A 55,295-nucleotide genomic window follows, 5' to 3' on the forward strand; every position below is an offset into this window, starting at 1 on the left:
CAATCGCCAATGGCCGACCATATGCACCCCAAGAGCTGACCACCAAAGCGAGGGAGACACCAATCATCACGTAGAGAATGGGCCACACAATCGCGAACGCTACAGATGGCGGGAAAAGAGCAGGTTTCTCAAGCCCCTGAAACCATAAGGTTTCAGAGCTGCCCAATTGGCCAGAAACGAATCCGAGCAACCCGATTAGAGGAACGAAAAACAAGGACCAGCGCAGCAGACTTGCCCGCAATTGCGCTTTGGACGCGAGAAAAGTCATATCCATCCTCATGTGAGCCGCAGATGCCGCCGTATTCCCAAAAATACGGCGCGATTCGCGGGTGCGATCAGAGCCAGTCGGGATACACATCGCCGCCCCGCGCGCCAATCACGCCCGGGCGCAGAAACGGTAGATCGTCGGGGAAGAAACGCAGCTCAGCGCAATTTATTGCCAAATTATCAACAAAACCATTGGGACACTTTCAAACCTTCTGCTAGGCCTGCCACATTCCTGCCGTGATTCTTGAGCGCACGACGGTGAGGAACGTTGGAGTGGGGCGCTCAACCCAATGAGGTAAAATTTCTATGCAAAAGACCAAACTCGCATCGATGATGGCGATCGCTGGCGGCCTTTCAATCGCTACTGCTGCGTGTTCAGCACCTGCTGAAGAAGCAAGCACCGACGCAGACACCACTGCAGTGGCTTGCTGTGCGGCTGCTGGCTGCTGTGCAGCTGCTGGCTGTTGTGCCGCCGCTGGTTGCTGTGCGGCTGAAGGCTGCTGTGCAGCTGCTGGCTGTGAAGCATCTGCATGTGCGGCTGAAGGCTGCTGTGCTGCTGCTTGCTGTGCAGCTGCATGCTGTGCCGCTGCTGAATAATTCAGCTAAGCAAAGCTAAACCCAAGTTTGGCTAAACCCAAATTTGGTTAAACAATGCGGGCCGGTGACAACGTGGTTGTCGCCGGCCTCTTTGTTTTTTAGATACAACCTATGACACCTAAAGAAGCCGCGCTCACCGTTATCGAAACGATCACACAAATGGCCAGCGAGCAGCGCCCGCTGATGGCGCGCGTGTTACCAGCTGAAAATGTGCATTTCTGGAAGCATTACCCGGAAAAAGACGCGCGCGACGCCAAGACCAAATCGCGCTGGTATTACCACGTGCATGCGCCGGGTCAGCGCGATGAGAACGAGCATGGCCATTTCCACCTGTTCCTGCACCGCGATCAGCTGATCAAAGGTAGCCAGGTTGCCGTGATGCCGCCGGAAGGCGAGAAAGCCAAAGCGCATGTGACCCATCTGGTCGCGCTGTCGGTTGATACGAACGGCATTCCAATGTCGTGGTTCACCACCAATCGCTTCGTCACCAACGAATTTCTCTATCCCGCAGAGACGATGATCAAGCATCTGAAGCTCTACAATGTCGATAAGACACAGGAAGATGAGCTGGTGAACCGTCTGGTCACTGCCATGGTCGCGCTATACCGCGAAGAGATCGCCGAGTTGCTGCTCCAGCGCGATCTCCGCCAGGCTGAACTGGTCGCGAAGCATGGCCCAAAGGGTTATGAAAAGGATTGCGGGGTCGAGGTGCTAAGCTCCATCCCTATTGATCTGGATGAGAAGATTTCGGCGCTCGATCTGGATTAGGATGGTTAGAGGCTTGGTCGCGGAGCACGGCGCGCAGCGCCGCAAGGGCGACCGCCCGCCCGCAGCGACGCGATCTTTGATCGCATGAGCGAGGATATCGCACTCGCGGATGCGAGTGCGGAACTATGATCTTCTCGCACTCACCAGAAACTCAACATTGCCTTGCGGGCCGGTGATCGGGCTTTCGACAATACCCTGAATGCGCCACCCCGCTTGCTCCAGCCATTCGCGCACTTCTTCGCACACGCGGGCGTGCAGTGCCGCATCGCGCACCACCCCGCCCTTGCCCACTTCCGCGCGGGCGACCTCGAACTGCGGCTTAATCAGCGCCACCAGCTGACACTCCTGCGCCGCCAATTCCAGCGGCCGCTCCAGCACTTTGGATAGGCTGATAAAGCTAGCATCGCACACCACCCAGCTGAACGGCTGAGTGATATGGTCCGGGGTCAGCACCCGCGCGCTGGTTTGTTCATAGACCGTGACGCGATCGTCTTGGCGCAGCTTCCACGCGAGCTGATTGGTCCCGCTGTCCACCGCAAAGACATGCGCCGCACCATTTGTCAGCAGCACATCCGTAAACCCGCCCGTCGATGACCCGACATCCATCGCCGTCACGCCCGTGGGATCGAGCTCAAAATGCTCAATCGCATGGGCAAGTTTGATCCCGCCGCGGCTGACCCAGGGGTGATCGCGCCCGCGCACCTCCAGCGCCGCATCCTCGGCGATTTGCTGTCCCGGCTTGGTCACCTTTTGCTCGCCGACGAACACCGCGCCCGCCATCACCAGAGCTTGAGCGCGCGTGCGGCTTTCCGCCAGGCCCTGCTCGGCCAGCAGTTGATCAACGCGCTTCTTTTTTACTTTTGGAGCGGATTTCGCTGAGGAATTCGGTGTTTTCGGCATAGACGAAGGCCTCGTTAGCGCGCATTGATGCGGCATGAAAGCAATCTACCTCAACGCCATCGGCGCCGTCGCTCTCAGTTTCACCATTGCCGCCTGCGTGCCATCCTCTGAGCCGCCCAGCGTCGCAACCTCCGCTCCGGCGACGACGAGCACACCCGCTGCCGCGCCCAGCCCTCTGCCGGCAGCTCCAAAGCCGGCTGCAACCCTGCCCCCTCTGACTGGCGGCATATCGTTCCTCGACGCTCCGCAGACGCAGGGCAATTGGCGCTATATTGTGGAGCGCAATGAGACCTTCGCTTTGTTCGGCAGCAGCATTGAGAACGCGCAGGCAATCATCCGCTGCGATCTGGATACGCGCCAAGTTGGGATCGGCCGGTTTGGCCTAGCCGCGAGCGCCGCAGCCATGCGGATTCGCACCGAAACTCGGGCGAAAGAGGATATGGCGACCACGCGCGACAGCGGGCAGCCATTGGTCGCCTTTGAAATCAACGCGAACGATCCGGTGCTGGATGCAATGGCGTTGTCAAAGGGGCGCTTTGCGATTGAGACCGCCGGGATGCCGACGCTTTACCTGCCCGCATGGGCCGAAGTGACCCGAGTGATCGAAGATTGCAGGTAATTGAGCGAGGCGATCTATTCTGACGTGGGAAAAGTTTTTTACAAGACTTGTGTTCAAACCCAAAACGACTTAGATTGATCCTCGAGTTCAGCGGCGAACGCAGTACTCGGCCCCCCGATGATACGGCTGGGTCTTGGCTTAATAGCGCGAAAGGAGGTGATCCGATGTCTCATGGTTCAGTAGCGAGGTCGGTGAAGATCCCTACGGAGCATATTCGGTAATTTCCCTCGCGGAAAAAGACGCCGAGTAAGGCTTTGTGAGCGGCACTTCCGGCCGCTGACCATGCGAAGGGCAGTTCCGCGGAGGCGGGGCTGCCCTTCTCAGTTTTTTGAGAGGCTTCAAGCGCCAGCGCTCACATCCGTTCGCTTGGCTATCCTCGCTATTACGACCTGAAGGTCGCATCGCTGCGGACGGCCAGTCGGCCTTGCGAACCCTATCGGGTTCGATCCACTGCCAGACATCCGGCTTGGTCGCGGAGCACGGCGCGCAGCGCCGCAAGGGCGACCGCCCGCCCGCAGCGGGGTCGAAGACGGCCATAGGCCACCCGATCTTTGATCGCGTGAGCGAGGAAAACGCGAGCGCGGATGCGCTTGCGAAAAACAAACAAACAAACACGCCCACCTCACACAAATCTTGCCCTTGCGCGCTCACGGTATTACGCGCGTTCCCATGCAATTTGAGACAATCCCCCACCCCTCGCCAATAGCTGATGATGCGCGCGAAGCCGCCATCGCCGATCCTGGTTTTGGCACGGTCTTCACCGATCACATGGTCACGATTGACTATGATGAGGGCGCAGAGGGCAGTGTCGGCGGCGGCTGGCACTCCCCGCGCATTGGCCCGCGCGAACCCATTGCGCTCGATCCCGCGGCCAGCGTCCTGCACTATGCGCAGGAAATTTTCGAAGGGATGAAGGCCTACCGCCTGGCGGATGGCGAGCTCGCCTTGTTCCGCCCAGAGGAAAACGCCCGCCGGTTTAACGCCAGCGCGCGGCGCATGGCCATGCCTGAACTGCCTGAGGAGCTGTTCCTTGAAGCCGTGAACAAAGCGGTCACCGCGGATGCCAAGTGGTTCCCCAGCGTGGAGGGCGGCTCGCTCTACATCCGCCCGTTCATGTTCGCGAGCGAGGCGTTTCTGGGCGTGCGCCCGGCCAAGCAATATAAGTTTATCGTCATCCTGAGCGCGGCGGGCAATTACTTCAAATCTGGCTCACCCGCTGTCAGCATCTGGCAATCGGAATACACCCGCGCGGCCCCCGGCGGCACAGGCGCGGCGAAGACCGGCGGCAATTACGCCGCCAGCCTGGTGCCCACCGGCGAGGCGTTCAAACGCGGCCATGATCAGGTCCTATTCCTCGATGCGGTCGAGAAGAAATGGGTCGAGGAACTGGGCGGCATGAACCTGTTCTTCGTTATGCGCGATGGCAGCGTGATCACTCCGCCGCTGACCGGCACAATTCTGCCCGGGATCACCCGCAACAGCCTGATCACCCTGCTCGGCGAGGAAGGGCTGAGCGTGCGCGAGGAACCCTATTCGATCCAGCAATGGCGCAGCGATGCGGCCAGCGGCGATCTGGTCGAGGTGATGGCCTGCGGCACGGCGGCAGTGGTCACTCCGGTTGGCAAGGTCGACAGCGCCGATGGCGAATTCGTAATCGGCAATGGCGGCCCCGGCGCAGTAACCAGCAAAATCCGCGAGAAATTGGTCGGCATCCAGCGCGGCAGCGTGGACGACACGCATGGCTGGGTAAAGCTAGTCTAAAGGAGCAGCAATATGATTGGATTTCTATCGACTTTGGCACCCATCGCTTTGCTCTGCGCTATTGCGGCGGACGAGTACGATTGGCTCGATAGCAACCGTCTCAACATCAATATCACGCAGCCAATCAAAGGCACGACGCCCGATTTCAAGCGAGGTCAGAAAGAACTCGATTTCATGGCGAAAGAACTCTGTGCCGAGCGGGGCCTTGGAAAACCAAAGATCGAAGGTGAATTGAGGGTAGCTAGGATCGGAGTAAATCCCGAAGGCAAGCGCCAGGTCACCTTGGTTGCGACATATGCCTGCCAAGCAAAGTAGTCCCGAAATCCAAGTCGCTGCGCTCTATAATTTCGCGCCCTTCGAAGACCCTGCGGCTTTGCAGGGACCGCTGCAGGCGGCGTGCGATGCGGCGGGAACGCGCGGCACCATTCTGCTCGCGCCAGAGGGCGTGAACGGCACCATTGCGGGCACGCCAGAGGGTATCGAGGCTGTGCTCGCGCACATTCGCACCCTGCCGGATTGCGAGACTTTTGACGTCAAATACTCTCATGCTGAAAGCATGCCGTTCCATCGGATGAAGGTACGGCTGAAGCGTGAAATCGTCACCATGGGCGAGCCGGGAATTGATCCGCGCGCCAGCGTGGGCCGCTATGTTGATCCCAACGATTGGAACGAACTGATCAGCGATCCCGACACCATCGTGATCGACACGCGCAATGATTATGAGGTCGCGATCGGCCAGTTCGAAGGCGCGATTGATCCCAAGACCCCGAGCTTTCGCGACTTTCCCGCCTGGTTTCGAAATCGCCGCGAAGAGCTGCTTGGCGAAGGTAAAACGCCCAAGGTCGCGATGTATTGCACCGGCGGCATTCGGTGCGAGAAATCGACCAGCTTCCTGCGCAGCGAAGGCGTGGACGAGGTCTATCACCTCAAAGGCGGCATTCTCAAATATCTCGAAAACGTGCCGGAGGACGAAAGCCTGTGGCACGGCGAATGCTTCGTGTTCGACCAACGCGTTGCGGTGAAACACGGGCTGGAGCTCGGATCATATGGTCAGTGCTTTGCCTGCCGCCATCCGCTGAGCGCGGAGGAAATGGCCTCACCCGATTATGCCGAGGGGATCACCTGCCCGCATTGCATCGATGCCCGCAATGATGAGCAGCGCGCCCGCTATGTTGAGCGGCAACGGCAAAAGGAACTCGCGAAGCAGCGCGGCGAGGCGCATATCGGCAAGCCGATTGAGACCTCTGCGGGAAACGAGAGCGACGACGGTTTTGACACGAGCGAAAGCTGGGAGGCAAACTTCCCCGGCGGCCTGACGCCAGACACGCTGAGCGATCCGAAGTGACGCATCCGCCGATCCTCTATTCCTTCCGCCGCTGCCCCTATGCGATGCGCGCGCGAATGGCTCTGTGGGTGGCGGAAATCGGCGTGATCCTGCGCGAGGTGAAGCTGTCGGATAAGCCCCCTGCCCTGATTGAAATTTCGCCCAAGGCGACCGTGCCGGTGCTGATTTCGGTTGATGGTCCGGTGCTGGAGGAAAGCATTGAGATCATGCGCTGGGCGCTGGGCAAGAATGATCCAGAGGGCTGGCTGGCTGGCGATGATGCGGAGCTGATCGCGCGCAATGACGGCGTGTTTAAGCATCACCTCGACCGCTACAAATACCCATCGCGCTATGAGGATGAGGCCGATCATGGGCAGTTCGATCACCGCGCGGAAGGCTTCGCGATCCTGCAAGACCTGGACACGCGGCTCTCCACTCAGGCATTTCTGTGCGGTGAAACCCGCACGCTGGCCGACATGGCGCTGTTCCCGTTCATTCGGCAATTCGCCAATACCGACCGCGAGTGGTTTGATGCACAGCCGATCACGCATTTGCAAAAATGGCTGGAGGGGCATCTGGCCTCAGACATTTTCAAGAGCATCATGCCCAAATTTGATCCGTGGAAAGCAGGCGATAAGCCAACGCGTTTTGGACCAGATGAAGAACTTATGTGCTCGTAAAAGGCGGCTATTGCGTTAGGCGAAAGTGCAATTGTTTTTTACTCAACGTTTACCTCAAAAGGGTAATTCCAACTTATGACAAGCAACGAACCATCACACTCCGCTGAAACGCATGAGCAGTATTGCGAATTGCATACTTCTATCAGTGGTTTCTGGAGCACTGATACGATTCAGTCCTATTTTGATGACTTGAACAAAGCTTCAATGCCGATGCTTGTCGCCAGAAAGCCGATCTACGCGCTTGTCGACTTTACCGGCTTTTTGCCACAAGATCGGGGCACGGGAGATGCAATTCGGGAACATTTGCTAGTCTCGAAAAAGCATGGACTAAAACGCATCGCCATTCTTGGCGCATCTCCGCTGGCTAAACTGCAATACCGGCGCTTGAGCGAAGGTCTGCAAGTCGAGTTTTTCGATAATAAGGCTGACGGTCTGGTGTGGCTGCGCGCCGATCGTTGATCGGCAAGTGCCCTCACAATATCGCAATTGGCGGATTTGACCGATAGCTTGGACGACAAGCTACCCAGTTGTGGTAGGGAGACATCATGACAGACAACAAACCAGTTTACACGGCCGCACTGCTAGAGCAGCACTGTGAAACCCATTCTGTCGTTAGCGGGTTTTGGGACGTAAAGACGATCCAAACCTATTTCGATGAGGTGAACGAGGTGGCTTTGCCGTTGGTGAAAGCACGCTCACCAATTTACTCCCTGGTCGATTTCACAGGCTTTTTGCCACAAGATCGCGAAACGGCCGAAGCCATCCGCGATCATCTGGTCATGTCGGAAAAATTCGGCCTGAAACGTATCGCTATTCTTGGCGCATCTCCGCTGGCCAAGCTGCAATATAAACGCCTGAGCGAAGGCTTAGATGTCGAGTTTTTCGATGACAAAGCCGAAGCGCTGACTTGGCTCCGCGCTAACCGCTGATCCGGCCAGTTGGTAGCCAGTCACTAAGCCAACTGATCTCTTAGCACATCAATCAGCCAGCTTGCAGCGGGGCCAGGCCGCGCATCGCGGCGCCACAGCGCGCTGAGCGGATAGATATCGCCCGGCTTTTCCGGCAGATCGAGCTCTACCAATGTGCCGCTCGCAATATCGCCCTTCACTTGGTGGCGCGGCATATTGCCCCATCCCAGCCCCTCTTTCAGCAACGCGTGTTTCGCGCCGAGATCACCCAGCCGCCAAGTCTTTGGGCTGAGCACTGAAAACTCGCGCCCGTCTGTCATGGGGGAACGATCGGACAGCACCAGTTGCAGATGTTTGCGACTTTCGCCCGGTTCGATGCCTGGTTCAGTTAGCGGATGGCTCGGCGCCGCCACAGGAATTAAGTCAACACCGCCAATAACTTGGCGCTCCAAATCAGGGTGATCACCAATCGTCGGACCGCCGATCGCAAGATCAACCTCCTCTTCGATCAGACAAGCCGCAACTGCCCCCAACCCCTCAATCTGCAGGCGCAAAGCAACGGTTGGAAACATCGCGCGAAAGTCGCGCAAGGCCCGCGCGGTCACATCGCCGGGCACCATCACATCAAGCACCAATGAGACGGTGCTCTCCAGCCCAGCGTGCAGGCTTTGCGTTTTGGAGAGCAGCGCGTCGACGCCGTCAGACACTGCTCGAGCCTCTGGCAGCAAGCCAGTACCAGCCTCGGTCAGCACAGGTTTGCGAGATCCCTCGCGCGCGAACAGAGTAACCGCCAGCTGCGCCTCCAACTGAGCAATCCCATAGCTGATCGCGGAGACCGCCCGGCCCATGCGCCGCGCTGCGCCGCCAAAGCTGCCCTCTTCCGCCACCGCCAGGAAGATGCGTAATTGATCAAGAGTGGGATCGCCCAAACGCATAACAGCACTAATGTTCGGATAATCTGAACATTTTAGCAAGTTTTATCGCACTTATGCGATTACAAAACACCACCTATCTCCTGTCTCAACGCAAACATGCTGATCCAAACACGAACCGATCAGCACACATAGGAGACAAACCATGAGCGCACCAATCATCGAACGTCGTCCCTTCAATTCACTGGGCGCTGCCAATCACGGCTGGCTGGATGCCCACCATCACTTTGCCTTTGGCGGCTATCACGATCCCGCCCGCGTCAATTGGGGCAGCCTTCGGGTATGGAACGACGACACAATCGCTCCCGGCACCGGCTTTCCCACCCACCCGCACGAGGACATGGAAATCATCACCTATGTCCGCAAAGGCGCGATCACTCACCGCGACAGCATGGGCAATGAAGGCCGTACAGAGGCCGGCGATGTCCAAGTGATGAGCGCTGGGACCGGCGTGCAGCATTCAGAATACAACCGCGAAGATGAAGACACCGAAATCTTCCAAATCTGGATTATCCCAACCGAGCGTGGCGGCAGCCCAAATTGGGGCGCAGCACCTTTCCCCAAGGACGACCGGGCGGGCAAATTCGTCACCCTTGCTAGCGGAACTGAAAACGAGGCCGCCAATGATGACGGCGCGCTTCCGATCCGCACTAATGCAAGCGTGCTGGGCGCAACGATCAAAGCCGGCGAAAGCGTGACCTACGATGTCGCTGACCCATCGCGGCACCTCTATCTGGTCCCTGCCACCGGCAAGGTTCGCATCGAGAATGTCGAGGCCGAAGCACGTGACGGCGTTGCCATCACTCAGCTTAGCCAGGTGACGATCACCGCCCTTAAAGACAGCGAAATTGTCCTCGTGGACGCCGCTTAGCCTCTTGAGAGCTGGCCGCGAATTACCGCTCAGCGGCCAGCTCTTCTTTTCCTTTCAGCATCACTTCCCAGGAGAGTTTCAATGACCAATATTCTTTACGTATTCGCCAGCATCCAAGGCGACACCTCGGTCTCACGCGGCCTCGGCAACAAACTAGTCGAGCGCCTGAGCGCAGGCACAGACACCACCGTGACGGCCCGCGATCTCAGCCGGAATGATCTGCCCTTCATCGACGCAGACCGCTTTGCCGCCAACCTCGCGCCAATGGCTGACCGCACGCCGGAGCAGGCAGAGCTTGCGAGCATTGCCGACACTCTGATCGAAGAGCTTCAGGCGGCTGACACCATCGTATTCGCGGTCCCGATCTACAATTTTGGGGTACCCGCATCGGTCAAAGCGTGGGCAGATTTGGTCGCCCGTGCCGGAACCACGTTCAAATACACCGAGAACGGACCGGTCGGACTGCTCGAAGGCAAAAAGGCCTACATCGCGGTCGCTTCCGGCGGCACGCCAGTGGGCAGCGATTTCGACCATATGACCCCTTGGCTCAAATTCTTCCTCAGCTTTATCGGCATTTCCGATGTAGAAATTATCGCAGCCGACGGGATCAGGGGCCGGGATGGCGAAGCGAAAATCGCCGCAGCCCACGCCGCAATCGAAGCAATCACCGCCTGACACCCCCTCTAAATTCGGAGAAACGCCATGACCACTATCGGAACACAAAGCGCTGAACTGGGCGGATCAAGCAAATCGCAAGACACGCTCGCCCTAACTGCCCGCCTGTTGCTCGCCGCTCTTTTCATCCTAGCAGGCATCAACAAGCTTAGCGCGATGGAGCAAACCGTCGGCTACATCGCATCGGTTGGAATGCCGCTGCCAGAGCTCGTCTATTTTGGCACGGTAGCAATTGAGATTGTCGGCGGGCTAATGGTCGCGCTGGGTTTCAAGGCCCGCTATGGCGCTGGTGCCTTGGGGGTCTTCACCGTCCTTACCGCTGTCTTCTTTCACAATGATTTCAGCCAGCAGACTGAGGTAACTGTGTTCCTTAAAAACCTCGCGATTGCGGGCGGCCTATTTGCCATCGCCGGCTTCGGACCAGGACGCTTTTCGATTGATCGGAAATAGTCTTTGCACAAAGCTCGCGCGCTGGATGACTTTCGTGTTGTCCGGCGCGTTCACGTTTGGAAACTTTTGCAGATTACTCAGCTGGTTCGGCTGACAAACCATCGTCTGAGAAGCGTTGACGCAGGCTTTCAACCTCACGGTCGATCTGGGTCGCCAAGGTTTCCAATTGGCCAGAACTGTTGTCGATCTTGTCAATTGTCTTGCTGGCGAGCGCAAAGTTCTCTGACACTTGCGCAACGGCGCTGCCGCTGTCCAAAGCCTTGCGGCGAACCCCGTCGATCAATCCAGAGAGTTCTGCGCTGGTTGTGCGCTGTTTTTCGACCGAGCTTGCGGCCACTGCGGCCATCTCGCCCACGGTTTCAATCGATGCGTCAATCGCGCGAAACTGCGCAATAGATTCGCCAATCAACTCAGACAGCGAGCCCACGATTGTTGAGATTTCGCTCGAGGCTTCTTGCGTCTGCTTAGACAATTGCGCCACTTCGCTCGACACCACGGAAAAGCCCTTGCCCGCCTCGCCCGCGCGCGCTGCTTCGATCCGAGCGTTTAAAGCCAGCAATCCGGTCTTGTCCGAAATCGATTTGATCATTGCCACCAGCTTGCCGATTTCCTTTGCCGACAGTTCCAGCTGACCAGCAATTTGCGCGCCGCGATCACTCGCTTGATCCGCATGGGTCGCGGCTGCATTGGCATCTGCAACTCGGGTGCCAACCAGCTCCAAGGTCTCGCTAAGGACTTGTGCACCCTTAGCCATCTGCTCCGCCATGCTTAGCGTTGCATCAGCCTGGGCGCTGGCGTGATCAACCTGTTCACCGGATTCGTGCGAGTGAGCGGCAAGGCGCTCAGATCCGGTCGCAAGGTCGCTTGCCTGAGCATTCAATTGCTGGACAAGTGCGGCGAAGTTTGTCTGAAATTCGCGCAAAGCCTTGGTTGTATTGTCAGCACGATCACGCTCCCGCGTGACCATACTAGCAAGCTCACTCTGCTCAGCGCGCAATTTGTCCGCAGCGATTCTCTCGGTGGCCTGCACCCGGTCAAGAAAGGCGTTCAGTTCTTCGGCAATATCGCCGCCCTCTTCAAAAGGGTCGACATCAAGGCGCGTGCTAAGGTCAGCATCGCCGCTGTTGATTTTGTTCAAAGTCCGCGACAGCTCCGCATTGCCTAGCAAAGCGCGGTGCTCCGAAAGGTTAAGCCCGCGACGTTCATCTTCCAGCGGCACGCGCAATTTGCCGCGACTGTGCATGGCGTTTGCGATGACGCCCATCGTCATAAAGGCGAATGCGCCAATGCTGAATGCTCCGAGGAATTGAACCCCGAGCTGCGTGAAAAATCCATGAGCCAGGCGGTCTGCTGGCACAATAAATGCCACCGCCAATGTCCCAAAGAACCCGCCAAACCCGTGCACGCTGACCGCGTAAACCGCATCATCGACACGGTGCGTGCGCTCCAGCCAATCGGCAAAGAACACACTGCCCACGGCGATTAACGCAGCCGCGCCAATCGCGCCCAAAGAATGTGTATAAGGCGCGCTGGCAGTGATCGACACCAAACCAACGAGCAGCCCGTTGACCATTCGGTCAGCACGGTAATAGCCATCGCGGTAATAGGCCGCGACTGTCGCCGCGCATGCCGCCGCCGCGCCTGCAAACAAAGTGTTAGATAGGGCCCGCGCGAAATCGTCGCTGCCAGGCTCCAGAGTGCCGGTGTTAAAGCCGAGCCAGCCAACGAGCAGGATCAGCGCGCCGCCACCGGTTAGGATCGGGCTGTGGCCGTGGATCGCTTGCAAGGCATCATCGCCTTCGCCGTCCACATTTTCGCGGCGATCAAAGCGCCCATCGCGCGCACCAACAACCAGCAAAATACCCAGCGCCGCGGCGCCGCCTGCAAGGTGGACGACGCTGCTGCCAGCAAAGTCGATAAAGCCCAATTGTTGCAGCCAGCCCTCACCACTGCCGCCGGGCAGATAGCTCGCCCAGGCCCAGTGCCCAATCATCGGATAGATCAGCGCCGTGAGCGGCAATGTCATGAGAATATAGGCGGAAAAGCGCATACGCTCTGCCACCGCGCCAGATACGATCGTAGCCGCCGTACCGCAGAACAAAGCTTGGAAAAGGAGGAAGAGCGTGACTGAGCCTTCGCCCGAATAGCCGAGCAGGCCAGCATCAAATCCGATGAGGCCAAAGCCGCCGCCAAACATGACCGCGGCACCGAAGATATGGAACACGAGAATGGCAACGACGAAGTCCGCGAGGTTCTTCATCGACACGTTGATGCTGTTCTTAGAGCGGACAAATCCAGCCTCTAAAAACAGGAAACCGATCTGCATTCCAGCAACCAGCACGCATGCCAGCGCCAGCCAAATCTCGATTGCCATTTTTCACCCCAACTGCTTTTATTATTATTATTTCTGGGGTTATTACCTATGACGAACTAAGAACAAGTTAACGGCGAGTTAGTCATCATTTCCCGCTGGGAAGCCCGGTTTTTAGATCCTCCAGCCACACATCGGCAACCGCATCGGATGGCGCGCGCCAATCGCCGCGCGGCGACAATGCGCCTTGCGAGCTGACCTTTGGCCCATTGGGCAAGGCGCTGCGCTTAAACTGGCTGAAGGCGAAGAAGCGTTTAACGAAACTTTCCAGCCATCCAGCGATCGTCGCAAGGTCGTATTCGTTCTTGCGATTTTCCGGAAAACCATCGGGCCATTTGCCCGCCCGCGCATCGCGCCACGCGTGATAGGCCAGAAACGCGACCTTGGATGGGCGCTGACCATAGCGAATGGTGTGGTGCAGGAAGAAGTCGTTGAGCTCATACGGCCCAATCCGTTCCTCTGTGCTTTGGATCGCGCCATCTTCGCCCGCTGGCACCAGCTCTGGCGAGATTTCGGTGTCGAGTACTGCGCCCAAGACGTCGCTGCACGCATTGCTGAATTGCTCCGTCTGGATCGTCCAGCGGATCAGATATTGGATCAGCGTCTTCGGCACGCCCGCGTTCACACCGTAATGGCTCATGTGGTCGCCAACGCCGTAAGTGCACCAACCCAGCGCCAGCTCTGACAAATCGCCAGTGCCCACGACAAAGCCGGAGTGCTGCCCGGCCAGGCGGAACAGATAATCCGTACGCAATCCGGCCTGAACATTTTCAAAGGTCACATCATAGACCGGCTCACCGCCCGCAAACGGGTGCTTCATATCCTCCAGCATCCGCGTAGCCGCTGGCTTAATGTCGATCTCCTCGGCGGTGATTTCCATCGCCTCCATCAGCTTCCACGCGTTCGACTTGGTGCTGTCAGAGGTGGCAAAGCCGGGCATGGTGTAGCCGCGGATGGCGGTGCGCGGCATGCCGAGCCGGTCGCAGGCTTTCGCCGCCACGATCAAAGCATGGGTGCTATCAAGTCCGCCAGAAATGCCGATAATCAAAGACTTGGCGTGGGTCGCGGTGATCCGCCGCATCAGGGCATCGACCTGAATGTTGAACGCTTCGTAGCAATCCTCGTCCAGCGTCTTTGCGTTGTTCGGCACAAATGGGAAGCGGCGAACCGGACGGATCAGGCCCTTATCCAGCGCGCCATCCTCGGCAACGCCAGCATGATCGAACACGATCCGGCGATAGCTGTCCTCTGGCCGGCCATGCGCCTCTGCCGCGTCGGCAAAGGTTTGGTTCCGCACCCGCTCGGCAGCAATCCGCTGAGTGTCGATATCGACCACGCACAGCTCCGGCTCCAGATCAAAGCGCGTGCTTTCGGCCATCAATCCGCCCAGCTCGTAAATCACACCCTGCCCATCCCATGCAAGATCGGTGGTGCTTTCGCCGTGGCCGCTGGCTGAATAGACATAGGCGCAAATCGACCGAGCCGAGCTTGATCGGCAGTGCAAATGGCGATCATCCGCGCGGCCAATCGTGATCGGCGAAGCGGATAGATTGCACAAGATCTGCGCCCCGGCGAGCGCGGCCATCGTGCCCGGAGGATTGGGCGCCCAGAAATCTTCGCAAATCTCCACGCCGAAGGTGAAGCCGGGCAGGTTGCTCGCGGCAAAGACCACATCTGTGCCGAATGGAACTTCTTCGCCGTTCACTGCGATCCATAAATCTTCGCAGCCACGCCCATGCGCGAAATAGCGTTTCTCATAAAACTCGCGGTAATTGGGCAGATAGCTTTTCGGGATCACGCCCAGCAATTCGCCATTCGCAATCACTGCGGCGCAATTGTAAACCTTGTCCCCGCGTTTCAGCGGCGCGCCAATTACCAGCACGGGCGAAAGATCGCGCGAGGCCTCGATCACCTCGCCCAGCGCCTCTTCCACCCGGACCAGCAGAGCCTGCTGAAGCAGCAGATCATCAATCGCATAGGACGACAAAGTCAGCTCTGGATAGACCACCAGATCGACATTTTGCGCATGCGCCTTCTTCGCCTCGGCGATTACGCCAGCGGTGTTGTAAGCCACATCGGCAGGGCGCGAGGACGGCGTGCTTGTCGCCACGCGCACAAACCCGTGGCTGTGCATGTCGTAAAAAGAATGGCTGCTGGCTGTCACGTGGGCACGCTCCGAAATGGTGTCTGGCGCACCCTTTAGCGGTTTATCACCGCGCATCAAAGGCATGAGAGATGATGCTGCAAAAGCGAACGCAAAGTTTCGCTATTCGGACTAGCAGTGAAAATGAACCCGCCGTCGCATCAACGAAGGTTGCACGCGGCGCAGACATCCCCCACCTCATGAAACACGGGTCAGAACGACACACCCCTCCCAGCTAAGGAGCACATAGAATGGCCGATCCCACTTATACCCCGCCAGAAGTCTGGACCAATGACACCGAGAATGGCGGACGTTTTGCCAGTATCAACCGCCCAACCGCAGGCGCGCGCGAGACCAAGGAATTGCCGCAGGGCGACAATCCGTTTCAGCTGTACTCGCTGGCGACGCCCAATGGGGTGAAGGCCACAATCATGCTGGAGGAGCTGCTGGAGGCAGGCCACACAGGCGCAGAATATGACGCCTATACCGTGAACATCGGTGAAGGCGTGCAATTCACCAGCGGCTTTGTAGAAATCAATCCGAACTCAAAAATCCCTGCCTTGCTCGACAAGAGCGGCGACAAACCGTTCCGCGTGTTCGAATCGGCGGCCATTCTGGTGCACCTTGCGGAGAAATTCGGCGCGTTCCTGCCAACCGAACCGGCTGCACGCGCAGAGGTGATGAGCTGGCTATTTTGGCAGGTTGGCACCGGGCCGTTCATCGGCGGCGGCTTTGGCCATTTCTACGCCTATGCCCCGGAGAAATACGAATATCCGATCAATCGCTATGCGATGGAAACAAAGCGGATTTTCGACGTCGCGGACCAGCGTTTGGCCGAAAACCGCTTCCTCGGCGGCGACGAATACACCATCGCAGATATCGCCAATTACCCTTGGCTTGCGCCTTTCGTCGAAGGCAAAATCTACAATGAAGCCAAGACTTTCCTGTCGATTGATGAGTACAAAAACGTCGCCCGCTGGGTGGAGGAAATCTCTGCCCGTCCGGCGGTGAAACGCGGCCGGATTGTCAACAAGACCTGGGGCGAAGAAAATGAGCAGCTGCTAGAGCGTCACTCTGCGGCGGACTTTGAAGGCAAGGCAATCTGACCGGCTGAAGCGATAAAAGGGGCGCACAGGCAAAAATGTGCCTTGCGCCCCTTCACATATAAAATGGCGGCGCTATATAGCGCGCTCTGCTGGGGTGTGGCCAAGTGGTAAGGCACCGCTTTTTGGTAGCGGCATTCGTAGGTTCGATCCCTACCACCCCAGCCATTTTCCTTACCCAAATCATTGAAATTGAGCGCTAAAACCCGGCGCCCATAACGCACGCCTTTTGCGCAGGCCTCAGCGCAGCTCCAATGGCTCCTGCGGATTGTTCGGCTCCAGGATCATCTCATTGGTCTGATTGTCGACGCGGTAAGATGCGAGCCGCGAGAGCAGGTTCATACCGATCACATTGGTGTTGCCCAGGCTAGGCGCGATCACGACATCAAGCCCGCGCGCGGCCACATTGCCAAAGCGCAGCTCATCAATTGTGCCAAGAGACGCCTCCACCGGACCATTCGCTGTGCCGATCGTAACTGGCAGCCCGCCCGTACGCGGCTCTATGCCTGCCTGATCCGCCAGACCTTGCGATATCGCCGTCAGCGTCGCGCCGGTGTCGACCAGAAAATTGGCAGGCACTCCATTAAGCTCCGCGCGGAGCCAGAAATGCCCATCTTGGCTGATCGGAATACGGGTCTCCCCGCCCTCCACCACTTGCTGAGGCAGGCCAAGCTGCGGCACGGCGACCTCAATGCGCGGATCAAAGCGGGAGAGCTGAATGATGACGGTGCAAAGAATGCCGACCAGCACCAAAGTGCTGCCCGCGCGAACGAACTTGCCGAACGCCACCTCGCGGCGGATCATCAGCGAACCGAGCACACCGGCCATTACCGCCGCGACCGCGAGCATCAGCAATTCCGAGCGCGGGACGGCGGTGAACGCGCCAGCGATGTTGGAAAAGAGGTTGTCGAGGTTCATTGCCCCTAAACATAGGAACAATTGCCGTGCTTTTCCATGAACGAACGCGCTCGCGCCGTGAGCAATTCTAGCCGAGCATTTTTGCCGCCAAGGCGCGACCTGATAGAAACGCACCTTCAACGCGCGGGCTGTGCAGATAGTCCCCAGCAATGCCGATCTGTTTGTCCGCGTCATAGCGTGCTGGTTCGCCCGCGACTGGCTCAGCCATCGCATACAGCCAGCGGTGCGCGGTCAAATGGATCGGTTTCGCAGGCTTTGCCCCGGTCTGCGAGAAGAAATCGGCGAGCAAAATCTCGGCCACTTCCTCCTTAGGCAGGTCAAGCACTTCGCGGCTGCGCTCTGGGCTGGCGTGCAGCACCCAGCATTCGCCGCCGTTTCTTTCAGGCTTGGCCGAATTGCGCGCAGCCCAAGAAATCCCCGCTTCGGGATCACGCAGGCAGTCCGCCTCAATGCTAAGCTTTTGCTCAAACGCCGCCATCACGGCCCAGCACGGCGCGGATTGCACCTGCGATGCGGCAGCGGCCAGCTCTGGCGCGACTTCAGACAGCAGAACGCTCGCTTGCTCCGCCGGAACCGCGCACACAATCGCATCTGCGGTAAAGCTCTTATCGTCCGTTTCCAGCTTCCAGCAGTCACCATCTCGGTGCAATCTCTCAATCCGGGTGCCCCACTCGACACCAAGCGCGCTGCCCATCGCGCGGATCGGGCCATTCATGCCCGGCGTACCAACAAAGGCATCGTCACCCGCCGCTGGCCAAGGCGCGACCACGCCCAGTTCCTGCCATTCGCGCACAGCCTCTTTGAAAGCGGGATCACGAGCGGTGAAGAATTGCGCCCCGTGATCAAAGCTGACCGTCTCGTCCGCAATCTCTGCGCGTCTGGCCGCCATGCGCCCACCCGGGCCGCGTCCCTTGTCAAAGATCACGACCTGCTTGCCCGCCGCCGCCAATTGCGCGGCGCAGCTGAGCCCGGCCATGCCAGCGCCGATGATTGCGACGGTTTCGATTGAATGTGCCATGGCGGGGTAACGCGCGGGCGCGCCTTTCGGTTTCGAAGGAAATTGGGGGGCTTGTTAGAAAGCGCTTATGGCGCGGATTTTGGCGGCTTCGCCTCGGCCAAAATCAGCGAGAAACGCTCTTCACTATCGAGCCAGCGCTGCTGCGGGTCCCATCCACTCGCGAGCAGCAGCATGTTTGCGGTGCGGCGATTGAACTTGTGGCTGTTCTCGGTGTGGATCGTCTCGCCGCGCGTCATCGCAAAATGAGTGCCTGAAACGGAAAAATCGAGATCGCTCTGCGCCACCAGATGCATTTCAATGCGCGCAAAATCATCGTTCCAGCGCGCCACATGCTCAAAGGCTTGCGTCGGAATATCGCTGCCGAGCTCGCGGTTAACCCGGCGCAGCAGATTGAGATTGAAATCCGCCGTCACCCCGGCGGCATCGTCATAGGCATCGACCAAGACTCCGCGATCCTTGATCAGATCCATGCCGATCAGCAGGCGCGCGCCCTCACCCAATGTCTCACGCATATTGCGCAGCAAATCGACCGCCGTGCGCGGGACCATATTGCCAATTGTCGAACCGGGGAAAAAGCCGAGCTTCGGCAGGCCTGCGACCGCATCGGGCAGCGCAACTTGCCGCATAAAATCAGCCTCTACCGGATGGACCGGCAGACCGGGAAATTTCGCCGCCAGATCAGCCGCCGCCGCGCGCAAAAAATCGCCCGAGATATCAAGCGGGACATAGGCGCTCGGCTCAATCGAAGAGAGCAGCAGCGGCGTTTTCACCGAGCTGCCAGAGCCAAATTCCACCACCGCACGGCCCGGCCCGATCAGTTCGGCAAATTCTGCGCCGCGCTCTCGCAAAATCTCTGTCTCAGCGCGGGTCGGGTAATATTCCGGGATCTGCGTGATGTCTTCGAACAATTGCGATCCGGCATCATCATACAGCCACCGCGCAGAAATCGCCTTTTGCGGCTGCGACAGCCCGGCCAGAACATCGCTGCGAAACGCGGTATCCACTCCATCATCATCGCGGTTCACGAGCGCAATGCCTTCTTGAGAACTCATCAATTATCCTTGGCCTTAAAGGTCTTTGGCAAGGCGCAGACCGGTGAATTGCCAGCGCTGATGCGGGTAGAAGAAATTGCGATAGGACGCGCGCGAATGCCCGCGCACGGTGGCGCAGCTGGCGCCTTTCAGAACGAACTGACCGCTCATAAATTTGCCATTGTATTCGCCCACCGCGCCGCCTGCGGGCGCAAAGCGGGGGTATGGCAGATAGGCCGAGCGCGTGAACTGCCAGCAATCGCCAAACAAAGCCTCTCCGCCATGCTGAGCCGGGGCATGGGCGCCGTCCAATTGGTTTCCGGACGAGGCGTCGTGAGCGGGCGCGCTGCCCTCCCCATCCTGACCGCGCGCAATCGCTTCCCATTCAAACTCGGTTGGCAGACGCATTCCCGCCCAGCTGGCAAAGGCATCCGCCTCAAAATAAGAGATATGAGTGACCGGCGCATCGGGATCGCGCAGCTGCCAACCTTGGTGGGTGAAATGCTCAGCCGTGCTGTCACGCTCACGCCAATAGAGCGGAGCGGTGATGCCGTTTTCCCGCGCCCAGGCCCAGCCGTCTGACAGCCATAAAGATGCGGTGGTGTAGCCGCCATCGGCGATAAATTCGTCCCATTGCCGGTTCGTCACCAGCCGGCGCGACATGGCAAACGGTTCCAGCAGAACGCGGTGGCGCGGCCCCTCATTGTCGAACGCGAATTCGGCGCTGTCATTATGGTCATGCCCGATCAGAGCAATGCCGCCGGGATGCTCATTCCAACCCGCATCGGCCACGCCGCCTGCACCGCCCGCCGACATCGCGGCCTCTGGCGCGCCAACCCACATCGCGGGGCCGAGCGGATTTTGGAACAATGCGTGCTTGATATCGGTTAGCAGCAATTCAATGTGCTGCTGCTCATGCGCGATGCCCAAAGCGATCAGATCAGCCCGCTCTGGGTCAGCAATGAGCGGCTTCATCGCGCGATCAACAGCTTTGCGCCAATCGCGAATTTCATCCAGCGTCGGGCGCGACAAAGCCCCGCGTGAAAAACGCGCAATCCGCTCCCCTTCCGCCTCATAGTAAGAGTTGAACAGGAACGGCCAGTCTTCGTTATAGAGCGTGTATCCCGGCGCGTAATCGCGCAGCAGGAACGTCTCCCAAAACCAATTGGTATGCGCCAAATGCCATTTCGCCGGCGAGGCGTCTTCCATGGATTGCATCGTCGCATCAGCATCGGACAAACGCTCGGTCAATGCCTCCATCAGCGCCCGGGTAGAGCAATATTGCTCAGCCAGATCGGGGCGAGGCTCCGCCTTGTGCACTGGGTGTTCCGGCGATGTCAGCGGCACGCGCGCCTCCCAATTTGCGAGCGTTTCCAATCGCTCAGCAATGGCGCAATGCCCGAAACTTGTGAAAATTAAAAGGCACAGCCCGCAACAATAGGTTGCAAACTTGCCGGGCTGAGTTGCTTAAGCCGCCATACGAACGCGGTTACGCCCCGCGCCCTTTGCATCATACAAAGCCGTATCCGCGCGGGCAAACAATTTGAGCGGCGCATCGCCCGCAGCAAGGCTGGTGAAGCCAACGCTGATCGTCACAGGAGGCTTGTCCTCGATGGCGGTGCCCATGGAAATCGCCAGCCGCAAACGCTCTGAAATGATCCGGGTATAGGAATTGTCAGCGCCGGGCACGATCCAGACAAATTCCTCGCCCCCTACCCGGCCAACAACATCGCCTTCGCGCGCTTGCTCCATGGCGATTTTGGCCACTTCTTGCAGCACGCGGTCACCGTGCGGGTGGCCGTAGGTGTCGTTCACCGACTTAAAGTGATCAATATCAAACAGGATCAGAGAGAGCGGTTCGCCCCTCTTCTGAGATTGCGCCACTTGTTGATCGAGCACCGCCATAACGCGGCGGCGGTTGGCCAGCCCGGTCAGCGGATCGGTTTCAGCGAGCTTGCGGGCAACACTCGCCTCTTGCAGGGCCGTGACGCGCGAACGCTCCAGCTTGCGTTCGCGCTGAACCTGATCGGTCACATCGCGCACCACCGCGACGACGCGCGCGACTTCACCAGAGCTATTGTGAAGATTGCAGGCCTGGACTGAGATCGAGCGCGGCATGCCGTCATAGCCGTGAATGTCGTAGTGCAGCTCATAAGGCCCAACCTCTTTGGCCCGCGCAGTGACTTGGCCAACAAGGTCGATGTCATTGGCGAACAGGACGGTTTCTGCGTCACCCTCGATGAACTCTTCATCTTTCGCCATGCCAAACAGCGTGCGCATGCCATCGGACCATTGCTGCGCGCCGCTCGCCGGATCATATTGCCAGATCCCCAGGTCGGCGATGTTTTCCGCCATGCGCATGGTGCGCAACAGCTCGCTCATGCGCTCGCCGCGTTCGCGGGCAATACGGGCGGCAAAGCCGGTTTCGCGGCGGGCATTCACTGTGGCGATCACAAACACCATCGCCACGACACCCAACAGGATGCAGGCGGCAAACAGCGCGCTGTTCCCTGCTTCCCCGGTCAACATACCGGCCCCGTGATGTGCCCTCGATCCATAATTGGCAGGCGTTAGAGGGAAAGCGTCAACCGCTTGGCCCGGGCGCCATGCGGGTTTTTACCTATTGCACGGAGGCGCGCGTTTTACCGCGCAGCAAGCATAACGCTCGCCACCGCAGTTAAATCAATCAGTTCGGCTTAGAATGCCGCGCGACTAAGCCGCGTTGGCTTGGCGTCCAACAACCTCTTGATTAAGCATCTCAGCCAGCAAAAACGCCAGCTCGAGTGATTGCTCTGCATTGAGGCGCGGGTCGCAATGCGTGTGATAGCGATCGCCCAGGCGCTCATCGGTGATCGCCACTGCGCCGCCGACGCATTCGGTCACGTCCTGGCCGGTCATCTCGATATGGATGCCGCCCGGATGCGTGCCCTCTGCGCGGTGCACATCGAAGAAGCCCTTCACCTCGGTCAGGATACGGTCGAATGGCCGCGTCTTAAACCCGGTCTCAGACTTCACGACATTGCCATGCATCGGATCACAGCTCCACACTACCGGATGGCCCTCGCGTTCAACCGCGCGGACCAACTTGGGCAGGCCTTCGGTGACTTTGTCATGGCCAAAGCGAGAGATCAGCGTGATCCGGCCCGCTTCGCGCGATGGGTTCAGGGTATCGAGCAATTCAATCAGAGCATCCGGCTCAAGGCTCGGCCCGCATTTCATGCCCAGCGGATTGCCAATGCCGCGTGCAAATTCGATATGCGCGCTACCCGGGAAGCGGGTGCGATCGCCAATCCACAGCATGTGCGCGCTGGTCGCAAACCATTGACCGGTCAGCGAATCCTGCCGCGTGAGCGCTTGCTCATATGGCAGCAGCAGGCCTTCATGGCTGGTATAAAAGCTGGTACCTTGAAGCTGCGGAACCGTTGCGGGATCAACGCCGCAGGCCTCCATGAAATCCAGCGACTCGCCGATGCGGTCCGCCATTTGCGCGAACTTGGTCGTCCACGGCGTGCGGCCCATAAAGTCGAGCGTCCATTGGTGAACCTGACGCAGGTTCGCATAGCCGCCGCCTGCAAATGCTCGCAGGAGGTTCAGCGTCGCCGCAGCTTGAGAATAAGCGCGCACCATCCGGCCCGGATCATTGCGGCGCTGAACCGGATCAAACTCGATCCCGTTGATGTTGTCGCCGAAATAACTCGGCAGGGTCACATCACCGACCGTCTCTGTGTCGGAGGAACGCGGCTTGGCAAACTGGCCCGCCATCCGGCCAACCTTGATCACCGGGTGCTTGCTGGCGAAGGTCAGCACCACCGCCATTTGCAACAGCGCGCGGAAAGTATCGCGAATGTTGTTCGGGTGGAACTCGGCAAAGCTCTCGGCGCAATCGCCGCCTTGCAGCAGAAACGCCTTGCCATTCGCAACGTCCGCCAGGTCTGATTTGAGCGCGCGCGCTTCCCCAGCAAAGACCAGCGGCGGATAGGCCGCCAATGTCGCCTCTGCCTCAGCCAGTTCGGACAGGTCCTCATATTTCGGCAAATGCTTTGCTTCGTGGGACTTCCAGCTTTCGGGGGACCAATTGTTTGACACGTCGAATTCTTCTTCCAAAATTGTAGCAAGAGGCATGGCGGTACTGCCGAATGCCCTCGCCTGTAAGGAGCGCCGTTATCGCTCCTAGGTTACATGTGTAAAGCCGCAATAGCCCCAGCGACAACATTATTTCGCGTCGCTGTGATCGCTTCAACCGATTGGTGGACACCTCAAAGCGGTCAAAAACCGCCTGAAAAGCGCCCGGCCTACCGCTATCGCCCGATCACCTCTGGGCGCGGCGCAGGCGCGGCGGCCGCTGCCGGAGCGCCCTCACCCGCTGGCATTGGCAAAGCCTCGGCCAGTTCGGTGCCCTCAGGAATAACGGCCAATCGCCATCCAGGCTGACGCCCGAAATACCGCCCGGCGAGCACTTGCATCACCTGAGGCGTGGTCTGCGAATAATCGTTGAGCAGGCTCGGCAGCAAAGCAATTCGGCGGCGATCCGTCGTCGCGCCTTCCAGCTGGTACAGCCAGAAGGTGTTACCGGTGGATGCTCGGCTGAACAATTGCCGCAGCGGTTCGGTCACCCGGTCGAGCTCTTCCGTGGTCGGCGGCGTGTTGACGAGATCGCGCGCGATCTTATCCGCCTCGCTGAAGAACACGGGCACGTCTTGCGGCTGCAATTGGGCAAGCGCGGTAATCGTCCCGCCGCTTTCCAAATCGGTTGGCCAATTCGAGATGATCTGCGGCGCATAACTCGCGCCGGCGCGCTCCCGCATCGCCTCCAGCAAGCGGTTGTTGAAGACCTGGATCAGGATTTCAAGCTGGCGGGATTCGCGCAGTCTTTGAACGCCAGCACCACTCGGCCACGCGATCACAGCAGCGGCCTGATTCTTGTCACCGCGGTGATTGAGGACAGTCGTCTCGCCAGCGCCAGCCGGGAATTCCGGCACGCGCGTAGCAACATCGGCGGGAACTGGATCGCGCTCACCCAGCGCGCCAAAGGTGGTGCGCAGGGCCTCCACCGTCGCATCGCGGTCAAACTCGCCGAACACCAGAACTTCAACCGGCCCTTGCGACAGCAGCGGCTCCCACACTTCGCGGAAACCCTCTGGCGTCAAATCAGCCAGAGCATCGGGATCAGGCGTGGCAAAGCGCGGATCGCGATTGGTCAGCAAGTACTCAAGATCGCGGTTGATCACGCCATTAGGGCTGGTGGCAAATGCATTATACGCCAGCTGAGCCGCAGCGCGGGCGCGGATCACCGGGTCTTTATCCCAACGCGGCATGCCCAGCTTCGCAGCGAACAGATACAGCTGGTCAGCCACATCGGCAGAGCGCGTGCGCGCCGTGAAGGTAAAGACCGCATCATCGATCTGGAACTCAAAGCCGAGCTTGCGGCCCGTTGCCAGACGGTCGAGCTCTTCCTGGCCCAATTCGCCGAGGCCTGAGCCGACCAATGCGGTCGTGCCCAATGCGGCATAGGGCGCGGTTTGATCATCAAATGCTCGGTAGCCAGCGCCAAAGCGGACCTTAACGACGACGCGTCCCGGCTCCGCATTATTGGACCACAGCAGCGCGCGAACGCCGTTGTCAAAATCGACCTGTTCAATGTCGAGCAGGCCAATCGGAGCGCGCGAGGCAATCGATCCCGGCTCGCCCACAGCGGGGAGCTCGTCAAACGACACCGTGCTGGCGGCGAGGCGCGAGCTGCCATCGCTGGTCGCGGCGCGTTCCAGCGCGACGCGAACTGCGCTCTCATCCGCTTCGCCGGTCGACGGCGTTACATAGATGCCGCGCACCACATCGCCTTGAAACAGCTTGCGTGTCGCGGCGAGCACTTCGTCCGGCGTGAAGCGCGGCTTCGTGCCGCGAAACACATCGAGCACCACTTCTGGAGAGGCGGTGGTCTCGCGAATGTCGACCGCGTTGATGAGTGTATCGGCGAGGTTCGATCCGGCGATGACAGTGCGCTGCTCAACCTGATTGGCGAAAGCAATGTCGAATTCCGCAACTTCACGGTCGATCTCTTCCTGTGTCGGCCCGCTTTCCAGCGCATCAGCAATCACGCCGCGCACGTCGGTCATCGCAGCATCCCAATCTTCGGACAGCGGTGCGAAGGTCACAAAAGTCGCGTCGGTGGAGCGCGATACATCGTCCTGTTGCACCTGCGCATAAAGATAGCTGCCGCCAGAGCGGGCGCGCGATTCCAAACGGCGGTTGATGATCGCTTGCGCCACCGCATCAATCATCAGCCCCTCGTTATAGACGATGGTGTCTTCCACCTGCCGCCAAGGACGCATCACTGCATAAGTCAGACTGCGCGGGAGATCAGGCTCCACCATCACGCCGATCTCGCCAATGGGTCCGCTTTCGCTTTGCGTGTTCGCAGCATCTGCCGGAGGCACGGGATCGCCAAAATCTGGCGCAACACCGGCCTCGCCAGTCCCTTCCCAATCGGCAAACCATTGCTCGATCAGGCCCGCCAAAATCTCTGGCGGGGCGTCACCGACAACAACAATCACGGTATTTTCCGGGCGATACCAACGGTTGTAGAAGTCCTGCACCTTGGCGCCATTCGCGCCGCGCAAGGTTTCTTCAGTGCCAATCGGTGCGCGGGTGGCCAAACGCTGACCTGCGAACAACACGGAGCGGGTAAACTCGCCCACGCGCTCCGCCGCGCCGCCGCGTTCGCGTTTTTCAGCGAGCACAATCGGCAGTTCCGCCGCGACATTCTCATCACTCAGCACCGGCGATTTGATCATGCCGGAGAGCAGCTTGAAACTCTCCGCCAGTTTCCCGCGGGTTACGCCCGGCAGATCGAGCTTATAGGCGGTGTGCGTAGGGCTGGTTTCCGCATTGGCATCGCTGCCAAAGGTCGCGCCAAGCCGCTGCCACGTTTCAATCGCTTTCGCTTGGCCCAGATATTTGCTCTCTCGGAACAGCAAGTGTTCCAGCAAGTGCGCATAGCCTTGTTCAGAATCGCGTTCGTGCAAGGAGCCTGCATCAATCCGCACCCGGATCGAGACCTGTCCGGGCGGCACGCCATTTTTGCGCACAGCATAGCGCAGGCCATTGTCCATCTTCCCGAACAACCACTCACGGTCGACCGGAATGTTGCTGTTTTCATAGAGCCACGGGACTTCATCCGCCCCTTGCAGCTTTTTCGGCTGAGGGATGATCGGATCAGCGCTCGGCACGCTGATCGCCTCAGGCGGCGCTTCGTCAGAGCTGTTGGGCTCTATATTTTGCGCCGTCGCTGGGAATGTCAAAGCCGCCGAAGCAGCAAGCAGGAGAAGGGCCTTGGGCGCCCGAAAAATCGCGTTCATCGGCGGAATATAGGCAAGCATGGTGTGAAGGGATAGTGAATGCTGCTCAATAAGACGCGATTGTGCGTCATTTTGCGCGGTTTTATTATCGGCTTTGAGCGCGGCCACGCCTTGTGGCGGCTTCGCAGCGACCCTAAATACGTCATCATGTTCATAGAAACCGAAACCACTCCGAACCCCGCCAGCCTGAAATTCCTGCCCGGCCGGACAGTGATGACCGCTGGCACGCGCGAATTTTCCAGCCCAGAGGCGGCAGAGGCCAGCCCCCTTGCCCAGGCGATCTTTGATACGGGCGAGACAATCAACGTGTTCTTCGGTAGTGATTTTGTGACTGTCACGGCGGCTCCCGGTGCGGATTGGGGATCGCTCAAATCGCAAGTGGTGGCCATTTTGCTGGATCACTTCGTGTCAGAGGCGCCGCTGTTCAATGCCGCAACGGCGGGCGACATCTCGGTTCCTGCGGACGCCGAGCATGTAGTCGAAGAATCGGACGAAGACGCAGAGATCATCGCCGCAATCAACGAACTGCTCGAAACGCGCGTTCGCCCAGCGGTGGCAGGTGATGGCGGCGACATCGCCTATCGCGGATTTAGCGACGGCGTCGTCTATCTCACTCTGCAGGGTGCCTGTGCTGGCTGCCCATCCAGCACCGCGACGCTCAAGCAAGGGATTGAAGGCCTGCTGAAACATTATGTCCCTGAGGTCGTTGAAGTACGCGCAGCATAATTCAACAGACCTTTGGAGCTGAAATGACCAAGCAATTTCACGGCAACACTCTGTCTGCCGACGCACTCGACCAGTTGTTCCACGAAGCTCGCAGCTATAATGACTGGCTGAAGAAGCCGGTCAGCGAAGCGCAAATCCATCAGATCCACGACCTGCTAAAGATGGCACCGACCTCCGCCAATATGCAGCCTGCACGCTTCATTTGGTGCACGTCGGATGATGCAAAGTCGCGCCTGGCCGAACATGCGATGGATGCGAACAAGCCGAAGGTCACAAATGCGCCCGCCTGCGTCATCATTGGCTATGACATCGACTTTCACGAGCATCTGCCAGAGCTGTTCCCGCACACCGATGCGAAGAGCTGGTTCGACGGCGATGAGGCAGGACGGATCGATGGGGCACGGCGCAATTCCGCTTTGCAGGGCGCCTATCTAATGCTGGCCGCCCGCGCGATTGGGCTTGATTGCGGGCCGATGTCTGGCGTCGATCTTGACGGTGTGACGTCAGAGTTCTTCGCCGATAGTCCGCGCGTGAAAGCCGACTGGATTTGCTCGGTCGGATATGGCGATCCGGAAAGCATCTTTGATCGCTCACCGCGCCCCGACTTTGGCAAGTTCAACACAATTATCTGACGCCTTCATTTGAGCCGCAATTTCTAAGACTTGCAGGCAACCCAGCTCTAGGGCATCGCGCAATCCCATGCGCACTTTAGCGATAGAAACGGCGAGCGAAGCCTGCTCAATTGCCCTGTTCGACGGGACAAAATTGGTCGCGCATGAGCATGCTGTGCTGGGGCGCGGGCATGCCGAGCGGCTGATCCCGATGATTGCTGAACTGCCGGACAAAGGCCGCGCCGAGCGTATTCTCGTCTCGCTTGGCCCGGGCAGCTTTACTGGCGTGCGCATTGGCATTGCCGCGGCCCGCGCGCTCGGCTTTGCTTGGGGAGCTGAAGTCCTCGGCTATCCTACCATGGCGCTGGTTGCCGTGCGCACCTGGCAGCCCTCCCCGCGCGGCGTGACCGTGTGCATGAACGGCGGACATGGCGAGTGGTTCGTACAGAACTTTGCCGACAGCGGCGGCTGCGACGAGGTTCGCTCCCTAGCCCCAGATGCAGCCAAACTCGCCTGCGAGCATGAGACGATTGTCGGCAACCGCGCCGAAGAGTTGGCCGCATTGTTTTCTAGCGGCAAGCGCGCGCTCAATCTGTTGCCTGATGCCAGCAAGGTGAACTTGCTGCACGAAACGAAGCTAACCACCGACCTGTCGCCGATCTATGGCCGCGCGCCTGATGCCAAGCCGCAAGCAGCAAGGGCCCCGCAATGACTGCGCCCACCTGCCTCATCGATCACATCATGATAGTGATGGAGGCGGCGTTTGATCCAGCATACGGCGAAGCATGGAATCGCCGCCAAATCACCGACGCGCTAACCCTGTCTAACACGCATGCTTTGCTGGTGGACCAGAATGGGACGATATTGGACGAACGCGGCAAAACCGATGGCCAGGACGCCTGCGGATTTGTCCTGACCCGGGCGGCTCCCGGCGAAGAAGAGCTGCTATTGATCGCGGTGCATCCCAAAAATCGCGGCACTGGCCTTGGTCAAATATTGATCGAGCAGCTCTTCAAAGCGGCGCAAAACCGCGGCTCTGAGCGGATTTTTCTGGAAATGCGGCGTGGCAACCCGGCAGTGCATCTTTACAGCAAGCTGGGTTTTGTACCAATCGGCGAGCGCCCCAAATATTACCGTATGACAAACGGAGAGCGGGTCGATGCCATTACTTTCGGGCGCACGATCTAAAGCTGATTTGGAGGTTTCTCATCTTGATTTAATTGCGAACAATCTGTTCGGTTGGTTGCATTGTAAGAGGAGCTGGTTCATGTCGAATTTATCGGAAAAATCCGAACAAAAAAGAGACGAGGAACTCTAAATGGAAGACTTGCAACTTGAGATGAAGGAAACACTGATAACGCTCACCAGCGATATCGTGGCTGCACATGTCAGCAATAATGACGTATCTGTTGACGATGTGCCTTCGCTCATCACCAATGTATTTACCGCTCTTTCAGGCCTGGGCGAAGCAGAAACACCAGAAGAGGTGCGGCCTGAACCGGCTGTTTCGATCCGTGCGTCTGTCAAGAAAGATCACATTGTCTGTTTGGAAGATGGCAAGAAGTTTAAGATGCTTAAGCGCCATCTGATGACAGAGTACAATATGACACCTGATGAATATCGGGCGCGCTGGAACCTCCCAGCGGACTATCCAATGGTTGCGCCTAGCTATTCAGAAACACGCCGCGACCTTGCGAAAAAGATCGGCCTTGGCCGCAAGGCTGTAAAAGGCCGCGGTCGCCGTAAGAAGTAATGGAGCAAAGCGGGCCTGAGTTGGTTTTTCCTGCTTTGGTCCGCTTGGTTTCCCATTGGGGCGCTCACAAGGTTATGCCCGCCCTATCGCGGCCTGACTTGAGCAATCCGCCCTCCCCCTTTAAAGCGGGGCTGGCCGCGCGCCTATCCGATAGGAGACGGCTTAAATAACGGCTAACACAGCAATAATATCGGCGGCACAGCTGGCGGAGTAACAAGTGCAGCAAAAGATCGATCTTGAACAACTATGCGCTGAAAAAGGGTTGCGCATCACCGAGCAGCGCCGCGTCATCGCGCGTGTCCTTTCAGAAAGCGACGATCACCCTGACGTAGAACTGCTGCATCAACGCGCCTCTGCGATTGATCCTAAGATCTCAATTGCCACCGTATACCGCACAGTGCGGCTGTTTGAAGAAGCCGGCATTCTTGACCGGCACGATTTCGGCGATGGCCGCTCGCGCTATGAGCCTGTGCCAGAGGCGCATCACGATCATCTGATTGACGTTGAAACCGGTAAAGTGGTTGAGTTCGTCGATCCAGAAGTGGAATCGCTCCAACGCCAAATCGCGGAGCGCTTGGGCTACCGCTTGGTTGACCACCGAATGGAACTCTACGGGGTTCGCCTCTCTCGTGACGACTAGACACGAAACGCTCGACCGGGAGCGGCGTCTGGCCGCAATGCGGGGCGAAACGACACCGCTTTCAGCGATGGGCTGGCTGCGACTAACCTACCGCACGATCCTATTGGCGCTTGGCCTGATTGTCTGTGTGCCGCTGCACTATATCTATCGCATCTTCGCCTACGGCTCGCCAATCCCGATGTTTTTTCTTCGCTATGCCGCATGGGCATCAGGCGCGCGGGTGGAAGTAGTTGGCACGCATTTGAAACGCGATGTGTTTTATGTCGCGAACCACTTGTCTTGGCTCGACATTCTGTCGATGGCCGGGGCCTGCGGGACGGCGTTCGTCGCCAAGGCAGAATTGGCCGACGCCCCTCTGGTGGGATGGCTCGCATCGCTCAATCGTACGGTGTTTGTAAAACGCGAGCATCGCATGGGTGTCGCAGAGCAGATCAATGCTCTGAAAGAAGCGCTGTCAGACAATTGGTCGGTCACCGTGTTTCCCGAAGGTACGACCACCGATGGGCAATCCCTGCTCCCTTTTAAGACGAGTATGCTCAGCGTTTTGGAGCCGCCGCCGCCCGGCGTCATGGTCCAGCCTGTTTTTCTGGATTACGGCGAAGTGGCCGAGGAAATTGGCTGGATCGGCAATGAAACCGGCCTCAACAACGCCAAGCGCGTCCTGTCACGGCGCGGCACTTTCAAGCTGCGGTTGAACTTCCTAGAGCCGTTCAGCCCAGAGGATTACCGTGGGCGCAAGAAGATCGGTGCCGAGGCGCGGCGCCGCATCGAGGAAGCTCTGCTAGAGACGCTCGGCAAGCCGCTGCGCGATTTCCGCCACACCGTCGACCCGATCCGTTACGAAGCGCCAGAAGAGGCGCAGCGGATTGCTGAGGCGCAGGGAGAGAAGCCGGTTGAGAAGGCCGACCAAGCTTAGGCGAACCGCCTAAGACAGCGCCGGCTTAAAGGCCCGCGCGTACCAACCAATCGTGGAACAAGCGCACGGGACGAAGCTCCAGCGCCGTTGGCTTGCACACAAACCAATAGCTGTAAGGGCTTTCAACCTCGAGGCCATAGAGATCAGTCAAACGGCTGTCAGCCGCGCGGCGCAAGTGATCGTCATGCATGATCGCCACGCCCAGACCCTGAGCAGCGGCCTCCAGCATCAGCTGGCCCGAATCGTAATGGTCGATGGCGGATGGATCCATGTCCTCCATGCCCAACGCCTTCTTCCAGGCTTCAAAGCTCGCAGGCAACTCATTGTGGATGAGGAAGGTCTGCTTCTCGAGCGCTTCCTGATCGACCTTCGTGCCAATCGCCACGGCGAGTTCTTTACTACAAATCGCATGGACCAAATTGTGGTCGAGCCGCACCGCATGCAGGCCGGTGTCCGGTCCGCGCGAAAGGATGATCGCGGCATCCAGAGTATCACCCACCCTGTCTTCCAAATGCGGGCCGGTATCAATGTCGATATGCAGCAGCGGATGCCGCTTGCGCAATTCGCCGAGCCTTGGGAACAGGCGCTGGCTGCCGAACAGCGGCAGCACGCCGAGCCGCAGGCGCAGCAGCGAGATATTGTCCGACTGGCTTTCAACCGCGCGGGCGAGCGATTCCAGATGCGGGTTCACAGCCTCGTAAAACGCCTGTCCCTCATCGGTCAGCTGCATCGATTGGCGCGCGCGCGTGAACAGCTTCTTGCCGACGAATTCTTCCAAATTGCTGATCCGGCGCGACAAGGCTGACGGGCTAAGCCCGATCTCTTCGGCAGCAGCACGGGCTGAACCAAGGCGCACGGTCCGCATGAAAGCTTCGAGTGCGCGAAGTGGGGGTAGTCGGCGGGATGGCATGTCTAACTCCTTGTTATAAGGAGCTACGCATGACCAGCAGAAAAGATGCAAAAAATCGAACTAACTGCGAATAATTATTAGCTAGCTTGTTATTTCCTCACGTACCGGGGCGTGCAAGCGCAGCCGTTTGACGTGTGTTTCATCCGCCGCTGTTACTTCAATCCGCCAGCCACTGGGATGTTCCAACCGCGTACCCACGGATGGCACTTGCTCTGCCAAGACGAAGGCGAGCCCGCCCAAAGTGTCGACCGATTCTTCAACCTCGGCGAGCTGCGGATCGACCAGCTCGGCCACATCGTCGAGCTCCGCCCGGGCATCGCAATCCCACATGCCCTCGCCAATTGCGACAATCAGCGCCTCAGGTGTCTCATCGTGCTCATCTTCGATATCGCCGACGATTTCCTCGACCAAATCCTCAATCGTAATGAGGCCGTCGGTCCCGGAAAATTCATCGAGCACAATCGCGAGGTGCACGCGACGCGCACGCATATCGGCCAGCACGTCGAGCGCGCCGCGCACCTGCGGCACATAGATCGGCTGACGCATCAGGGTCGTCCAATCCTTTGGCGGTGGTTTGCCATTGGCAAGGTACGGGAAGACGTCTTTGATGTGCACCATACCGATCACTTCATCGAGCGTCTCGCGATAGACCGGCATGCGTGAGTGCCCGTTCTCGCTAAAGCTGGCGACCAGCTCTTCCCAACTAATCGAGGCATCAACCGCTATGATCTCGCCGCGCGGAACCGCGACGTCATCGGCGTCATGCTCGCTGAAATGCAGCAAGTTGCGCAGCATCTGGCGTTCAACCGGCGAGAGATCGCCATTGCCATTGCCGCTTTCCTCGCGGTCATCATCGTGGTTCTCGTCTTCGTGCTCGTCGATCGCGTCTTCAAGCTGCGCGCGTAAAGACCGATCGCCGTCACCGGCGCCGATGAGTTTTCGAAATGCGGCCCCCAGATTGCTGAGGACGCCGCTGCTACTGTCCGCGTCTCCGGCGGGGGATTGAGAATCGGGCATTGTCAGTTTTGGGCCCTTCGCGGGAATGCTCCTTAAGTGCTGGGCGTAGCATATGGGTCTGCGATACCCATTTTTGCAAGGATTGCAATTTCCAGAGCCTCCATTGCGTCGGCGTCTTCGTCGGATGTTTCGTGGTCATATCCCGCCAGATGCAGCAGACCATGGGTGATCAGATGCGCGGTGTGATGCTCGACGCTGATGCCTTTGTCCGCCGCTTCGCGCGCGCAAGTCTCATGCGCCAGGGCAAGATCGCCGAGCATTTCTGGTGGCCCTTCATCTGAGAGCGCCAGCAGATCATCACGTGCCAGCATAGGAAAGCTCAGCACATTGGTCGGCTTGTCCCGGTCTCGCCATTCGCGGTTCAGCGCGTGCACCTCTGCGTCGTTGGTGAACAGCAGGCTGGCACTGAGGCGCGGATTGGCTAGCTCTTCGGTCACGCATTGGACCGCTTCTGCCACGCGCTCAGCCAGCGCCTCCCACTCACCCGCGGGCCAATCTTCAATGTCAATGTCGAGTTGCATGGCGCGCCGAGCTTACGCGCCCGGACCTTCATAGGCCTCAACAATGCGGCCCACGATTGGGTGTCGCACCACGTCCGCTGCGGTGAAGCGGGTAACAGCAATGCCGTCCACGCCCTCCAACCGGTCAACAGCGTCGGCCAGGCCGCTCATACGGTCGCCACCGGGAATATCGACCTGGCGCGGATCACCGCAGATCACCATCCGGCTGTTCTGGCCGAAACGGGTGAGGAACATTTTCATCTGCTCACGCGTCGTGTTTTGCGCCTCGTCCAAAATCACAAATGCATCGGCCAAAGTCCGCCCGCGCATGAAGGCAATCGGGGCGATCTCAATTTCGCCGCTGGCGATCCGTCGCTCCACCTGTTCGGGCGGCATGCAATCATACAGCGCGTCGTAAATCGGGCGCAAATAGGGATCGACCTTTTCCTTCATATCACCGGGCAGAAAGCCGAGCTTTTCACCCGCCTCCACCGCTGGACGTGACAGGATCAGGCGCTGAACGCTGCCAGAGATAAGCTGGCTAACCGCCTGCGCCACCGCGAGATAGGTCTTGCCCGTGCCCGCCGGACCAAGCGCAAAGATCAGCTCATCTCGCGAGAGCTGTTTCATATAGGGGATCTGATTGGCGGAGCGCGGCACAATCGTCTTGCGCCGAGTGCGGATCATGATCGGCGGGTTCTTCTCTTCGCCTGAGATAATCCCCTCCAGCGTGGGTTCGTGCGACATGGCGATCAACGACTCAATCGCGCCCGCATCCAGCTCCTGCCCCTGAGCCAGGCGGTCATACATGGTGGTCAGCGTTTCTCTTGCCCGCGCCACATTGTCCGCGGGCCCTTCGATCAGGACCTTATCGCCGCGCGCATGGATCATGACGCTCAGCCGGTTTTCGACCTGCACCAGATTGGCGTCAAACTGTCCAAACAAAGGCCCAAGCAGCGACTGGTTTTCAAAGCTCAGCTCTGCCTTCACACCTTGGGCATCGGGTGCCGATGCATCATCAGCATTGATGGAACCGGGCAATGCAGCCGGATCGATTGTATCAGAAGGTCTGCGGCCCATAGGATCCTTTGTCTGTGCCAATTGTCTGAGTCGTGAAGGTAAGCCAGATGCGCGCGATGGCAAGCGCACTCGCTATGACCAGTGGGGAAAGTCGCACAAGTGCAACACGGGGCTGCCGCTCTGTACGCGCGGCAATGCGCTAGTCTGAGACTAACTCGCCGCGCAGTGAGCTTGGGCGCCCTTCGACGATATGCGTGCGGACCATGTCGCCGATTTGCACATCGCCTTCGAACCAAACGCTTTGAAGCCACGGCGATTTGCCGAGCCATTGGCCGGGCAACTTACCCTTACGCTCAACGAGAACGTCGCAGGTCTTGCCCGCGCTCGCGGCGTTGAACGCCATTTGATCACGGCTGAGTGCGTCTTGGAGGCGGGCGAGCCGCTCTTCCATCACTTCTTTCGCGATCTGACTGTCCATCGTCGCGGCCGGCGTTCCGGGGCGCGGCGAGTATTTGAAGCTGTAGGCCTGAGCGTAGCGGACTTTGTCGACCAGCTTGAGCGTGTCTTCAAACTCGGCATCGGTTTCGCCGGGAAAACCAACGATAAAATCGCCTGACAGAGCGATGTCAGGGCGCACTTTGCGGAACCGCTCCAACAGTTTGAGATAGCTCTCGGCGGTGTGCGAGCGGTTCATCGCCTTGAGCACGCGGTCATTGCCCGATTGCACGGGCAGATGCAGATACGGCATCAGCTTATCGACTTCGCCATGCGCCTCGATCAGGGCGTCATCCATGTCGTTGGGGTGCGATGTGGTGTAGCGAATGCGCTCAAGCCCATCGATCCGCGCGATATTGTGGATCAGCCCGGCCAGACCAACCGCCCTGCCCGCATCATCCTCTCCGCTCCAAGCGTTCACATTCTGCCCCAGCAGCGTGATCTCGCGCGCTCCGGCATCAACCAGCTTGCGCGCTTCCTCGGTCAGATCATTGAACGGACGCGAAATTTCCGCGCCGCGCGTGTATGGAACCACGCAATAGGTGCAGAACTTATCGCAACCTTCCTGAACCGTCAGGAACGCATTGGGCGCAGTCCGCCGGCGCTTTGGCAAAGCGCCAAATTTCGCAATCGCGGGCATATCAGTGTCGGTCGCACGCTCGCCCTTAACCGCTTTGTCCAGCATGTCTGGCAGGCGGTGATAGGCCTGCGGGCCAACCACCATGGAGACCGCAGGCGCGCGCGCCATGATCTCTTCGCCCTCTGCCTGAGCGACGCAGCCAGCCACCGCGATCATCGGCGCTTTCTTTTGCGTCTTACCCTTGGTCAGGCGGCCAATGTCGGAATAGATCTTTTCCGCCGCCTTTTCACGAATATGGCAGGTGTTGAGCACGACCAGATCAGCATCCTCGCCCTCTGGCGCGGGGGTGATGCCTTGCTCGCTCAGCAATTCACCCATCCGATCGCCATCATAGACGTTCATCTGGCAGCCGAAGTTTTTGACGCGGTAGGTCTTAGGAGGATTTGTAGGTGTCATGATTGGCCGCGCATCTAGCGGGAATACGCGCCGCATTCAATCACTCGTCGGCATCATCCTCATCACGGCGGGCAATATGCACGCATGGCTCGGTCTGCGCGGTGCCGGGGCCAGGGTGCTTTTTGCCGTCATCGCCGCACTCAACCGCCGGTTTGCGCACGTCGTTTGCTTTGACGACGCTTAGGGCATCCTTGCTCTCATAAGCGGCGATCCAGGTGATGCAGTCGGCCAACGGGCGGATCTTATGCTTGGTGAAACGGCCCGCTTGCGGCGTGCAATTGATCACGAACAGATCGGATGCGGGGGCCGCGCGGAACTTACGCAGGCTTCTCAGCGCCTCGCCGCGCTCGTTGATCACTGTGCGGTTGCCGTCATTGACCATGGATTTGCCGCGGTAGAACGGCGAGACGTTGAACATCCACGCCTTCACATCCGCGTGCCGGATAGAGATTTCCGCCGCCAATGCTCCGCCGAGAGAATGGCCGGTCGTGATCCACTTTGCGTCTGCGTCAAAACGCGCGCGCTCAAGGTCAAAATATTTGTGGGCCAGCTCTAGCTGATCATCGCGCACGGTGCCGTAGAAGATATCGGCCGGGCCATCGAAGTCCGTGCCGCGAAACGCCATGATATAGGCGTCGGGTGTGCGCTTATCCGCATCGCTAGAGGCCTCACCCGGTGGAGGCGTGAACTGCGCAAAAACCTGATAATCAAATCCGGTGTCTGCATCGTCCTCGTCGATCGGCAAACGCTCCAATCGAACCAGAGAATTGCCGAGCTCGCCGTAGACATCGCTGTCGCCAACATAGGCATTGGTCGCGGCCAGAGCGTAAGGATAGCTGACCTCCGCCGCCTCACGCACAAAGCCGCACCAGCCGCCCAGATCCATCCGGCACGGACTGCGCGATTGATTGATGTTGGGATAGGTGACGCAGCCGCTCAGAGTGAGCAGCAAGAGTGCCAATGCTGCGCGGCGTAGCGTCACCTGATCTCCTGTCTTGTGCTAGCTTAAGCGACCGTTGCTTTGACAATCTTGCCCGGGCTCGCAGGTGGCTCGCCCTTTGGCAGAGCGTCAACAAAGTCCATGCCTTCAGTCACTTGGCCCCAGACGGTGTATTGCCCGTCGAGGAATTCGGTGTCGCCAAAGCAGATGAAGAACTGGCTGTTCGCGCTGTCTGGCATTTGCGAGCGCGCCATTGAGCAGGTGCCGCGAACGTGCGGCTCTGAATTGAATTCTGCCTTTAGGTCAGGCTTGTCGCTGCCGCCCATGCCGGTGCCGGTTGGGTCGCCGCCTTGCGCCATAAAGCCATCGATTACGCGGTGGAAAATGACGCCGTCGTAAAAGCCTTCAGCGGCCAGCTCAGAAATGCGCTCAACGTGGCCAGGGGCCAGGTCCGCGCGCAATTTGATGACGACATCGCCGGTTTTGCCATCGCCGCAGTCGAGGGTGAATGTGAGTGTTTCGGCCATGTTATGTGTCTCCTGATGAATTTGGCCCTCGCTATACGCATATCTGAAACCGAGTCACCCCCCAGCATAGCGGTGGGCCAGCCGCCCTTACACGCTTGCTTTTGAAGCAGCGCAGCCTAGACCTTGCGCAAATGTCTGATGATGCACGCCTTGATGAAGACCTGTTGGTCGCCGATCTGCCGCAAGATGGCGGTGAGGATGGCGCGCGCCCGGACGACCGGATAGATGATGAGCGGCACGATGAAGAAAACCGGCTGAAGCCGCGTTTTGTCCGCTCTGTGCGGCGCGCGTTTGAAGGTGGAGACAACACGGCTCTGCACGAGCTGGTCGAGCCGTTGCACCCGGCTGACGTGGCCGATTTGCTCGAACTGTTCGATTCTGACGAACGGCAGGGCCTGGCCGGCGCGATGAGCGATCTGATGTCGAGCGAGGTGGTGGCCGAGCTCAACGATCACGTTCGGGAAGACATGATGGAGGCGCTCGAGCCGGAAGCGGTTGCGAGCATTGCCGAACAGCTTGAGACCGATGATGCGGTTCAGCTGCTCGAAGACCTGGACGAGGACGACCAGCGGGCCATCATCGCGGAACTGGAGCCGGAGACACAAGCCGCGGTTACAAGCGCCCTGTCCTATCCTGAGGAAACCGCCGGGCGCCTGATGAACCGTCATTTCATGGCGGTGCCAGAGCATATGACGGTCGGCGACCTCATCGATTTTCTACGCGAAACCGGCGATCTGGAGCATGATTTCTGGGAGGTGTTCGTAGTCGACCAGCGCCACCATCCCGTGGGCACCTGCGCGCTCAATTGGATCCTCACCACCCCGCGCAATATCAAGCTGACCGATCTGATGAAGCGCGACCAAACCCTGATCCCGGTGACAACGGATCAGGAAGAGGTCGCTCTGATGTTTCAGAAATACGCGCTGATTTCTGCCGCTGTCGTCGATGAAAGCGGGCGTTTGGTTGGCCAGGTGACGGTGGATGACATCGTCCACATTATCTCCGAGGAAGCGGGCGAGGACGCTCTGCTGCTCTCTGGCGCGGGTGATGGCGACATCAACGAGCCGATCAGAGAGGCCTATTCCAGCCGCGTGCGCTGGCTGGTCGCGAACCTTGGCACCGCCGTCGTCGCGAGCGCGATCATCGCGTTCTTTGGAGCCGCGATTGAGAAACTCGTGGCCCTCGCCATCCTCATGCCGATCGTTGCGAGCATTGGCGGCAACGCGGGCACGCAGACCATGGCCGTGGCCGTGCGCGCGATTGCGACCAATCAGCTGACCCGAGCAAACACGTGGCGAACGGTGTGGCGCGAAGTGCGCGTTGCGATCCTCAATGGCGCAACAATCGCGGTGCTTATCGGAATTGCCGCCACCTTCCTGTTCAGCCCGATGATGGGCGCGGTGATCGGCGCGGCTATGATCATCAATATCGTGGTCGCGGGGCTGGCCGGTGTGCTGGTGCCGGTGATTTTCGAACGCCTGCGCCAAGACCCGGCGGTCGCGAGCAGTGTGTTTGTAACAATGATCACCGACTCGATGGGCTTTTTGGCGTTCCTCGGCCTCGCCGTTGTGAGCGGATTGGTGCCAGCCGCTTGAGCAATTCGCTCAGCGGCCTATCTTACCTCCTATGCCGCTCAATATGACCAAGATCGCGTTTGGCGCGAAAAGCTATGACGACCTTGCCAGCTGGTACCGCGAAGGCGCGAGCGAGCCGAAGCGGCTGACCACTCGCAATCGCCCGACCCGGCACGCCGAGATGGTGGGCGGATCTTTGTACTGGATTTTGAACCATTCGCTGGTCGCACGTTCAAAGATCTTGGGCTTCACCGAGACCGACGACGGGCGCTGGAACATCGAGCTCGAGCCCAAGCTGATCCGCGTACGCCAAAAGCGCAAACGCGCGCATCAAGGCTGGCGTTACCTCACCGAAGAGAACGCGCCTGCCGATCTGGCTGAAGGCGAGGATGCGGGCGATGTTTTGCCGGGTACACTCGCCGGCAAGCTGGAGCGGCTGGGCCTGATCTAGCGAGTCTGAACCCGGCGCATCACCCCTTCGGCGGGCTAGGGATCAGCGCGGGCGTGTTCTTGCGATATTCCTGATAGGCTGGGTCATCGCCCCAGCGCTCTTTGGCCTGCTTTTCCTGCAGGTTGATACCGCTCACCTTAGTCAGCAACAGCGTGACGAAGATGGGTGAAATCACCACCAGCCAAGACCAGCCGGACAGCACCGGAAGAGCCATGATCAAAATGCCGGTCCAAAGGGTGATCTCGCCGAAATAGTTGGGATGGCGCGACCACTTCCATAGGCCAACATTGATGAACTTGCCCTTGTTCGCGGGGTCTTTCTTAAACGCACTTTTCTGCGCATCGGCGACCGTTTCAAACGTTATGCCTAGCAGCCAAACCGCAGCGCCCAACCAGAAGAACACGCCGATTGGGGCGCGCTCCGTTGCGGTGATTGCCGCCAGCGCCGCAGACGCGGTCAGCAGCACCCATAACCCCTGCAGCGTCCATGCAGCGAGGAAGCGCGCAGGATTGACCTTGATCTTCTCGAACCGGCTGTCAGTCCCGCCCATGGCGTGAATGCGGATATAGAGGAAACTGCCCAGCCGGACGCACCAGATCGCGACCATTACGGCGATAACAATGCCGCGCCAATCAAGTGGCCACGCAGCCCAAGCGGTAAACGCTGTGACCGAAAGATAGGTAAGCGCGCCAGTCGTATCGTAAAACTTGTCGGATTTCGCCGCAGCGGAAGGGATGAAAACCAGCCAGTTCATCACCATTGCAAGGACCGCGCATAGGAAAAAGGCGGAAATTCCAAACGCCTCAACACTGCCCGTTCCCGCTAAGGCAGCGAAAACAAATGCGAAGACCGCGACGACGATGACAACTAGAATGCTTTTCATAAGGTTTCCGAACGGCTTAGGACGAACTCGGTTCCACGGCGGCTTCGCGCTCTTTCATCGCCACTCGGCGCAGCGCGTTGACATAAACATCCGGGGCCTGCGCGCCGGGAATCATGAATTTACCATTCACGATCATCGCCGGGACGCCTGAAATGTTGAGATCCCACGCTTGGCGCTCTTCTGCCTCAACCGCCGCGATCAGCGTCTCGTCGCTCAGGGCCGCCTTGGCAGCCTCGCGGTGCAGGCCGACGCTGGCGGCGATATCGAGCAGGACATCGCGGTCGGACAGATTGCGGCGCTGGTTGAAGTGGGCGGCAAACAAAGCGAGCTTCAATTCGGTTTGCACCTTAGGCCCGGCCTGCTCCAGCGCCCAGGTCAGCAGCACATGGCAGGCGCGCGTGTTCCACATCATGGCCGGCGGCGCATTGTCCGCGTCCTCGCCCTCATAGGCGAGGGAGACCCCTGCCCCTTCGGCAATCGCTCTCATCTGCCCGCGGATTTTCGCGCCCTCTTCGGCGGAGCGGCGATATTTACGCTGGAGATGCGCCTCTTGCTCTTCGCCGGTTTCGGGCATCTCAGGGTTGAGCTCAAACGGACGCCAGCGGACCTGCGCCTCGATCTCTCCGCCCAGCTCATCCAAGGCCTTAGTCAATTGGCCATAGCCAATCGCGCACCACGGGCACATCACATCAGAATAAATGTCGATGGTCAGTTGATCAGGTGCACTCATTGCGATTTCTCCAGCCACCATTTGAGCAAACTATGCGCAATCGCGGCGGGCGGCGGCGCGGAAAACGCAGTATCCTCTCCGCCGATATTGGCCACAGCATGCGCCACTTCGTCCCGCGTAAACCAGCGCGCTTCCTCCAGCTCTTCGACATCAAGCGTGATCTCGGTTTCGTCGGTTTGTGAGTAACATCCGATCATCAACTGGCTGGGGAACGGCCAGGGCTGGGTCGCGATATATTCGACATCGCGCACGCGCAGACCCGCCTCTTCGTGCACCTCGCGAGCCACTGCCTCTTCTATGGTTTCGCCCGGTTCGACAAACCCGGCCAGCGCTGAGAAATTGCGCGGCGGGAAACGCGGCTGTCGCCCGAGCAGCAACCGCCCTTCGTTCTCTACCAGCATGATGGTGACCGGGTCGGTGCGCGGGAAATGCTGCGCGCCGCAGCCGCCCTCGTCTTTCGGCGCACAATTGCGCTGCCAGCCGCCCTTCGCCGGGCTGGTTAGCTGTCCGCAATTGGCGCAAAAACGGTGGCGTGCATGCCAGTCGACCAGGCTGCGCGCGCCGCCGTAAATCGCCAGATCAGGCGGAGAAAGCTGTTGGATCGCCTGCCACGCGCGCGGCATGGCATAGGCCGGACCGGTCGCGCCTTGTTCCGGGACGGCGGCAAAGCAGGCCTTGTCATCCATCAGGCCGAGGAACACCAATTCCGCCTCTTGCGGCACATCGGCCAGCGTGCCCCACATCAGGGCGCCCATCTCATCGATTTGCGGCAGCAAACCATCAAGCAGCAGAACCTTGGCGCGCCAATCCATCCGCGCGCCCAGCGCCTCCTTATTCACCCTGATGTGATCCGCGCGGTCTATCGGCGAACCTGCAAAAGCAATCGGGCCAGTGGCTGAAACGCTCGGCGCGGTAACGGGTTTATGCATCTGGTTTAGCCGCCCGCCCCGCCGTTCATGTCAGCTTCAAGCGCGGCCAAGAATTCCTTGCGGATTGGGTAGGCCGTGGTCGGCATATATTGCGTCCACAAGGCAACACGCATTTGCTCGCCAAAATCGACGCTGGCGAGCGTGCCTGCCGCCCCGCCCCAGCCAAACTGAGTGCCGACGCTGCGGCCGCCCGCCCCGTGCCCTTCACCAGCGATCCACGAATCCGAAGTGTCGACCGTCTCTGGAAGCAAGTTGGAGGCGCCAATGCGCACCGACTCTTCGCTCATCACTTTGGTGCCGTCGAGTGTCCCCATACCCAGCAGCATACGCTGGAACCGGTCATAATCCTTAGGCGAACTGATCAGGCCGCCGCCGCCAGATGGGACGGTAGGCTCATCGAGATAGATCGAATTGGCCGCTGGATCGATCGGGATTGGGAAACCGCCAGCTATGCCGTAATTGTCGGTCATCCTGCCCGTTTCGCTCTTTGGCAGAGTGAAATAGGTGCTGGTCATGCCGCACGGATCAAAGATGCGCGTTTGCAGGAAGCTCTCAAAACTTTGGCCAGAGGCAACTTCAATCACCCGGCCCAGCAGATCAATGCTGGCAGAGTAAATCCATTTTGTGCCCGGCTGCGCCATCAGCGGCAGCTCTGCCAAACGGTCCGCCCAAACCTCTAGGCTTGGGGCCGGTGTCACCTCGGGAAGGCCCGGAATAGGGAAACGGCTGACGCGCCCGCCGACCAGACCTTGCTCGGCAAACGCCTCTAGCAGAGGCCCCTTGCTGGTGATCATATAGCCGATGCCAGCGGTGTGCGTCAGCAGATGGCGGATCGTGATCGGGCGCTCTGCCGGGACCGTGTCATCTAGAGCGGCTTCGGGATCGTTCAGCACTTGCATATTGGCAAAGGCGGGCAGGATCTCACCAACCGGCTGGTCTAGGCCCAGCTTGCCTTCATCGATCAGCATCATGGTCGCCATGCCGGTAATCGGCTTGGTCATAGAATAGATCCGGTAGAGCGAATTTTCATCGACCTGCTTGTCGCTTTGCAGAGACAATGTGCCGCCGCCAACGGTGTGCGCGTGGTCTTCCTGAGCGTTGCCGAATGTCACCATCATATTGGCAACCTTGCGGGTATCGACATAGTTTTTGATCATGGCCGACACATTCGGCCAGCTCTCGCTCACGTCATGGGCCAGCGCAATCCGGCCAAACGGCAAAGTCGCCAACGCGCTGCCTGCGGCCAGATATGCGCCGCCGCGCAGCAAAGCCCGGCGCGAGGTCGGGCCAGAGTGAAATTCGCGAAATGCCATGAGGGGGTCTCTCCAAACTTTGATTGCGCGCTGTTTGCGCGAGATAAGGTAGGTGGTCAATTAAGACTTGATCTGGGCCTTGAAACTTTAGGGTGTCATAGTCATATAACACACATGCTGAATTTTGTTTCTATACTCATCGGCCTGCTCTCGCTGGTCATCGTCATTCCCGCCACAATCCCGTTTCTGGGTTGGGCCAATTGGCTGGCCTTGCCATTGATTGCGATTGGGATTGTTGTGGGCGCTCTTTCATCGAAAGACAGCGGCCGCAATTTCTGTCTGGTGGTGCTGCTGATCGCGGCGGTCCGGCTGACTTTGGGCGGCGGTATTATCTAATCCTTTCGGTGGCTTAGTCCTGCGCTAACGCCAGCCGCGCCGCCTTGGCAAACAAGGTAGGAAGGCCGGCCTCATCCAGACACTCGATCGGCCACCATTCGCCTTTCCCAATCGGTGTCTGATCGCCTTCGTAACGCTCCAGCGTCAGGATTAAGTGGGCATGGGTGAATGTATGCCGAACGGCGCCAAGGTCGCGCCATTGGCCGCTTAGCGGACGCGGGTCGCTCCCGTCTTGGCTTGCGCTCCAGCCATTGTCCGGCAGCGCGCGCATTCCGCCTAGCATGCCAGTGCCTTCGCGTTTGATCAGCCAAACCTCTCGCGCATCATCCTCGCCCCGCTCGATCCAATAGGCTGTGCCGAGGCGCTCTGGCTTTTCTTTCTTCGCTGGCTTTATTGGCAAGCGTTCCGGCTCCCCCGCCTGTCGTGCGGCGCAGTTATTGGCGAGTGGGCACAGCAGGCACTTGGGCGCTTTTGTCGTGCATAGGCTCGATCCCAAATCCATCATCGCCTGCGCAAAGTCGCCTGATCGCGCGTGCGGCGTAATCTGATCCGCGCAATCACGAATGGCTTTGCGCGCGGTTGGCAGAGGCTCAGTGATATTGAACAACCGAGCGGTCACGCGTTCGACATTGGCATCCACCACAACCGCCCGCTGGCCAAAAGCGATCGCTGCAATTGCCGCTGCTGTGTACGCGCCCAGCCCCGGTAGCTTGAGCAGTTCCGCCTCGGTGCTGGGAAAGCCGCCGCGCGCCGCAACCTCGGCTGCGCATTTCACCAGATTGCGAGCACGCGAATAATAGCCAAGGCCCGCCCATGCCGCCATGACGTCATCTTCGCTGGCCGCCGCAAGCGCCTCAACATTCGGCCAAGTCTCCGTAAACTTGGCAAAATAGGGTTTCACCGCCGCAACGGTCGTCTGCTGCAGCATTACCTCAGACAACCACACGCGGTATGGCCAGGCGGGATCTTCGGGCCGCGAGGCACCCGGCGGATTGCGCCATGGCAGCTGGCGCGCATGCGTGTCGTACCAATCCAGCAAATCGCCAGATATTTCGCCCACATTCGGGAAAGATTGATGCTTGTCGCTAGCGGTCACGCCAAGGCTATGGCAAAGGCTGGGCAAGATCGGAATGGGCATTGAGCAAAGACGCATCATCAGGTGGTGAAAAGCCGGGGAAATCTCCGGCCAAAACCCCGCGAAAGACCGCGGGGCGCAAGTACACGCGCAAACGCGGCATGGGCGCAAAGCCGATTGGCGAGCTGATGCCAGAGATCGGTCGCACGGCTTTTCGCCGGTTTGGCTTTGTCCAAAGCTCCGTCGTCACCCGCTGGCCAGAGATTGTTGGCCCACATCATGCGAAAGTGTGCAGTCCAGAGGCCCTGCGCTTCCCGCCGGGCGAGAAAGCCGACGGCATCTTACAATTGGTGGTTGTGCCCGCCCATGCCCCACTGATCCAGCAAGTGATCCCGGAAATTATGGAGCGGGTGAACCGATTTTTCGGATACCAGGCCGTCTCTCGCATCAAGCTGCGGCAAGGCGCGGTTAAGCCAACCCATGCCAAAGAACCTGCAAAAGCGCCGCCGTCGCTGAAGCCGATCCCGATGGAATTGGGAGACAGCCTGCGCGATATTGGTGATCCTGAACTGCGCACAGTATTGGAATCGCTCGCCCGCACCCTCAGTGATGGCGAGAAAAGTGGGGAAGACGAGACGTGAAATTGTTTAAGACCGCCAGCCTTAGCGCAGGCTTTGCATTGGCTGCGTTTGCGACCGGCACGCCGGCCGTAGCCCAGGACCAGAATTCTGAGACGCAGACGCGATCAGGACCGTGGCACACCGCCGCTGAGCAGACCGAAGACGGGCACATCATCGGCAATCCAGAAGCCGAAACGCTGCTTAGCGAATTTGTCAGCTACACTTGCGGGCACTGCGCCACCTTCACGAAGCAGGGCGACCCTGTGCTCGACATCGCCTTTATCTCGCCGGGCAAATTGCGCTTCGAGATCCGGCCCTATATCCGCAATGCGCTGGACCTGACCATTTCGATGCTGGCCGCCTGCGGGGCTCCTGAGAAATTCAAGGGCAACCACACGATGTTTATGCGCTCGCAAGGGCACTGGCTGCCCCGCGCTGCGGGCGCGCCTCAGTCTCAGCAAGCGATCTGGGGCCGCGGAGACCGCGCTGCGCGCGCCAATATGTCAAGCGCGCTTGGCCTGACCGACAAAATGATCAAGCAGCGCGGCTATTCCGCGATTGAGGTCGATACTTGTCTGGCCGATGATGCGATGGCTCAAAAGCTGATGCAAAACACCGCTGACGATGCCGCCGAATTTGGCGTCCCGGGCACGCCAAGCTTCGCGATCGACGGCGAATTGCAAGAAAATGTGCACGAATGGCGGGCGCTGGAGCCGGTTTTGATCGCGCATATCAAGGCCAAATCAGACGCTGACAAAGAGCCTCAGCTCGGCGAAAGCCATTTTGACTGATAATTTGTATGATTTCGGGACAATCTCGGCTCTACAATGCCTTCACTGAAGGCAAACCCACACATTTGTGAACAGGCGGCCCTCAGGGGACTTTTCCGCCTGTTCCCCTTCGTATACGCTTCTCGACAAGACTTAAGGACAACCAACACATGACCTTTTCCCGCCGCATTCTTGCCCTTGGCTGCGCTGCTCCTTTGGCGTTGGCTCTCGCCGCCTGCAATGACACAGAAGCCAGCGACGATGTTCTGTCCGGCGAACCAATCGCCGCGATCCCAGCGCCAGAGGGCACATCATGGACCGAGACCGTCGTCGTCACCGAAGAAGGCGGCTATCAAGTCGGCAATCCTGATGCGCCGCTGAAGCTCATTGAGTTTGCCTCGCACACCTGCGGTGCCTGCGCGAGTTTTGCCGCAACCGGTGTCGCTCCGCTCAAGGAAAAATACGTTACCAGCGGCGTGGTCAGCTTCGAACTGCGCAATTTGGTGCGCGACCCGGTTGATCTCACCATCGCCACTCTGGTGCGCTGCGGCCAGAAAGAAAACATGATGCCGCTGGCCGACCAGGCATGGGCTTCGCTGTCCGCCATTATGGGCAATGTTCAGGGCAACAACGCAGCCTATCAGGCCGCCGGTCAAATGCCGGTGGAGCAACGCTTTATCGGCATCGCAGAGGCCGCTGGCCTGATCGACTTTTTCTCCGCTCGCGGCCTCAGCGCGGATCAGGCTCGCACCTGCCTAGCTGATGGCGCCCGTATCCAAGGCATCGCCGACACATCCGCCGCGCAAGCGGAAGAGCTAGGCGTCAACGCAACGCCAACATTCTTCTTGAACGGTGCACGGGTCGAAGCGCTTAGCTGGGACCAGCTTGAACCCGCGCTGCAACGCGCCGGCGCTCGTTAAGCGAGCGGGATAGCCGGGGGGCTCGCCGCATATGCAGATCAGCAAGCTAAAGCTCAGTGGATTTAAGAGCTTTGTTGAGCCTGCTGAATTGCGCGTCGAGCCCGGCCTCACCGGCGTTGTCGGCCCCAATGGCTGCGGCAAATCCAACCTGCTGGAGGCAATCCGCTGGGTAATGGGTGAAAACTCGCCCAAGAGCATGCGCTCTGGCGGGATGGAAGATGTGATCTTCGCGGGCACCAGCTCGCGCCCGCCGCGTGATTTCGCCGAGGTCGTGCTGCATGCCACGGACGATGACAATGAAGAGCTGATCGTAACCCGCCGGATAGAGCGCGGTGCGGGCAGCGCCTACCGCGTTAATGGCCGTGATGTCCGCGCAAAGGATGTCTCGCTGACCTTCGCCGATGCCGCCACGGGCGCGCACTCACCGGCCTTGGTCAGCCAGGGCAAGATCGCGCAAGTGATCGCGGCAAAGCCGACCGAACGCAGGCAAATGCTCGAAGAGGCAGCCGGGATCGCTGGCCTGCACGTGCGGCGCAAGGATGCCGAGAGCAAGCTGCGTCAAACGGAGGCGAACCTTGCGCGGCTCGAAGACTTGATGGCCGGCCTCGACACGCAGATGGCTTCGCTTCGCCGCCAATCGAAACAGGCCGAACGCTATAAGAAGCTAACCGATCAGATTCAGATCGCCGAGGCGCGCCTGCTCTTTGCGCGCTGGCGCGATGCCGCCGATGCCGCGAAGGAAGCCCGCGCGGCGGCTCAGGGCGCCGATGACAAAGTCGCAGCGGCCAAAGAACGGGCGAATATCGCGCAGAAAGCGCAAGCAGAAGCTGCGGCAAAGCTGACCGAGGCCCGCGACGAGCTGGCCGATCGCCGCGATGACAGCAGCGCGCATGGTCACCGCATGGCTGCATTGGCGGAGAAGCTGGAAGCGGCGGAGCAGCGGCTGGCCGACCTAGAGCGGCAACGTGTCCGGCTGGAAGAAGATCGCGGCGATGCCGACCGCATGACCAGCGATGCGGCAGAAGCTCTGGAGCGCCTGACCCGCGAAATGGCGGCGAGCGATGCCGCGCTCAAGCGGGACGAAGAATTGCGCCCCGCGATGGCCGCAAAATCAGAGGACACCGAGCGCGCCAGCCGAACCGCTGAACTTGCTCTGGCGAAAGCGACCGCCGACCACGCCGGAGTTGAGGCGGAATGGCGCGTTGCAGAAGCCGCGATTGAGCAGGCCGAGACCCGGCTTACTCGGCTGCGCAGCGAGCAAGAGCGGCTGGAACGGCAGCAGGCCGAACTAACCTCAGGCAATGATCCAGAAGCCGAGGTCGAGGCGGCCAAGGCCGATGTATCGGCAGCCGAAGCCGCACTTACGAAACTGCGTGAGACGCTAGTGGCCGACCAAGCTCGCAAATCCGATCTACAGATTGCGCGCGATGATGCGGCAGCAGCGTTTGCAGCGACGAAAGCAGAATTGGCCGGGATCGAACGCGAATATTCCGCTCTAGCGCGCGACCGCGATGCAAGAGCCAAACGCACGAAGGATAGCGCTGGCCTGCCTCAAGCGCTCGAGAAGGTCGCAGTTAAGCGCGGCTATGAACGCGCGATGGCCGCCGTGCTGGGCCGCGATTCCAAATCGCCGCTCGGCTCTCCTGAAGCTGGGAAAGACGGCAGGTTCTGGGCGGGCGGCACCGCTCCAAAGCCAGTCAAAGACAGCCTGATTGACCACCTCACCCATTGCCCGGAAGAGCTGCGCGCGCGCCTCGCTCTGGTGCATGTGGCGGACGAAGACGATGGCCGAACGCTCAATCCTGGCGAATGGCTCGTCACAAAAGCAGGCCATTTGCGCCGCTGGGACGGATTTGTTGCGCGCGGCGAAGGCGCCGCCGAGGCAGCCAAGCTGGAAGCCGCGAACCGCCTCGCTGAGCTGGAAGGCATATTGCCCGGATTGCGGGATGCCGCAGAAAAGGCAGAAGGCGAAGAGCGCAGCGCACGCGAGGAACTGACGGCGCTGCAAACGAGCCTGGTCGCTCAGGAACGCGAGATTGCGGGCGCAATCGAAGAAGAACGCCATGCTCTGCGGCGTCTCGACCAAGCAGAGGCCGCCAAGGAGCGGATCGCCGCACGGCTCGAAGAATTGGCGAGCTCACACGCGGAGCTTGGTGAGCAAAGAAGTGCGGCCGAAAATGACCTGACGAGCGCCAAGGAAAAGCGCGACACCCTGCCCTCGCCCGACACTGGCCGCGCGGGTCTGGAGGCGGCTCAGGCCAAACACGAGGCTGCGCGCTCTGCTGTCCAGGCAGCAATGGCTGAGCTTGCCGCGCATGATCAGGGCCTCGCCGTGACGCGCGAACGCAATGCGGCCCAGCAGGCGGACCGTGCGAACTGGGAGGCACGCTCTGGCGAAGCCGCACGGCGCATGGCCGAGGCCGGACGGCGGCTGGAAGAGATCGAGCAAGAGCGTAAAGTCTTCGCAGACAAGCCCGCGTCGTTGATCGAAGAGATTGAGCAAGGCGATGCGCTGCGCACCCGGCTAGGCGAGGAATTGGCCGTGGCCGAGGCCGCACTGGCGGAATGTCAGGCGGCGATGTCCACTTGCGATAGCGCGCTGGCCGAAACAGGCGAGGCATTGACGGTCGCGCGCGAAGGCCGGGCTACCTTGGCAGCGCGCGCAGAAAGCCAAGAGGCGCGGCGCGGAGAAATGGCGCGGATCTCTGGCGAGCGGTTCCAATGCCCGCCGCCAATGCTGGCCGAACGCTTCGAATTTGACGCCGAGACGGTGCTCGATGCGACCGCTGAAGGCAATGAAATGGAGCGCCTCACCGCCAGCCGCGAGCGCATTGGCCCGGTGAACCTGGTGGCCGCAGAAGAACTGGAAAAACTCGAATCTGAGCACGGCAGCAGCGCCAGTGAACAGGCGGAATTGACCGAGGCCGTAAATCGCCTGCGCGGATCGATCGGCAATCTCAACCGCGAAGGCCGCGAGCGCCTGCGCGCCGCGTTTGAGGAGGTGGACGGACATTTTCGCGAGCTCTTCACGCGGCTGTTCGAAGGCGGCCAAGCGCATTTGGCTCTGATCGATAGCGACGATCCGCTGGAGGCAGGCCTAGAGATTTACGCCCAGCCGCCCGGCAAGCGCCTGCAATCCTTGTCGCTGCTATCCGGCGGGGAGCAGGCGCTGACCGCAACGGCGCTGATCTTCGCGCTATTTCTGACCAATCCAGCGCCGATTTGCGTGCTCGATGAGGTCGATGCGCCGCTCGATGATGCCAATGTGGAGCGATTCTGCGATCTACTCGATTCGATGATCCAGAACACGCAGACGCGCTATCTGATTGTCACCCACAATGCTGTTACGATGAGCCGGATGCACCGACTGTTCGGTGTGACCATGGCGGAAAAAGGGGTCTCTCGCCTGGTCAGCGTCGACTTGGGTGAAGCGGCCCTAATGGTCGCAGAGTAGCGGGATCAGATTTGCGCGCGCGGACTAGCGCGGCAAAGCTTCGATCAAGAACTAAGCTTCGATGGCGGTCGCCAAGCGCGAACGGATCGACTTGAGCTTCGCAATCGCCTCACTGAAATGCTTCGCCGGAGCAGCCGCAACACTGCCGCCACCTTCGCTAGCATCATCACCATCGGTGCGGCGATCGCCAACACGGCGATCAAGACCGCGGCGGTCTCCGCCAGCGCTGTTACTCGCCCGAAGGGCCGCCTGCGCGCCCTTCAGCGTGTAGCCTTCTTCATTGACGAGCTGATTGATTTTCTCAACCAGTTCAACGTCTTCAGGCCGGTAATAGCGCCGGCCACCGCTGCGTTTTAGTGGCTTTAGAGCCGTAAATTGCTGCTCCCAATAGCGCAGCACGTGCGGCTTAATACCCAATCCATCACTGACCTCGCCGATAGTCCGAAGCGCACTTTCGTCCTTGCCATCGTCAAAGTCAGTCATTGATTAAGCGCCTTTCGCGATTTGCTCTTTCAGCAATTGGCTGGCGCGGAAGGTCATCACGCGGCGAGGCGTAATTGGCACTTCAACACCGGTCTTAGGATTGCGGCCAATCCGCTCGCGCTTGTCGCGCAGAACAAAACTGCCGAAGCCAGAAATCTTCACATTCTCGCCGTCCGCAAGTGCGCCGCACATCTTGTCGAGAATTGCCTCAACCATGTCGAGCGATTCAGAGCGGCTAAAGCCCATACGGCGGTTAATCGTTTCGGCCAGATCGGCGCGGGTAAGAGTGCCCACAGAACGCATCATGCAATTCCTCCTTGTAGGTGCGACCACAAAGCGTAGCCTAGTAGTAGAGTTATCACGCAATTTTCGCAACTTGCCGGTGAATATTGCTGCAAAATTGTGCACATTGTCTGAACGCCAGACGGCGAAAAGACTAAATCCGGATCAGGCTGGCACCCCAAGTAAAGCCGCCGCCCATCGCCTCTAACATGACCAGATCGCCATCCTTAATCCGGCCATCGCGGCGCGCCGTATCCAGCGCGAGCGGGACCGAAGCAGCGGACGTATTCGCGTGCTGATCAACCGTCACCACGATCTTTTCAGCGGGCAATCCAAGCTTGCGCGCGGTCGCATCAAGGATACGAGCGTTGGCCTGATGCGGGACAACCCAATCGATATCATCGGTTGAAATACCAGCATCTTCAATGACTTCATGCAGAACACTGGCGAGATTGACAACAGCGTGGCGGAACACCTCGCGTCCCTTCATGCGCAAATACCCAACCGTCTGTGTCGTGGACGGCCCGCCATCGACATACAGCAGATCGTGCTGCGCGCCGTCGGCATGCAGGCGGGTGGAGATGATGCCAGCCGCGCCAGCGCTGTCGCTGGAGGTAGCGTCATCGCGCTCAAGCACGATCGCTCCCGCCCCGTCGCCAAACAGCACGCAGGTGGTGCGATCTTCCCAATCAAGAATGCGGCTGAACGTTTCCGCGCCGATCACCAAAGCGCGCTTTGCCATGCCCGATTGGAGCATCGAATCAGCAGTAGCGAGCGCATAGAGAAAGCCGGAGCAAACCGCCGCGACATCAAATGCGATGCAGCCATTGCAGCCAAGTGCATTCTGAACCTTAGTCGCGGTTGCAGGAAAAGTGTTATCCGGTGTGGCGGTGGCCAGAACGATCAGATCGATCTCGCTTGCCGCTATGCCGGCGTCATCCAGCGCAGCCCGCGCGGCTGCGGTTGCTAGAGTTGAAGTCGTCTCGCCGTCCGACGCGATGTAGCGCTGACGGATGCCGGTGCGCTCCACAATCCATTCGTCGCTGGTGTCGACACGCTCGGCAAGCTCTGCATTGGTGACCACGTTCGCCGGCAATGCCGACCCCGTGCCGCGCAGGCGGGAACGCGTCACGCAGGTGCCTCGCTATCGGGCTTTTCGATCTTCGCGGCGCCATTGCCATTTTCTTTGAGCGCATCTTCGCCGAGTTCAGCCAGTCCTTGCGAAATCCGCTGTGTCAGGTTGTTTTTCAGCAGGCTGGCGGTCACGGCGACGGCATTGGCCACGCCCGCTGCGTTCGCACTGCCGTGGCTTTTCACGACGACGCCATTCAGGCCCAGGAACACTGCGCCATTATGATTGTTCGGGTCGAGATGATGCCTCAGCAGCTCGGTCGCAGGTCGTGAGACCAGAAAGCCGATCTTAGAGCGTAGTGAACTGGTAAAGGCATTGCGCAGCAGGTCGGTGACGAAGCGCGCGGAGCCTTCAATCGCTTTCAAGGCGATATTGCCGGAGAAACCGTCGGTCACAACGACGTGGGTTTCGCCGCGATTGATCTTGTCGGATTCGACAAAACCATCAAATTGCAGCGCGAGCCCGCCATCACTGGCTTCGCTCGCTTCTTGCAAACGAGCGGCCGCGTCACGCAAAGCGTCAGTGCCTTTAATTTCTTCGGTGCCGATATTGAGCAGGCGGACCTTCGGCCGTTCAAAGCCATTGACGATCCGCGAATAAGCAGCGCCCATCACCGCATATTGCACCAGATTGCGAGCATTCGCCTCGGTATTTGCGCCAAGGTCGAGCATCACGACATCGTGTTCTTCAAGTGTGGGAAGCAAAGCTGCCAAGGCGGGCCGTCCTATGCCCGGCATCGTGCGCAGGGCGATCTTGCTCATCGCCATCAATGCGCCGGTGTTGCCCGCGCTGACCGCAGCGCCGGCATCGCCCACTTTTACAGCGTTGACGACCAGCCCCATACTTGTGGTCTTTGCGCGGCGGATGGCCCGGCTCGGCAATTCATCGCCACCGATGACATCATCGCAATGGAGGATCTCAGAAGCACTGCGTAGGGCAGGATGCGCCTCGAGCGCGGCTTCGATCCGCGCCTCATCGCCTACCAACAGAAATTGGAAATCTTCATGACGGCGGCGCGCCAGCGCAGCGCCTTCAACCATTACGCGCACGCCTTCATCACCGCCCATCGCATCAATAGCGATACGCGGCAGGCTCATGGCTGGTTCTCCGTCAAAGTCACTGCCGCCTAAACGACTGCGACAACCTCACGCCCGTTGTAGAACCCGCAGTGCGGGCACAGATTGTGAGGGCGTTTCAGCTCGCCACAATTGTTGCATTCGTGAAACGCTTCTACTTTCAGCGAATTGTGTGCGCGGCGATTGCCGCGGCGATGTGGGGATACTTTTCTCTTAGGGACAGCCATTCCGGCACCTGTTTCTCAAATAAACTGTGTCTTTGCGCAGTGTTACGCATCAATATGATGATCCCTTAGGGTAAGCTATCGTGCCGCACAAGTTTTCCCTCGTACGAAAATCCAAGCCAATACCGCCGGGCAAGCCGCGCGCTATAGCGCAAAAATCGCACGTTGCAAGCCGCTCTTGACCCGCCTAGCACCCGAATATCACGTTTTGAGGGAACTATTTATGATTACGCTTCCGGTGACTTTGGCCGCCGCGGCTGCGGCTGCGATCTTGAACATTTGGCTATCAATCCGGATTGGGCAAGTTCGAAACGCAACGCAGGTCTTTGTCGGCGATGGCGGAAATGAACAAGTCCAGCGTCGGATGCGGGCACAATTGAACTTTGTTGAGAACACGGCCTTCGTGCTGATCCTGATCGCCGCGATTGAGCTTTCAGGCAGAGGCGGAACATGGCTCGCCTATGTCGCTGGCATCTATATGCTTGGCCGCGTGGCGCACGGGTTTGGCATGGACGGTGGTAGCCTGAGCAAAGGCCGGTTTATCGGTACGATCATCACGCTGCTTACACAGCTCGGGTTGGCAGTCGCCGCGACGCTTGTTGTGCTTCGGGTGATTTAGAGCCCGCCTGCATTAAGACAGAACGTAATCGCTCACAAACTGGTTCGTTTTGCGTTCCTGACCAAAGGTGCTGGTCGGGCCGTGCCCGGGAATGAACATTACATCCTCGCCCAATGGCCAAAGGCGCTGTGTGATCGCATTGATCAGGTCCTGATGATTGCCGCGCGGGAAATCAGTTCGCCCGATTGAACCCTGGAACAGCACATCTCCGACCACTGCAAACCGGCTTCGTTCATGGAAAAACACCACATGGCCAGGTGTGTGGCCGGGGCAATGGATCACATCCAATGTCAACTCGCCCACGGTGACGGTGTCGCCATGCTCCAGCCAGCGATCCGGCTCAAAGCTCTTGGCCTCCATGCCATAGCGCGCGCCGTCATTGTCGAGCTGCTCGATCCAAAACAGATCATCCTTATGCGGCCCTTCGATTGGGAGGCCCAGCTCCTCAGCCAGCATGCCAGCCTGACCGCAATGATCGAGATGGCCGTGAGTGATCAGGATCTTCTCCAGAGTCACACCGGCCTTCGCCACGCCATCTTTCAGCTTGTGCAGATCACCGCCAGGATCAATCAACGCCGCGCGCATCGTCTTCGTGCACCAGATTAGCGAGCAGTTCTGCTGCAGCGGCGTCACCGGAATAAT

58 protein-coding genes and 1 tRNA gene (2 of these 59 only partly in view) are annotated in these 55,295 nt (G+C 59.3%); 29 read left to right on the forward strand and 30 right to left on the reverse strand.

Annotation, left to right across the window (positions count from 1 at the left end; translation table 11 throughout):
• Positions 1–280, reverse strand: the 5' end (the start) of a protein-coding gene (locus AC0V6V_RS03310; RefSeq protein WP_486164036.1) for a TspO/MBR family protein. Its footprint begins 281 nt before the window's first position; the window shows 280 of its 561 coding nt (coding positions 1–280); the start codon lies at positions 278–280; its stop codon lies beyond the left edge, outside the window.
• A 417-nt stretch (positions 281–697) separates the two neighbouring features.
• On the opposite strand from AC0V6V_RS03310, the gene AC0V6V_RS03315 reads away from it, so the two are divergent.
• Positions 698–883: a hypothetical protein gene (locus tag AC0V6V_RS03315; RefSeq protein ID WP_486166199.1), complete on the forward strand. Its 186-nt coding sequence runs from the start codon at positions 698–700 to the stop codon at positions 881–883.
• Positions 884–975: 92 nt separating this feature from the next.
• Positions 976–1,632, forward strand: coding sequence for a DUF6969 family protein (locus AC0V6V_RS03320; RefSeq protein WP_486164038.1), 657 nt, complete (start codon positions 976–978; stop codon positions 1,630–1,632).
• A 123-nt stretch (positions 1,633–1,755) separates the two neighbouring features.
• Here the strand turns inward: AC0V6V_RS03320 and AC0V6V_RS03325 are convergent, their stop codons facing one another.
• A complete protein-coding gene (locus AC0V6V_RS03325; protein ID WP_486164039.1) occupies positions 1,756–2,532 on the reverse strand; it encodes a TlyA family RNA methyltransferase in 777 nt (258 codons plus the stop codon).
• A 34-nt stretch (positions 2,533–2,566) separates the two neighbouring features.
• Between AC0V6V_RS03325 and AC0V6V_RS03330 the strand changes: the two genes are divergently transcribed.
• The 7 genes from AC0V6V_RS03330 (at position 2,567) to AC0V6V_RS03360 (ending at position 7,845) form a co-directional block, all read left to right on the forward strand.
• A complete protein-coding gene (locus AC0V6V_RS03330) occupies positions 2,567–3,151 on the forward strand; it encodes a hypothetical protein (protein WP_486164040.1) in 585 nt (194 codons plus the stop codon).
• Positions 3,152–3,820: 669 nt separating this feature from the next.
• The gene (locus AC0V6V_RS03335; RefSeq protein ID WP_486164041.1) at positions 3,821–4,912 is read left to right on the forward strand and encodes a branched-chain amino acid aminotransferase; all 1,092 of its coding nucleotides are present in this window, start codon (positions 3,821–3,823) and stop codon (positions 4,910–4,912) included.
• 12 nt (positions 4,913–4,924) lie between these two features.
• Positions 4,925–5,227, forward strand: coding sequence for a hypothetical protein (locus AC0V6V_RS03340; protein WP_486164042.1), 303 nt, complete (start codon positions 4,925–4,927; stop codon positions 5,225–5,227).
• On the forward strand, positions 5,208–6,257 hold the full coding sequence (gene trhO, locus AC0V6V_RS03345) for an oxygen-dependent tRNA uridine(34) hydroxylase TrhO (protein WP_486164043.1): 1,050 nt from the start codon (positions 5,208–5,210) through the stop codon (positions 6,255–6,257). The genes AC0V6V_RS03340 and trhO overlap by 20 nt, the downstream gene beginning before the upstream one ends.
• Positions 6,254–6,916, forward strand: a complete 663-nt coding sequence (locus AC0V6V_RS03350; protein ID WP_486164044.1) for a glutathione S-transferase — start codon at positions 6,254–6,256, stop codon at positions 6,914–6,916. Before trhO ends, AC0V6V_RS03350 begins: the two co-directional genes overlap by 4 nt.
• Before the next feature lie 75 nt (positions 6,917–6,991).
• Positions 6,992–7,375, forward strand: a complete 384-nt coding sequence (locus AC0V6V_RS03355) for a hypothetical protein (protein ID WP_486164045.1) — start codon at positions 6,992–6,994, stop codon at positions 7,373–7,375.
• An 86-nt stretch (positions 7,376–7,461) separates the two neighbouring features.
• A complete protein-coding gene (locus AC0V6V_RS03360) occupies positions 7,462–7,845 on the forward strand; it encodes a SpoIIAA family protein (protein WP_486164046.1) in 384 nt (127 codons plus the stop codon).
• Positions 7,846–7,868: 23 nt separating this feature from the next.
• Here the strand turns inward: AC0V6V_RS03360 and AC0V6V_RS03365 are convergent, their stop codons facing one another.
• A complete protein-coding gene (locus AC0V6V_RS03365; protein WP_486164047.1) occupies positions 7,869–8,759 on the reverse strand; it encodes a LysR family transcriptional regulator in 891 nt (296 codons plus the stop codon).
• A 154-nt stretch (positions 8,760–8,913) separates the two neighbouring features.
• Between AC0V6V_RS03365 and AC0V6V_RS03370 the strand changes: the two genes are divergently transcribed.
• The 3 genes from AC0V6V_RS03370 to AC0V6V_RS03380 all read left to right on the forward strand — a co-directional run bounded on the left by AC0V6V_RS03370 (position 8,914) and on the right by AC0V6V_RS03380 (position 10,752).
• Positions 8,914–9,627, forward strand: coding sequence for a pirin family protein (locus AC0V6V_RS03370; protein WP_486166029.1), 714 nt, complete (start codon positions 8,914–8,916; stop codon positions 9,625–9,627).
• A gap of 81 nt (positions 9,628–9,708) precedes the next feature.
• Positions 9,709–10,302 (forward strand): FMN-dependent NADH-azoreductase, encoded by a 594-nt coding sequence (locus tag AC0V6V_RS03375; protein WP_486164048.1) that lies wholly within the window; start codon positions 9,709–9,711, stop codon positions 10,300–10,302.
• Positions 10,303–10,329: 27 nt separating this feature from the next.
• Complete coding sequence (locus tag AC0V6V_RS03380; protein WP_486164049.1) at positions 10,330–10,752, forward strand: DoxX family protein; 423 nt, start codon at positions 10,330–10,332, stop codon at positions 10,750–10,752.
• A 73-nt stretch (positions 10,753–10,825) separates the two neighbouring features.
• Here AC0V6V_RS03380 and AC0V6V_RS03385 read toward each other — a convergent pair whose 3' ends face one another.
• A complete protein-coding gene (locus AC0V6V_RS03385) occupies positions 10,826–13,126 on the reverse strand; it encodes a methyl-accepting chemotaxis protein (protein WP_486164050.1) in 2,301 nt (766 codons plus the stop codon).
• A gap of 85 nt (positions 13,127–13,211) precedes the next feature.
• A complete protein-coding gene (locus AC0V6V_RS03390; RefSeq protein ID WP_486166200.1) occupies positions 13,212–15,287 on the reverse strand; it encodes an NAD(+) synthase in 2,076 nt (691 codons plus the stop codon).
• A gap of 230 nt (positions 15,288–15,517) precedes the next feature.
• On the opposite strand from AC0V6V_RS03390, the gene yghU reads away from it, so the two are divergent.
• On the forward strand, positions 15,518–16,372 hold the full coding sequence (yghU, locus tag AC0V6V_RS03395) for a glutathione-dependent disulfide-bond oxidoreductase (RefSeq protein WP_486164052.1): 855 nt from the start codon (positions 15,518–15,520) through the stop codon (positions 16,370–16,372).
• A 90-nt stretch (positions 16,373–16,462) separates the two neighbouring features.
• Positions 16,463–16,537, forward strand: a tRNA-Gln gene (locus tag AC0V6V_RS03400).
• A 72-nt stretch (positions 16,538–16,609) separates the two neighbouring features.
• Here the strand turns inward: AC0V6V_RS03400 and AC0V6V_RS03405 are convergent.
• From AC0V6V_RS03405 to AC0V6V_RS03435, 7 genes are all read right to left on the reverse strand, one after another.
• Positions 16,610–17,287 carry a retropepsin-like aspartic protease family protein gene (locus AC0V6V_RS03405; RefSeq protein WP_486164053.1) on the reverse strand — a complete coding sequence of 226 codons (678 nt, stop codon included), beginning with the start codon at positions 17,285–17,287 and terminating at the stop codon, positions 16,610–16,612.
• A 67-nt stretch (positions 17,288–17,354) separates the two neighbouring features.
• Positions 17,355–18,305: an NAD(P)/FAD-dependent oxidoreductase gene (locus AC0V6V_RS03410; protein ID WP_486164054.1), complete on the reverse strand. Its 951-nt coding sequence runs from the start codon at positions 18,303–18,305 to the stop codon at positions 17,355–17,357.
• A gap of 65 nt (positions 18,306–18,370) precedes the next feature.
• Positions 18,371–19,357 carry an L-histidine N(alpha)-methyltransferase gene (gene egtD / locus AC0V6V_RS03415; RefSeq protein ID WP_486164055.1) on the reverse strand — a complete coding sequence of 329 codons (987 nt, stop codon included), beginning with the start codon at positions 19,355–19,357 and terminating at the stop codon, positions 18,371–18,373.
• Positions 19,358–19,372: 15 nt separating this feature from the next.
• A complete protein-coding gene (gene egtB / locus AC0V6V_RS03420; RefSeq protein ID WP_486166030.1) occupies positions 19,373–20,656 on the reverse strand; it encodes an ergothioneine biosynthesis protein EgtB in 1,284 nt (427 codons plus the stop codon).
• A 147-nt stretch (positions 20,657–20,803) separates the two neighbouring features.
• Positions 20,804–21,865, reverse strand: a complete 1,062-nt coding sequence (locus tag AC0V6V_RS03425; RefSeq protein WP_486164056.1) for a GGDEF domain-containing protein — start codon at positions 21,863–21,865, stop codon at positions 20,804–20,806.
• A gap of 183 nt (positions 21,866–22,048) precedes the next feature.
• Positions 22,049–23,422, reverse strand: coding sequence for a class II 3-deoxy-7-phosphoheptulonate synthase (locus AC0V6V_RS03430; protein WP_486166031.1), 1,374 nt, complete (start codon positions 23,420–23,422; stop codon positions 22,049–22,051).
• A 212-nt stretch (positions 23,423–23,634) separates the two neighbouring features.
• Complete coding sequence (locus tag AC0V6V_RS03435; protein ID WP_486164057.1) at positions 23,635–26,691, reverse strand: M16 family metallopeptidase; 3,057 nt, start codon at positions 26,689–26,691, stop codon at positions 23,635–23,637.
• A 147-nt stretch (positions 26,692–26,838) separates the two neighbouring features.
• Between AC0V6V_RS03435 and AC0V6V_RS03440 the strand changes: the two genes are divergently transcribed.
• The 7 genes from AC0V6V_RS03440 (at position 26,839) to AC0V6V_RS03470 (ending at position 31,337) form a co-directional block, all read left to right on the forward strand.
• The gene (locus AC0V6V_RS03440; RefSeq protein ID WP_486166032.1) at positions 26,839–27,417 is read left to right on the forward strand and encodes a NifU family protein; all 579 of its coding nucleotides are present in this window, start codon (positions 26,839–26,841) and stop codon (positions 27,415–27,417) included.
• Between the two features lie 23 nt (positions 27,418–27,440).
• Positions 27,441–28,049: a malonic semialdehyde reductase gene (locus AC0V6V_RS03445; RefSeq protein ID WP_486164058.1), complete on the forward strand. Its 609-nt coding sequence runs from the start codon at positions 27,441–27,443 to the stop codon at positions 28,047–28,049.
• A gap of 67 nt (positions 28,050–28,116) precedes the next feature.
• Positions 28,117–28,740: a tRNA (adenosine(37)-N6)-threonylcarbamoyltransferase complex dimerization subunit type 1 TsaB gene (gene tsaB / locus AC0V6V_RS03450; RefSeq protein ID WP_486164059.1), complete on the forward strand. Its 624-nt coding sequence runs from the start codon at positions 28,117–28,119 to the stop codon at positions 28,738–28,740.
• Positions 28,737–29,216: a GNAT family N-acetyltransferase gene (locus AC0V6V_RS03455; protein ID WP_486164060.1), complete on the forward strand. Its 480-nt coding sequence runs from the start codon at positions 28,737–28,739 to the stop codon at positions 29,214–29,216. The genes tsaB and AC0V6V_RS03455 overlap by 4 nt, the downstream gene beginning before the upstream one ends.
• A gap of 130 nt (positions 29,217–29,346) precedes the next feature.
• On the forward strand, positions 29,347–29,781 hold the full coding sequence (locus AC0V6V_RS03460; RefSeq protein ID WP_486164061.1) for a Ros/MucR family transcriptional regulator: 435 nt from the start codon (positions 29,347–29,349) through the stop codon (positions 29,779–29,781).
• 217 nt (positions 29,782–29,998) lie between these two features.
• Positions 29,999–30,421: a Fur family transcriptional regulator gene (locus AC0V6V_RS03465; protein WP_472638410.1), complete on the forward strand. Its 423-nt coding sequence runs from the start codon at positions 29,999–30,001 to the stop codon at positions 30,419–30,421.
• Between the two features lie 37 nt (positions 30,422–30,458).
• Positions 30,459–31,337 (forward strand): lysophospholipid acyltransferase family protein, encoded by an 879-nt coding sequence (locus AC0V6V_RS03470; RefSeq protein WP_486166033.1) that lies wholly within the window; start codon positions 30,459–30,461, stop codon positions 31,335–31,337.
• 25 nt (positions 31,338–31,362) lie between these two features.
• Here the strand turns inward: AC0V6V_RS03470 and AC0V6V_RS03475 are convergent, their stop codons facing one another.
• From AC0V6V_RS03475 to AC0V6V_RS03505, 7 genes are all read right to left on the reverse strand, one after another.
• On the reverse strand, positions 31,363–32,247 hold the full coding sequence (locus AC0V6V_RS03475; protein WP_486164062.1) for a LysR substrate-binding domain-containing protein: 885 nt from the start codon (positions 32,245–32,247) through the stop codon (positions 31,363–31,365).
• Between the two features lie 81 nt (positions 32,248–32,328).
• Positions 32,329–33,264: a hemolysin family protein gene (locus tag AC0V6V_RS03480; RefSeq protein ID WP_486164063.1), complete on the reverse strand. Its 936-nt coding sequence runs from the start codon at positions 33,262–33,264 to the stop codon at positions 32,329–32,331.
• A 32-nt stretch (positions 33,265–33,296) separates the two neighbouring features.
• Entirely contained in the window at positions 33,297–33,785 is a 489-nt protein-coding gene (gene ybeY / locus AC0V6V_RS03485) for an rRNA maturation RNase YbeY (protein WP_486164064.1), read from the reverse strand.
• Between the two features lie 12 nt (positions 33,786–33,797).
• The gene (locus AC0V6V_RS03490) at positions 33,798–34,742 is read right to left on the reverse strand and encodes a PhoH family protein (protein WP_486166034.1); all 945 of its coding nucleotides are present in this window, start codon (positions 34,740–34,742) and stop codon (positions 33,798–33,800) included.
• 241 nt (positions 34,743–34,983) lie between these two features.
• On the reverse strand, positions 34,984–36,315 hold the full coding sequence (miaB, locus tag AC0V6V_RS03495) for a tRNA (N6-isopentenyl adenosine(37)-C2)-methylthiotransferase MiaB (protein WP_486164065.1): 1,332 nt from the start codon (positions 36,313–36,315) through the stop codon (positions 34,984–34,986).
• Between the two features lie 40 nt (positions 36,316–36,355).
• The gene (locus tag AC0V6V_RS03500; protein WP_486164066.1) at positions 36,356–37,297 is read right to left on the reverse strand and encodes an alpha/beta hydrolase family protein; all 942 of its coding nucleotides are present in this window, start codon (positions 37,295–37,297) and stop codon (positions 36,356–36,358) included.
• Between the two features lie 23 nt (positions 37,298–37,320).
• Positions 37,321–37,782 (reverse strand): peptidylprolyl isomerase, encoded by a 462-nt coding sequence (locus AC0V6V_RS03505; RefSeq protein WP_472645606.1) that lies wholly within the window; start codon positions 37,780–37,782, stop codon positions 37,321–37,323.
• A 131-nt stretch (positions 37,783–37,913) separates the two neighbouring features.
• Here AC0V6V_RS03505 and mgtE point away from each other — a divergent pair, with 131 nt between their 5' ends.
• Positions 37,914–39,377 (forward strand): magnesium transporter, encoded by a 1,464-nt coding sequence (gene mgtE, locus AC0V6V_RS03510; RefSeq protein ID WP_486164067.1) that lies wholly within the window; start codon positions 37,914–37,916, stop codon positions 39,375–39,377.
• Between the two features lie 31 nt (positions 39,378–39,408).
• Complete coding sequence (locus tag AC0V6V_RS03515; protein WP_486164068.1) at positions 39,409–39,807, forward strand: DUF1489 family protein; 399 nt, start codon at positions 39,409–39,411, stop codon at positions 39,805–39,807.
• A 19-nt stretch (positions 39,808–39,826) separates the two neighbouring features.
• Here the strand turns inward: AC0V6V_RS03515 and AC0V6V_RS03520 are convergent, their stop codons facing one another.
• From AC0V6V_RS03520 to AC0V6V_RS03535, 4 genes are read right to left on the reverse strand one after another with little or no spacing between them, the layout of a single operon-like run.
• Entirely contained in the window at positions 39,827–40,690 is an 864-nt protein-coding gene (locus AC0V6V_RS03520) for a DUF1295 domain-containing protein (protein ID WP_486164069.1), read from the reverse strand.
• 16 nt (positions 40,691–40,706) lie between these two features.
• Positions 40,707–41,420, reverse strand: coding sequence for a DsbA family oxidoreductase (locus AC0V6V_RS03525; RefSeq protein ID WP_486164070.1), 714 nt, complete (start codon positions 41,418–41,420; stop codon positions 40,707–40,709).
• Positions 41,417–42,349, reverse strand: coding sequence for an NAD(+) diphosphatase (gene nudC, locus AC0V6V_RS03530; protein WP_486164071.1), 933 nt, complete (start codon positions 42,347–42,349; stop codon positions 41,417–41,419). The genes AC0V6V_RS03525 and nudC overlap by 4 nt, the downstream gene beginning before the upstream one ends.
• A gap of 5 nt (positions 42,350–42,354) precedes the next feature.
• Complete coding sequence (locus tag AC0V6V_RS03535) at positions 42,355–43,662, reverse strand: serine hydrolase domain-containing protein (RefSeq protein WP_486166201.1); 1,308 nt, start codon at positions 43,660–43,662, stop codon at positions 42,355–42,357.
• Between the two features lie 114 nt (positions 43,663–43,776).
• Between AC0V6V_RS03535 and AC0V6V_RS03540 the strand changes: the two genes are divergently transcribed.
• The gene (locus tag AC0V6V_RS03540) at positions 43,777–43,998 is read left to right on the forward strand and encodes a hypothetical protein (RefSeq protein ID WP_486164074.1); all 222 of its coding nucleotides are present in this window, start codon (positions 43,777–43,779) and stop codon (positions 43,996–43,998) included.
• 13 nt (positions 43,999–44,011) lie between these two features.
• On the opposite strand, the gene AC0V6V_RS03545 is transcribed toward AC0V6V_RS03540, so the two are convergent.
• A complete protein-coding gene (locus AC0V6V_RS03545; RefSeq protein ID WP_486166202.1) occupies positions 44,012–45,136 on the reverse strand; it encodes an A/G-specific adenine glycosylase in 1,125 nt (374 codons plus the stop codon).
• Between AC0V6V_RS03545 and AC0V6V_RS03550 the strand changes: the two genes are divergently transcribed.
• From AC0V6V_RS03550 to AC0V6V_RS03565, 4 genes are all read left to right on the forward strand, one after another.
• A complete protein-coding gene (locus AC0V6V_RS03550; protein ID WP_486164076.1) occupies positions 45,136–45,714 on the forward strand; it encodes a DUF721 domain-containing protein in 579 nt (192 codons plus the stop codon). The genes AC0V6V_RS03545 and AC0V6V_RS03550 overlap by 1 nt on opposite strands.
• Positions 45,711–46,484, forward strand: a complete 774-nt coding sequence (locus AC0V6V_RS03555; RefSeq protein WP_486164077.1) for a DsbA family protein — start codon at positions 45,711–45,713, stop codon at positions 46,482–46,484. Before AC0V6V_RS03550 ends, AC0V6V_RS03555 begins: the two co-directional genes overlap by 4 nt.
• 149 nt (positions 46,485–46,633) lie before the next feature.
• Positions 46,634–47,383, forward strand: a complete 750-nt coding sequence (locus AC0V6V_RS03560) for a DsbA family protein (RefSeq protein ID WP_486164078.1) — start codon at positions 46,634–46,636, stop codon at positions 47,381–47,383.
• Positions 47,384–47,414: 31 nt separating this feature from the next.
• The gene (locus AC0V6V_RS03565; protein ID WP_486164079.1) at positions 47,415–50,837 is read left to right on the forward strand and encodes a chromosome segregation SMC family protein; all 3,423 of its coding nucleotides are present in this window, start codon (positions 47,415–47,417) and stop codon (positions 50,835–50,837) included.
• 51 nt (positions 50,838–50,888) lie between these two features.
• Here AC0V6V_RS03565 and AC0V6V_RS03570 read toward each other — a convergent pair whose 3' ends face one another.
• The 5 genes from AC0V6V_RS03570 to rpmF all read right to left on the reverse strand — a co-directional run bounded on the left by AC0V6V_RS03570 (position 50,889) and on the right by rpmF (position 54,037).
• Positions 50,889–51,320 (reverse strand): MerR family transcriptional regulator, encoded by a 432-nt coding sequence (locus AC0V6V_RS03570; protein WP_486164080.1) that lies wholly within the window; start codon positions 51,318–51,320, stop codon positions 50,889–50,891.
• 3 nt (positions 51,321–51,323) lie between these two features.
• Positions 51,324–51,626 (reverse strand): integration host factor subunit alpha, encoded by a 303-nt coding sequence (locus tag AC0V6V_RS03575; RefSeq protein ID WP_472638387.1) that lies wholly within the window; start codon positions 51,624–51,626, stop codon positions 51,324–51,326.
• A 130-nt stretch (positions 51,627–51,756) separates the two neighbouring features.
• The gene (locus AC0V6V_RS03580) at positions 51,757–52,734 is read right to left on the reverse strand and encodes a beta-ketoacyl-ACP synthase III (RefSeq protein ID WP_486164081.1); all 978 of its coding nucleotides are present in this window, start codon (positions 52,732–52,734) and stop codon (positions 51,757–51,759) included.
• Complete coding sequence (gene plsX, locus AC0V6V_RS03585; protein ID WP_486164082.1) at positions 52,731–53,831, reverse strand: phosphate acyltransferase PlsX; 1,101 nt, start codon at positions 53,829–53,831, stop codon at positions 52,731–52,733. Before plsX ends, AC0V6V_RS03580 begins: the two co-directional genes overlap by 4 nt.
• A gap of 29 nt (positions 53,832–53,860) precedes the next feature.
• Positions 53,861–54,037 carry a 50S ribosomal protein L32 gene (gene rpmF, locus AC0V6V_RS03590; RefSeq protein WP_486166203.1) on the reverse strand — a complete coding sequence of 59 codons (177 nt, stop codon included), beginning with the start codon at positions 54,035–54,037 and terminating at the stop codon, positions 53,861–53,863.
• A gap of 220 nt (positions 54,038–54,257) precedes the next feature.
• On the opposite strand from rpmF, the gene AC0V6V_RS03595 reads away from it, so the two are divergent.
• A complete protein-coding gene (locus tag AC0V6V_RS03595; protein WP_486164083.1) occupies positions 54,258–54,653 on the forward strand; it encodes an MAPEG family protein in 396 nt (131 codons plus the stop codon).
• Between the two features lie 12 nt (positions 54,654–54,665).
• On the opposite strand, the gene AC0V6V_RS03600 is transcribed toward AC0V6V_RS03595, so the two are convergent.
• Positions 54,666–55,295, reverse strand: the 3' portion of a protein-coding gene (locus AC0V6V_RS03600) for an MBL fold metallo-hydrolase (protein ID WP_486166035.1). The gene runs 12 nt beyond the window's last position; the window shows 630 of its 642 coding nt (coding positions 13–642); its start codon lies off the right edge, out of view; the stop codon is at positions 54,666–54,668.

Source organism: Erythrobacter sp. S249 (genome assembly GCF_057364975.1).

Excerpts from the sequence above, each read along its gene's own strand:
- mgtE (WP_486164067.1), top strand. The coding sequence starts at position 37,914 with ATGTCTGATGATGCACGCCTTGATGAAGACCTGTTGGTCGCCGATCTG.
- miaB (WP_486164065.1), bottom strand. The coding sequence starts at position 36,315 with ATGACACCTACAAATCCTCCTAAGACCTACCGCGTCAAAAACTTCGGC.
- AC0V6V_RS03385 (WP_486164050.1), bottom strand. The coding sequence starts at position 13,126 with ATGGCAATCGAGATTTGGCTGGCGCTGGCATGCGTGCTGGTTGCTGGA.
- AC0V6V_RS03375 (WP_486164048.1), top strand. The coding sequence starts at position 9,709 with ATGACCAATATTCTTTACGTATTCGCCAGCATCCAAGGCGACACCTCG.
- AC0V6V_RS03545 (WP_486166202.1), bottom strand. The coding sequence starts at position 45,136 with ATGCCCATTCCGATCTTGCCCAGCCTTTGCCATAGCCTTGGCGTGACC.
- ybeY (WP_486164064.1), bottom strand. The coding sequence starts at position 33,785 with ATGCAACTCGACATTGACATTGAAGATTGGCCCGCGGGTGAGTGGGAG.
- AC0V6V_RS03470 (WP_486166033.1), top strand. The coding sequence starts at position 30,459 with ATGCGGGGCGAAACGACACCGCTTTCAGCGATGGGCTGGCTGCGACTA.
- AC0V6V_RS03475 (WP_486164062.1), bottom strand. The coding sequence starts at position 32,247 with ATGCCATCCCGCCGACTACCCCCACTTCGCGCACTCGAAGCTTTCATG.
- AC0V6V_RS03340 (WP_486164042.1), top strand. The coding sequence starts at position 4,925 with ATGATTGGATTTCTATCGACTTTGGCACCCATCGCTTTGCTCTGCGCT.
- AC0V6V_RS03435 (WP_486164057.1), bottom strand. The coding sequence starts at position 26,691 with ATGAACGCGATTTTTCGGGCGCCCAAGGCCCTTCTCCTGCTTGCTGCT.
- AC0V6V_RS03320 (WP_486164038.1), top strand. The coding sequence starts at position 976 with ATGACACCTAAAGAAGCCGCGCTCACCGTTATCGAAACGATCACACAA.
- AC0V6V_RS03540 (WP_486164074.1), top strand. The coding sequence starts at position 43,777 with ATGCTGAATTTTGTTTCTATACTCATCGGCCTGCTCTCGCTGGTCATC.
- AC0V6V_RS03515 (WP_486164068.1), top strand. The coding sequence starts at position 39,409 with ATGCCGCTCAATATGACCAAGATCGCGTTTGGCGCGAAAAGCTATGAC.
- AC0V6V_RS03445 (WP_486164058.1), top strand. The coding sequence starts at position 27,441 with ATGACCAAGCAATTTCACGGCAACACTCTGTCTGCCGACGCACTCGAC.
- yghU (WP_486164052.1), top strand. The coding sequence starts at position 15,518 with ATGGCCGATCCCACTTATACCCCGCCAGAAGTCTGGACCAATGACACC.
- AC0V6V_RS03325 (WP_486164039.1), bottom strand. The coding sequence starts at position 2,532 with ATGCCGAAAACACCGAATTCCTCAGCGAAATCCGCTCCAAAAGTAAAA.
- AC0V6V_RS03355 (WP_486164045.1), top strand. The coding sequence starts at position 6,992 with ATGACAAGCAACGAACCATCACACTCCGCTGAAACGCATGAGCAGTAT.
- AC0V6V_RS03595 (WP_486164083.1), top strand. The coding sequence starts at position 54,258 with ATGATTACGCTTCCGGTGACTTTGGCCGCCGCGGCTGCGGCTGCGATC.
- rpmF (WP_486166203.1), bottom strand. The coding sequence starts at position 54,037 with ATGGCTGTCCCTAAGAGAAAAGTATCCCCACATCGCCGCGGCAATCGC.
- AC0V6V_RS03360 (WP_486164046.1), top strand. The coding sequence starts at position 7,462 with ATGACAGACAACAAACCAGTTTACACGGCCGCACTGCTAGAGCAGCAC.
- egtD (WP_486164055.1), bottom strand. The coding sequence starts at position 19,357 with ATGAGTTCTCAAGAAGGCATTGCGCTCGTGAACCGCGATGATGATGGA.
- AC0V6V_RS03335 (WP_486164041.1), top strand. The coding sequence starts at position 3,821 with ATGCAATTTGAGACAATCCCCCACCCCTCGCCAATAGCTGATGATGCG.
- AC0V6V_RS03520 (WP_486164069.1), bottom strand. The coding sequence starts at position 40,690 with ATGAAAAGCATTCTAGTTGTCATCGTCGTCGCGGTCTTCGCATTTGTT.
- tsaB (WP_486164059.1), top strand. The coding sequence starts at position 28,117 with ATGCGCACTTTAGCGATAGAAACGGCGAGCGAAGCCTGCTCAATTGCC.
- nudC (WP_486164071.1), bottom strand. The coding sequence starts at position 42,349 with ATGCATAAACCCGTTACCGCGCCGAGCGTTTCAGCCACTGGCCCGATT.
- AC0V6V_RS03410 (WP_486164054.1), bottom strand. The coding sequence starts at position 18,305 with ATGGCACATTCAATCGAAACCGTCGCAATCATCGGCGCTGGCATGGCC.
- AC0V6V_RS03455 (WP_486164060.1), top strand. The coding sequence starts at position 28,737 with ATGACTGCGCCCACCTGCCTCATCGATCACATCATGATAGTGATGGAG.
- AC0V6V_RS03480 (WP_486164063.1), bottom strand. The coding sequence starts at position 33,264 with ATGCCCGATTCTCAATCCCCCGCCGGAGACGCGGACAGTAGCAGCGGC.
- AC0V6V_RS03380 (WP_486164049.1), top strand. The coding sequence starts at position 10,330 with ATGACCACTATCGGAACACAAAGCGCTGAACTGGGCGGATCAAGCAAA.
- AC0V6V_RS03560 (WP_486164078.1), top strand. The coding sequence starts at position 46,634 with ATGACCTTTTCCCGCCGCATTCTTGCCCTTGGCTGCGCTGCTCCTTTG.
- AC0V6V_RS03505 (WP_472645606.1), bottom strand. The coding sequence starts at position 37,782 with ATGGCCGAAACACTCACATTCACCCTCGACTGCGGCGATGGCAAAACC.
- AC0V6V_RS03365 (WP_486164047.1), bottom strand. The coding sequence starts at position 8,759 with ATGCGTTTGGGCGATCCCACTCTTGATCAATTACGCATCTTCCTGGCG.
- AC0V6V_RS03440 (WP_486166032.1), top strand. The coding sequence starts at position 26,839 with ATGTTCATAGAAACCGAAACCACTCCGAACCCCGCCAGCCTGAAATTC.
- AC0V6V_RS03565 (WP_486164079.1), top strand. The coding sequence starts at position 47,415 with ATGCAGATCAGCAAGCTAAAGCTCAGTGGATTTAAGAGCTTTGTTGAG.
- AC0V6V_RS03460 (WP_486164061.1), top strand. The coding sequence starts at position 29,347 with ATGGAAGACTTGCAACTTGAGATGAAGGAAACACTGATAACGCTCACC.
- AC0V6V_RS03570 (WP_486164080.1), bottom strand. The coding sequence starts at position 51,320 with ATGACTGACTTTGACGATGGCAAGGACGAAAGTGCGCTTCGGACTATC.
- AC0V6V_RS03405 (WP_486164053.1), bottom strand. The coding sequence starts at position 17,287 with ATGAACCTCGACAACCTCTTTTCCAACATCGCTGGCGCGTTCACCGCC.
- AC0V6V_RS03425 (WP_486164056.1), bottom strand. The coding sequence starts at position 21,865 with ATGTTGACCGGGGAAGCAGGGAACAGCGCGCTGTTTGCCGCCTGCATC.
- AC0V6V_RS03330 (WP_486164040.1), top strand. The coding sequence starts at position 2,567 with ATGAAAGCAATCTACCTCAACGCCATCGGCGCCGTCGCTCTCAGTTTC.
- AC0V6V_RS03525 (WP_486164070.1), bottom strand. The coding sequence starts at position 41,420 with ATGAGTGCACCTGATCAACTGACCATCGACATTTATTCTGATGTGATG.
- trhO (WP_486164043.1), top strand. The coding sequence starts at position 5,208 with ATGCCTGCCAAGCAAAGTAGTCCCGAAATCCAAGTCGCTGCGCTCTAT.
- plsX (WP_486164082.1), bottom strand. The coding sequence starts at position 53,831 with ATGAGCCTGCCGCGTATCGCTATTGATGCGATGGGCGGTGATGAAGGC.
- AC0V6V_RS03535 (WP_486166201.1), bottom strand. The coding sequence starts at position 43,662 with ATGGCATTTCGCGAATTTCACTCTGGCCCGACCTCGCGCCGGGCTTTG.
- AC0V6V_RS03575 (WP_472638387.1), bottom strand. The coding sequence starts at position 51,626 with ATGATGCGTTCTGTGGGCACTCTTACCCGCGCCGATCTGGCCGAAACG.